At 64.1% G+C, this 55,679-nt stretch carries 57 protein-coding genes (2 of these 57 running past the window's edge); 25 read left to right on the plus strand and 32 right to left on the minus strand.

Features of this window, described 5'->3' with window-relative positions; genetic code table 11:
• The 6 genes from rnd to CIT40_RS15130 all read right to left on the minus strand — a co-directional run.
• Nucleotides 1–407: the start of a ribonuclease D gene (gene rnd, locus CIT40_RS15105; protein WP_094896713.1), read on the minus strand. 742 nt of this gene lie to the left of the window's left edge; only the first 407 of its 1,149 coding nucleotides appear in the window; its start codon is at nucleotides 405–407; the stop codon falls past the left edge of the window.
• A 477-nt stretch (nucleotides 408–884) separates the two neighbouring features.
• Nucleotides 885–2,216, minus strand: a complete 1,332-nt coding sequence (locus tag CIT40_RS15110) for an ABC transporter substrate-binding protein (protein WP_094896714.1) — start codon at nucleotides 2,214–2,216, stop codon at nucleotides 885–887.
• Nucleotides 2,217–2,226: 10 nt separating this feature from the next.
• The gene (locus CIT40_RS15115; RefSeq protein ID WP_094896715.1) at nucleotides 2,227–3,096 is read right to left on the minus strand and encodes a carbohydrate ABC transporter permease; all 870 of its coding nucleotides are present in this window, start codon (nucleotides 3,094–3,096) and stop codon (nucleotides 2,227–2,229) included.
• The gene (locus CIT40_RS15120) at nucleotides 3,093–4,043 is read right to left on the minus strand and encodes a carbohydrate ABC transporter permease (protein ID WP_162307499.1); all 951 of its coding nucleotides are present in this window, start codon (nucleotides 4,041–4,043) and stop codon (nucleotides 3,093–3,095) included. Before CIT40_RS15120 ends, CIT40_RS15115 begins: the two co-directional genes overlap by 4 nt.
• A gap of 1 nt (nucleotide 4,044) precedes the next feature.
• Entirely contained in the window at nucleotides 4,045–4,893 is an 849-nt protein-coding gene (locus CIT40_RS15125) for a phosphodiesterase (protein WP_094896717.1), read from the minus strand.
• Nucleotides 4,894–5,096: 203 nt separating this feature from the next.
• The gene (locus tag CIT40_RS15130; protein WP_094896718.1) at nucleotides 5,097–6,566 is read right to left on the minus strand and encodes a protein adenylyltransferase SelO; all 1,470 of its coding nucleotides are present in this window, start codon (nucleotides 6,564–6,566) and stop codon (nucleotides 5,097–5,099) included.
• Nucleotides 6,567–6,761: 195 nt separating this feature from the next.
• Between CIT40_RS15130 and aspS the strand changes: the two genes are divergently transcribed.
• Nucleotides 6,762–8,531, plus strand: coding sequence for an aspartate--tRNA ligase (aspS, locus tag CIT40_RS15135; protein ID WP_094896719.1), 1,770 nt, complete (start codon nucleotides 6,762–6,764; stop codon nucleotides 8,529–8,531).
• 147 nt (nucleotides 8,532–8,678) lie between these two features.
• On the opposite strand, the gene CIT40_RS15140 is transcribed toward aspS, so the two are convergent.
• A complete protein-coding gene (locus CIT40_RS15140; RefSeq protein WP_162307500.1) occupies nucleotides 8,679–10,649 on the minus strand; it encodes a hypothetical protein in 1,971 nt (656 codons plus the stop codon).
• Between the two features lie 247 nt (nucleotides 10,650–10,896).
• Between CIT40_RS15140 and CIT40_RS15145 the strand changes: the two genes are divergently transcribed.
• Both CIT40_RS15145 and CIT40_RS15150 read left to right on the plus strand, forming a co-directional pair.
• On the plus strand, nucleotides 10,897–13,203 hold the full coding sequence (locus CIT40_RS15145) for an NADP-dependent malic enzyme (RefSeq protein ID WP_094896721.1): 2,307 nt from the start codon (nucleotides 10,897–10,899) through the stop codon (nucleotides 13,201–13,203).
• 293 nt (nucleotides 13,204–13,496) lie between these two features.
• A complete protein-coding gene (locus CIT40_RS15150; protein ID WP_094896722.1) occupies nucleotides 13,497–13,949 on the plus strand; it encodes a DoxX family protein in 453 nt (150 codons plus the stop codon).
• Here the strand turns inward: CIT40_RS15150 and CIT40_RS15155 are convergent.
• The 5 genes from CIT40_RS15155 to CIT40_RS15175 all read right to left on the minus strand — a co-directional run bounded on the left by CIT40_RS15155 (nucleotide 13,934) and on the right by CIT40_RS15175 (nucleotide 18,454).
• Complete coding sequence (locus CIT40_RS15155) at nucleotides 13,934–14,134, minus strand: hypothetical protein (RefSeq protein WP_094896723.1); 201 nt, start codon at nucleotides 14,132–14,134, stop codon at nucleotides 13,934–13,936. The genes CIT40_RS15150 and CIT40_RS15155 overlap by 16 nt on opposite strands.
• A gap of 242 nt (nucleotides 14,135–14,376) precedes the next feature.
• On the minus strand, nucleotides 14,377–14,940 hold the full coding sequence (locus CIT40_RS15160; protein ID WP_162307501.1) for a dihydrofolate reductase family protein: 564 nt from the start codon (nucleotides 14,938–14,940) through the stop codon (nucleotides 14,377–14,379).
• 6 nt (nucleotides 14,941–14,946) lie between these two features.
• Complete coding sequence (locus tag CIT40_RS15165) at nucleotides 14,947–15,972, minus strand: polysaccharide deacetylase family protein (protein WP_094896786.1); 1,026 nt, start codon at nucleotides 15,970–15,972, stop codon at nucleotides 14,947–14,949.
• Nucleotides 15,973–16,137: 165 nt separating this feature from the next.
• On the minus strand, nucleotides 16,138–16,707 hold the full coding sequence (locus CIT40_RS15170; RefSeq protein ID WP_094896724.1) for a glutathione peroxidase: 570 nt from the start codon (nucleotides 16,705–16,707) through the stop codon (nucleotides 16,138–16,140).
• Nucleotides 16,708–16,855: 148 nt separating this feature from the next.
• Entirely contained in the window at nucleotides 16,856–18,454 is a 1,599-nt protein-coding gene (locus CIT40_RS15175; RefSeq protein ID WP_162307502.1) for a L,D-transpeptidase, read from the minus strand.
• 208 nt (nucleotides 18,455–18,662) lie between these two features.
• Between CIT40_RS15175 and CIT40_RS15180 the strand changes: the two genes are divergently transcribed.
• The 3 genes from CIT40_RS15180 to CIT40_RS15190 all read left to right on the plus strand — a co-directional run bounded on the left by CIT40_RS15180 (nucleotide 18,663) and on the right by CIT40_RS15190 (nucleotide 20,422).
• A complete protein-coding gene (locus CIT40_RS15180; RefSeq protein ID WP_094896726.1) occupies nucleotides 18,663–19,211 on the plus strand; it encodes a CreA family protein in 549 nt (182 codons plus the stop codon).
• A gap of 646 nt (nucleotides 19,212–19,857) precedes the next feature.
• Nucleotides 19,858–20,022: a hypothetical protein gene (locus tag CIT40_RS15185; RefSeq protein ID WP_167443348.1), complete on the plus strand. Its 165-nt coding sequence runs from the start codon at nucleotides 19,858–19,860 to the stop codon at nucleotides 20,020–20,022.
• 34 nt (nucleotides 20,023–20,056) lie between these two features.
• Nucleotides 20,057–20,422 (plus strand): hypothetical protein, encoded by a 366-nt coding sequence (locus tag CIT40_RS15190; protein WP_094896728.1) that lies wholly within the window; start codon nucleotides 20,057–20,059, stop codon nucleotides 20,420–20,422.
• On the opposite strand, the gene CIT40_RS15195 is transcribed toward CIT40_RS15190, so the two are convergent.
• Together CIT40_RS15195 and pdxR are read right to left on the minus strand one after the other, a co-directional pair.
• Entirely contained in the window at nucleotides 20,423–20,668 is a 246-nt protein-coding gene (locus CIT40_RS15195) for a DUF6719 family protein (protein WP_094896787.1), read from the minus strand.
• Nucleotides 20,669–20,735: 67 nt separating this feature from the next.
• Nucleotides 20,736–22,226: a MocR-like pyridoxine biosynthesis transcription factor PdxR gene (gene pdxR / locus CIT40_RS15200; RefSeq protein WP_094896729.1), complete on the minus strand. Its 1,491-nt coding sequence runs from the start codon at nucleotides 22,224–22,226 to the stop codon at nucleotides 20,736–20,738.
• A gap of 76 nt (nucleotides 22,227–22,302) precedes the next feature.
• On the opposite strand from pdxR, the gene CIT40_RS15205 reads away from it, so the two are divergent.
• The 7 genes from CIT40_RS15205 to CIT40_RS15235 all read left to right on the plus strand — a co-directional run bounded on the left by CIT40_RS15205 (nucleotide 22,303) and on the right by CIT40_RS15235 (nucleotide 28,807).
• Nucleotides 22,303–23,028, plus strand: a complete 726-nt coding sequence (locus tag CIT40_RS15205; protein WP_094896730.1) for a pyridoxamine 5'-phosphate oxidase family protein — start codon at nucleotides 22,303–22,305, stop codon at nucleotides 23,026–23,028.
• Nucleotides 23,029–23,080: 52 nt separating this feature from the next.
• Entirely contained in the window at nucleotides 23,081–24,358 is a 1,278-nt protein-coding gene (locus CIT40_RS15210; protein WP_094896731.1) for an ArgE/DapE family deacylase, read from the plus strand.
• Nucleotides 24,359–24,571: 213 nt separating this feature from the next.
• On the plus strand, nucleotides 24,572–25,381 hold the full coding sequence (locus CIT40_RS15215; protein ID WP_094896732.1) for an alpha/beta hydrolase: 810 nt from the start codon (nucleotides 24,572–24,574) through the stop codon (nucleotides 25,379–25,381).
• A gap of 36 nt (nucleotides 25,382–25,417) precedes the next feature.
• Entirely contained in the window at nucleotides 25,418–26,257 is an 840-nt protein-coding gene (gene kynA, locus CIT40_RS15220; RefSeq protein WP_094896733.1) for a tryptophan 2,3-dioxygenase, read from the plus strand.
• A 19-nt stretch (nucleotides 26,258–26,276) separates the two neighbouring features.
• Entirely contained in the window at nucleotides 26,277–27,479 is a 1,203-nt protein-coding gene (gene kynU / locus CIT40_RS15225) for a kynureninase (RefSeq protein ID WP_162307503.1), read from the plus strand.
• Between the two features lie 171 nt (nucleotides 27,480–27,650).
• On the plus strand, nucleotides 27,651–28,049 hold the full coding sequence (locus CIT40_RS15230; RefSeq protein WP_094896734.1) for a PaaI family thioesterase: 399 nt from the start codon (nucleotides 27,651–27,653) through the stop codon (nucleotides 28,047–28,049).
• Nucleotides 28,050–28,201: 152 nt separating this feature from the next.
• Nucleotides 28,202–28,807, plus strand: a complete 606-nt coding sequence (locus tag CIT40_RS15235; protein ID WP_094896735.1) for a GNAT family N-acetyltransferase — start codon at nucleotides 28,202–28,204, stop codon at nucleotides 28,805–28,807.
• Nucleotides 28,808–28,881: 74 nt separating this feature from the next.
• Here CIT40_RS15235 and CIT40_RS15240 read toward each other — a convergent pair whose 3' ends face one another.
• The 4 genes from CIT40_RS15240 to CIT40_RS15255 form a co-directional block, all read right to left on the minus strand.
• Nucleotides 28,882–29,187 (minus strand): hypothetical protein, encoded by a 306-nt coding sequence (locus CIT40_RS15240; RefSeq protein ID WP_028136768.1) that lies wholly within the window; start codon nucleotides 29,185–29,187, stop codon nucleotides 28,882–28,884.
• A 94-nt stretch (nucleotides 29,188–29,281) separates the two neighbouring features.
• A complete protein-coding gene (locus CIT40_RS15245; RefSeq protein ID WP_094896736.1) occupies nucleotides 29,282–29,968 on the minus strand; it encodes a DUF2161 domain-containing phosphodiesterase in 687 nt (228 codons plus the stop codon).
• Between the two features lie 150 nt (nucleotides 29,969–30,118).
• Nucleotides 30,119–30,799 (minus strand): SDR family oxidoreductase, encoded by a 681-nt coding sequence (locus CIT40_RS15250; RefSeq protein WP_094896789.1) that lies wholly within the window; start codon nucleotides 30,797–30,799, stop codon nucleotides 30,119–30,121.
• A 23-nt stretch (nucleotides 30,800–30,822) separates the two neighbouring features.
• A complete protein-coding gene (locus CIT40_RS15255; protein WP_094896737.1) occupies nucleotides 30,823–31,566 on the minus strand; it encodes a tyrosine-protein phosphatase in 744 nt (247 codons plus the stop codon).
• Nucleotides 31,567–31,636: 70 nt separating this feature from the next.
• Between CIT40_RS15255 and CIT40_RS15260 the strand changes: the two genes are divergently transcribed.
• Nucleotides 31,637–31,963 (plus strand): MliC family protein, encoded by a 327-nt coding sequence (locus CIT40_RS15260; RefSeq protein ID WP_094896790.1) that lies wholly within the window; start codon nucleotides 31,637–31,639, stop codon nucleotides 31,961–31,963.
• A 109-nt stretch (nucleotides 31,964–32,072) separates the two neighbouring features.
• On the opposite strand, the gene CIT40_RS15265 is transcribed toward CIT40_RS15260, so the two are convergent.
• On the minus strand, nucleotides 32,073–32,276 hold the full coding sequence (locus tag CIT40_RS15265) for a DUF2735 domain-containing protein (protein ID WP_094896738.1): 204 nt from the start codon (nucleotides 32,274–32,276) through the stop codon (nucleotides 32,073–32,075).
• Nucleotides 32,277–32,813: 537 nt separating this feature from the next.
• On the opposite strand from CIT40_RS15265, the gene CIT40_RS15270 reads away from it, so the two are divergent.
• The 6 genes from CIT40_RS15270 to CIT40_RS15295 all read left to right on the plus strand — a co-directional run bounded on the left by CIT40_RS15270 (nucleotide 32,814) and on the right by CIT40_RS15295 (nucleotide 37,483).
• The gene (locus CIT40_RS15270; protein WP_094896739.1) at nucleotides 32,814–33,848 is read left to right on the plus strand and encodes a glutamine synthetase beta-grasp domain-containing protein; all 1,035 of its coding nucleotides are present in this window, start codon (nucleotides 32,814–32,816) and stop codon (nucleotides 33,846–33,848) included.
• Between the two features lie 198 nt (nucleotides 33,849–34,046).
• Nucleotides 34,047–34,748 (plus strand): GrlR family regulatory protein, encoded by a 702-nt coding sequence (locus CIT40_RS15275; RefSeq protein WP_162307862.1) that lies wholly within the window; start codon nucleotides 34,047–34,049, stop codon nucleotides 34,746–34,748.
• 18 nt (nucleotides 34,749–34,766) lie between these two features.
• A complete protein-coding gene (locus CIT40_RS15280) occupies nucleotides 34,767–35,450 on the plus strand; it encodes a substrate-binding domain-containing protein (protein WP_094896741.1) in 684 nt (227 codons plus the stop codon).
• Between the two features lie 32 nt (nucleotides 35,451–35,482).
• A complete protein-coding gene (locus tag CIT40_RS15285; RefSeq protein ID WP_162307504.1) occupies nucleotides 35,483–36,304 on the plus strand; it encodes a tetratricopeptide repeat protein in 822 nt (273 codons plus the stop codon).
• A gap of 70 nt (nucleotides 36,305–36,374) precedes the next feature.
• Nucleotides 36,375–36,524 carry a hypothetical protein gene (locus tag CIT40_RS15290; protein WP_007591825.1) on the plus strand — a complete coding sequence of 50 codons (150 nt, stop codon included), beginning with the start codon at nucleotides 36,375–36,377 and terminating at the stop codon, nucleotides 36,522–36,524.
• A gap of 254 nt (nucleotides 36,525–36,778) precedes the next feature.
• Nucleotides 36,779–37,483 (plus strand): hypothetical protein, encoded by a 705-nt coding sequence (locus tag CIT40_RS15295; RefSeq protein WP_162307505.1) that lies wholly within the window; start codon nucleotides 36,779–36,781, stop codon nucleotides 37,481–37,483.
• A gap of 122 nt (nucleotides 37,484–37,605) precedes the next feature.
• Here the strand turns inward: CIT40_RS15295 and CIT40_RS15300 are convergent, their stop codons facing one another.
• From CIT40_RS15300 to CIT40_RS15325, 6 genes are all read right to left on the minus strand, one after another.
• Nucleotides 37,606–38,004, minus strand: a complete 399-nt coding sequence (locus CIT40_RS15300; protein WP_148667199.1) for a hypothetical protein — start codon at nucleotides 38,002–38,004, stop codon at nucleotides 37,606–37,608.
• On the minus strand, nucleotides 37,976–38,371 hold the full coding sequence (locus tag CIT40_RS15305) for a hypothetical protein (protein ID WP_094896745.1): 396 nt from the start codon (nucleotides 38,369–38,371) through the stop codon (nucleotides 37,976–37,978). Before CIT40_RS15305 ends, CIT40_RS15300 begins: the two co-directional genes overlap by 29 nt.
• A complete protein-coding gene (locus CIT40_RS15310) occupies nucleotides 38,368–39,765 on the minus strand; it encodes an LGFP repeat-containing protein (protein WP_094896746.1) in 1,398 nt (465 codons plus the stop codon). Before CIT40_RS15310 ends, CIT40_RS15305 begins: the two co-directional genes overlap by 4 nt.
• Nucleotides 39,762–41,255, minus strand: a complete 1,494-nt coding sequence (locus tag CIT40_RS15315) for a PAN domain-containing protein (RefSeq protein WP_162307506.1) — start codon at nucleotides 41,253–41,255, stop codon at nucleotides 39,762–39,764. Before CIT40_RS15315 ends, CIT40_RS15310 begins: the two co-directional genes overlap by 4 nt.
• 32 nt (nucleotides 41,256–41,287) lie before the next feature.
• Nucleotides 41,288–42,139, minus strand: coding sequence for a PAN domain-containing protein (locus tag CIT40_RS15320; RefSeq protein WP_162307507.1), 852 nt, complete (start codon nucleotides 42,137–42,139; stop codon nucleotides 41,288–41,290).
• Between the two features lie 133 nt (nucleotides 42,140–42,272).
• Nucleotides 42,273–45,263, minus strand: a complete 2,991-nt coding sequence (locus CIT40_RS15325) for an autotransporter domain-containing protein (RefSeq protein WP_162307508.1) — start codon at nucleotides 45,261–45,263, stop codon at nucleotides 42,273–42,275.
• Nucleotides 45,264–45,605: 342 nt separating this feature from the next.
• Between CIT40_RS15325 and CIT40_RS15330 the strand changes: the two genes are divergently transcribed.
• Nucleotides 45,606–46,682: a helix-turn-helix transcriptional regulator gene (locus tag CIT40_RS15330; RefSeq protein WP_094896791.1), complete on the plus strand. Its 1,077-nt coding sequence runs from the start codon at nucleotides 45,606–45,608 to the stop codon at nucleotides 46,680–46,682.
• Between the two features lie 115 nt (nucleotides 46,683–46,797).
• Here CIT40_RS15330 and CIT40_RS15335 read toward each other — a convergent pair whose 3' ends face one another.
• The 4 genes from CIT40_RS15335 to CIT40_RS15350 all read right to left on the minus strand — a co-directional run bounded on the left by CIT40_RS15335 (nucleotide 46,798) and on the right by CIT40_RS15350 (nucleotide 48,821).
• The gene (locus CIT40_RS15335) at nucleotides 46,798–47,004 is read right to left on the minus strand and encodes a hypothetical protein (RefSeq protein WP_094896792.1); all 207 of its coding nucleotides are present in this window, start codon (nucleotides 47,002–47,004) and stop codon (nucleotides 46,798–46,800) included.
• A gap of 379 nt (nucleotides 47,005–47,383) precedes the next feature.
• Complete coding sequence (locus CIT40_RS15340) at nucleotides 47,384–47,593, minus strand: cold-shock protein (RefSeq protein WP_094896793.1); 210 nt, start codon at nucleotides 47,591–47,593, stop codon at nucleotides 47,384–47,386.
• 617 nt (nucleotides 47,594–48,210) lie between these two features.
• The gene (locus CIT40_RS15345; RefSeq protein ID WP_244611977.1) at nucleotides 48,211–48,408 is read right to left on the minus strand and encodes a hypothetical protein; all 198 of its coding nucleotides are present in this window, start codon (nucleotides 48,406–48,408) and stop codon (nucleotides 48,211–48,213) included.
• The gene (locus CIT40_RS15350) at nucleotides 48,405–48,821 is read right to left on the minus strand and encodes an SRPBCC family protein (protein WP_162307509.1); all 417 of its coding nucleotides are present in this window, start codon (nucleotides 48,819–48,821) and stop codon (nucleotides 48,405–48,407) included. Before CIT40_RS15350 ends, CIT40_RS15345 begins: the two co-directional genes overlap by 4 nt.
• Nucleotides 48,822–49,167: 346 nt before the next feature.
• Here CIT40_RS15350 and CIT40_RS15355 point away from each other — a divergent pair, with 346 nt between their 5' ends.
• Both CIT40_RS15355 and CIT40_RS15360 read left to right on the plus strand, forming a co-directional pair.
• Nucleotides 49,168–50,790 carry an ABC-F family ATP-binding cassette domain-containing protein gene (locus tag CIT40_RS15355; protein WP_094896796.1) on the plus strand — a complete coding sequence of 541 codons (1,623 nt, stop codon included), beginning with the start codon at nucleotides 49,168–49,170 and terminating at the stop codon, nucleotides 50,788–50,790.
• A 241-nt stretch (nucleotides 50,791–51,031) separates the two neighbouring features.
• Entirely contained in the window at nucleotides 51,032–51,907 is an 876-nt protein-coding gene (locus CIT40_RS15360) for an MBL fold metallo-hydrolase (protein WP_094896797.1), read from the plus strand.
• A gap of 74 nt (nucleotides 51,908–51,981) precedes the next feature.
• Here the strand turns inward: CIT40_RS15360 and CIT40_RS15365 are convergent, their stop codons facing one another.
• Nucleotides 51,982–52,845, minus strand: coding sequence for a DMT family transporter (locus tag CIT40_RS15365; RefSeq protein WP_244611978.1), 864 nt, complete (start codon nucleotides 52,843–52,845; stop codon nucleotides 51,982–51,984).
• A gap of 168 nt (nucleotides 52,846–53,013) precedes the next feature.
• Nucleotides 53,014–53,262: a hypothetical protein gene (locus CIT40_RS15370; RefSeq protein ID WP_094896798.1), complete on the minus strand. Its 249-nt coding sequence runs from the start codon at nucleotides 53,260–53,262 to the stop codon at nucleotides 53,014–53,016.
• A 202-nt stretch (nucleotides 53,263–53,464) separates the two neighbouring features.
• Here CIT40_RS15370 and CIT40_RS15375 point away from each other — a divergent pair, with 202 nt between their 5' ends.
• Nucleotides 53,465–53,929, plus strand: a complete 465-nt coding sequence (locus tag CIT40_RS15375) for a cupin domain-containing protein (protein ID WP_094896799.1) — start codon at nucleotides 53,465–53,467, stop codon at nucleotides 53,927–53,929.
• Nucleotides 53,930–53,938: 9 nt separating this feature from the next.
• Here CIT40_RS15375 and CIT40_RS15380 read toward each other — a convergent pair whose 3' ends face one another.
• Nucleotides 53,939–54,901 carry an alpha/beta hydrolase gene (locus CIT40_RS15380; RefSeq protein WP_094896800.1) on the minus strand — a complete coding sequence of 321 codons (963 nt, stop codon included), beginning with the start codon at nucleotides 54,899–54,901 and terminating at the stop codon, nucleotides 53,939–53,941.
• A 105-nt stretch (nucleotides 54,902–55,006) separates the two neighbouring features.
• Between CIT40_RS15380 and CIT40_RS15385 the strand changes: the two genes are divergently transcribed.
• On the plus strand, nucleotides 55,007–55,679 hold the 5' portion of the coding sequence (locus CIT40_RS15385; RefSeq protein ID WP_094896801.1) for a nitroreductase. 5 nt of this gene lie beyond the right edge of the window; the window shows 673 of its 678 coding nt (coding positions 1–673); it begins with the start codon at nucleotides 55,007–55,009; its stop codon lies beyond the right edge, outside the window.

Consider the following 55,679-nt stretch of genomic DNA (forward strand, 5'->3'; position numbering starts at 1 on the left):
GTGAAGCGATGCGTCTTGTCGGGGCGGTGGCCGGTGACCTTCTCGACCAGGGCGTCGTAGGCGATACTGTCGCCGTAACCGAGCACCATCGCGGCAACCTGGGTGTCGAACACCGGGTGCGGGATGATGTTGGCCTGGTGCCAGATGATCTCGATGTCCTGGCGGGCGGCGTGGAACACCTTCAGCACGGCCTCGTTGGCCATCAGCTCGAAGAACGGCTTGAGGTCGATGCCGGCGGCCAGGGTATCGACGACAATGGCTTCCTCGGCGCTGGCCATCTGCACCACGCATAGCAGCGGGTAGTAGGTGGTCTCGCGCAGGAACTCGGTATCGACGGTGATGACGGGGTGCTTGGCCAGCCGGCTGCAGGCAGCCGCGAGGTCAGCGGTGGTGGTAATCAAATCCATGAACGGCCCATGACACTTGATATCAGCCGATCTGCCGAAAGTGCTGTGATGTCAAGGGGCTCGATGCGAATTCGAGCCTTGAATCTGGGCCTGAATCGCTTTTTCCGACGAAATTCTTATTCGTAGCGAACCCGGTTGGTGGATTTCCGCGCGCAGGGCAGCGCCACCACGACCACGCACATTCCGACCAGCGCCAGCCCCAGGAACTCGATAACCAACAGATCCACGGCGAAATCTCCAGCAAGATAGGTAGATTTGTCGGGACTGCATTGAGGGTCTGTTAATCGCGATGGTTACCGGCGGAGCGACCGGGCAGATGGTGGACGTGGGGTTAACGGGGGCAGGGATGTGCACGGTGCCGTAGGGTGGGCAACGGCGCACTTGCGCCGTGCCCACCATCACTCTCGATAGCCAATAATGCGTGGGCACGCTTCGCTTTGCCCACCCTACGAGATCTCGCTCGTGGCTCGAAGCCCCTTACGGCAGCTTCAGCGACGTCTCCGCATTGTACGGCTTGAGCGTCTCGTCGGCTGCTTTCTGCGCGGCGACCAACGCTTCCTTCGGCTGCTTCTTGCCGTTGAGAACCAGCATCACTTCGTCCTCGAGGTTCTTGCGGACCGGCACGGTCTTGTAGGTCGCAAACCACGGCTTGGCGACGTCGAGCTGTTCGACCGCGGTCTTGGCGTCCGGGTTCTTGTTGAGGAAGTCGACCATCTCGGGCGTCTTGTAGGCCGCCATGTTGGGCGCGAAATAGCCCGTGGCGCGGCTCCACCAGCCGCTCTTCTCCGGCGAGGTCATCCACTTGATCAGCGTCCAGGCCGCCTTCTGCTTGTCGGACTCGAGCCCGGCCGGAACGATCAGCGAGGCGCCGCCGATCGGCACGGCGTTGCGGACGTTGCGCGGGATGAAGGCGACCTTGTAGTTGAACTTGGCGTTGTCGCGCACATAGGTGAGCGAGCCCGTCGACAGCATCATCATCGCGGCGTTGCCCGAGATGAAGGAGGTGCTCACCGCAGGGCCGGGCGTGGCGCCGGGCGCGTGGACCTTGTGCTTATAGACGAGGTCATTCCACCAGGTCAGCGCGCCGAGCATCGAGGGCGTGTCGTAATAGACCTCGCCGCCGAACTCTTCGTTGTAGTAACGCCCGCCATTGCTCATGGTCAGCGTTTCCATCATCCAGCCGCAATAGTCGTAGGCGCAGGGGATTGCGATGCCCCATTGGGTCACCTTGTCGCCCTCGCGCTTGGTGAGCTTCTTGGCCCAGTCGGTGAGCTCGGCCCAGGTCTGCGGCGGCTTGCTCGGATCGAGGCCGGCCTCTTTGGCCTTGTCGGCGTTGATGTAGAGCAGCGGCGTCGAATTGTGGAACGGCACCCCGTAGACCGAGCGGTTGATCACCGCGTTGCCCTGTAGCGCGGGGAAGAACTGGCCCAAGAACTGTTCTTTCGTGGTGCCGTCGGCCTTGATCAGCGCATCGAGATTGGTCAGCTCGTTTTCGATCTGCATGTCGAGCAGGAAGTTCGCCGACATGATCACGGCGGACGGCGGCTTGCCGGCCTTGATCGCGGCGCGCGTCTTGATCAGCGTGTCGTCATAGGAGCCGGTGTAGACGGCGGTGGCCTTGATGTCGGGGTGACCGTCGTTGAACTCCTTGATCAGGGTGCCCATGTCGCGGGCGAGCTTGCCGTCGACGGGGACCGGGAAGAACAGATCGATCTCGGTCGGACCTTCGGCCATCGCCGGAACGGCGAGGGCGCCGGCCATCGTGCTTGCGATGGCGAGGCCGAACATGAGCCTGCGGGTAAACAGCATCGAAAATCTCCTATTTGATGCCTGAGGTGACGAAAGAGCTGATGAAGCGCTTCTGGAAGATCAGGAACGTGACGAGCAGCGGGGCGATCACCATCAGCGTGCCCGCTGCGATGGTGCCCCAGGCCTGCGTGCCTTCGGCGGTCTTGGTGAAGACCGAGAGCCCGACCGTGAGCGGCCGCTTGTCCGGCGAGTTGATCACCATCAGCGGCCACAGGAAGTCGTTCCAGTGGCTGGTGACCGAGATGATGGCGAAGGCCGAGAAGCTCGGCATCGACAGCGGCACGTAGATGTGGCGGATGCGCTGGAGCAGGCTGGCGCCGTCGATCAGGGCGGCATCCTCGAGCTCGGTCGGAATGGCTTCGAACGCCTGGCGCATCAGGAAGGTGCCGAAGGCGGAGGCGAAGAACGGCATCATCACGCCGGCGAGCGTGTCGTAGAGGCCGAGCCGCGCCACGAGGCTCAGATTCGGCACGATCAGCAGCACCGGGACCAACATCAGCTGCATCAGGAACAGATAGAAGATCAGCGATTTGCCGGCGAAGTCGAGGCGCGCAAAGGCAAAGCCGGCCAGCGTGATCGTGACGAACTGCACCAGCAGAATGCCGGCGCAGATGATCGTGGTGTTGAGCGTGTAGCGCGGGAAATCGCCGATCTCCCAGGCGTCCCTGACATTGTCGAGCGTCGGCTTCAGGCTCGGCATCAACTCGGCCATGGCGTTGATGCCGTCGGAGGCCGGGCGCAGCGTCGCGACGACCATCCACAAGAACGGGATGAGCCAGACGATCGCGAGCAGCACGGTCAGCGCGAAGCCGAGCTTGGGCGTGATCTCGCCGCGTGTGGCGAGCGGCGCGTCCTTGTAGAGGGCGGCGATGAGCTTCATGGCCCGCCCTCGCGGTTCGCAAGGGTGCGGAAGGAGAGCGCGGTCAGCCCCATCAGCGCGGCGAGCGTCAGCAGCGTCGCGGCCGAGGCCTTGCCGACGTCGTAATGCTCGACTGCCTGCTGGTAGATGTAGAACAGCACGAGGTTGGTCGAGTTCGACGGTCCGCCCTGGGTCATGACGAAGACGTGGTCGACCTGCGTCACCGCGTTGAGGATCGCGATCACGGTGACGAACAGGAAGGTGGGCTTGAGCTCCGGCAGAATGATATGGCGCAGGCGCTGGTAAGGCCCGGCGCCGTCGAGATGCGCGGCTTCCATCACGTCCTCTGGCACGGACTGAAGGCCGGCGAGGAAGAACAGCATGTAATAGCCGGCGTTCTTCCAGATCGTGATGATCATGATCGCGTAAAGCGCGATGTCGGGGTCGCCGAGCCAGTTCGGCAGCACCGGAAGCAGGCGGCCGATGTAGTAGTCGAGCAGGCCGACATTGGGCAGGAAGATGAACATGAACAGCGCGGAGGCCGCGACCATCGGGATCAGCACCGGCAGGAACAGCGCGGCGCGCAGCGCGCTGCTCACGGCATGGGTGCGCGACAGCGTCAGCGCGAACAGCAGCGCGAGGCCGATGCTCGGGATCGCCGTGCCGGCCGCATAGACGAGATTGTTGACGACCGCGCCGGAGAAGGCGGGGTCGGCCAGCACCGCTGCGATGTTGTCGAGACCGACGAAGCGGACCGGGGCCTTCGGCGTGGCGCGCTGGTAGAGCGCATCGACCAGCACGCGGCCCATCGCGCCATAGGTGAACAGCGCGAGGAAGACCAGCGATGGCAGCAACAGGAGATAGGCGGGCAGCGAAGCCTTGAAGCGCATGACGAGGCGCTTCGGCACGTCCAGGCGCGGCGCCGCCGAGGTCGCGACCTTGAGAGCCGCGGGTTCGGCGAGGCTCATCTCACCGCGCCGGAAAGTTGAGTGCATAGTCGCGGCCGTCCACTCCTGCAGGTGGCTCGAAGGGGAAGCGCAGGCTGGTGTCGAGGAAATCGTGGCTATGCACGACGAGGTTCTCATCGTCGATCAGGACGACGCCATAGGCGGGCGGCTCGTGGCTGGCCAGATGCGGTGCGCCGGCGTCGAGCTCGAACCAGACCTGATGGTTGGTGCCGCGCAGGGTGGAGAACGGAATCTTGCCGTAGCTGCCGAAGATGGGTCGGTGCACATGACCGAAGAACAGGTGGCGGATGCGGGGGCGATAGGGCGCGATTACTTCGGCGAACTCCGCGCTCTGCTTCAGCCCGATCTCGTCCATCGCATGGACGCCGACGGGGAAGGGCGGGTGATGCATGAATACGACGAACGGCATGTCGGCGGGCGCGGCCGCGAGCGTCTTCGCCAGCCAGTCGAAGCGCCTGGCGCACATCTCGCCGGCATGGCTGGTCTCGTCCAGGGTGTCGAGGAACACGAACAGGCCGTGCTCGGTGGTGCGCGTGCCCTGCACGAAGCCATTGGGATCGCTCGGCGCGGCCTTCAGGCTGTCGAGGCAGGTGACGCGCTTGTCGTGATTGCCGACCATGGCGATGTACGGAATCTTGAGCGCGGCCATCGCGTCGGCGAAATTGGCGTAGGATTCAGCCTCGCCCCAATGGGTGAGGTCGCCGGTCACGACGGCGAAGGCGGCGTCGGATTGATGCTTGTTGATGTCGGCGATCGCAGCGTCCAGCCGGACGCGCGGATCGAGGCCATAGAGGGTCGAGCCGGGGTTGGCCAGATGCGTGTCGGTGAGGTGGATGAATTTGAAGGGCATGGCGTGTGTCAGGACCGTTGGAGGACGGGCGCCTCCGGCAAGACGACCCTGACAGGCGGTTAGAGTGCGTGTGTTTCAGTTTGATGACAGCGGTTCCCGTGGGCGGGATGTGTCCACAGGGCCCGCGGGACAGCAACGGATCGCGCAAGGCGCGATCCGTGCAGTGCATAATTCAGGGATGGTCGTGAGCGGTCGAACCCGCCTCACGTCCCGCAAAACGTCTGCAGCACCCGTTGGTCCGGCAGCGGCGGATCGGCGTAGGCGGCGTAGTCCGGCTGGTCGTCGAACGGTTTCGCCAACACCTGCACCAGCTCCTCGAACGGCGCGTAGTCGTCGTTGACGGCCGCCTGGATCACGGCTTCGACGCGGTGGTTGCGGGGGATGAAGATGGGATTGACCGCGTTCATGGCCGCGCGCCGCTCGGCGGCGCCCTGCGATTCCAGCGCTAGGCGCGCGCGCCAGCAGCCTGCCCATTCGTCGAAGGCTGCGGGCTCCATGAATTGCGCACGCGCATCCGCGCTGTCATCAACGGCGGCATCGCCGAGCTTGCGGAAGGTGAGGGTGAAATCGGCCTGGTTCTTCGCCATGGCATCCAGCAGGTCCTGGATCAGGGCTTCGTCGCCATCGCGCTCGGTGAACAGGCCGACCTTCCTGCGCAGGCCTGCCTGATAGGCGGTGCTGAATGTCTCAGTGAAGGCGCCGAGAATGTCCTGCGCTTCCGCGATCGCCTTCTCCTGCTCGTCCGAGAACAGCGGCAACAGGCATTCGGCGAGCCTCGTCAGATTCCACAGCGCGATCCGCGGCTGGTTGGCATAGGCGTAGCGGCCCATCTCGTCGATCGACGAGAACACCTGCGAAGGGTTGTACGCATCCATGAAGGCGCAGGGACCGTAGTCGATGGTCTCGCCGGAGATGGCGGAGTTGTCGGTGTTCATCACGCCGTGGATGAAGCCGACCAACAGCCAGCGCGCGATGAGATTGGCCTGGCGTTCGACGACCGCCGCCAGCAGGGCGTGGTAACGCCGCTCCACCTCGCGCAGCGCCGGGTAATGTCGCGCAATGACGTGGTCGGCGAGGGCGCGAACCGCGTCGGTATCGCGGCGGGCGGCGAAGAACTGGAAGGTGCCGACCCTGATGTGGCTGGAGGCGACGCGGGTGAGCACCGCGCCGGGCAGCGCTACCTCGCGGATCACGTGCTCGCCGGTGACCACGGCGGCAAGCGAGCGGGTGGTCGGGATGCCCAAAGCGAACATGGCTTCGCTGACAATGTATTCGCGCAGTACCGGCCCGAGCGCCGCGCGGCCGTCGCCGCGGCGCGAGAACGGGGTGGGGCCACTTCCCTTGAGCTGGATGTCGCGGCGGACGCCGTCCCGGTCGATGACTTCGCCGAGCAGGATGGCGCGGCCGTCGCCGAGTTGGGGCACGAAATGCCCGAACTGGTGGCCGGCATAGGCCATGGCGATGGGATCGGCTCCATCAGGAACCGACTTGCCGGCCAGGATCGCCGCGCCTTCCGCCGTCTCCAGCAAGTCGGGATCGAGCCCAAGCTGGAGCGCCAGCGGCCGGTTCAGCTTGATCAGCCGGGGGGCCGCCACCGGGGTCGGCGCGACGCGGGCAAAGAAGCTGTCCGGCAACGCGGCATACGAATTCTGAAAGGGGAAATGGACGGTCATACCGGTAAAGATAGGCGGGGAACGCCGGATGGCAAAGGCTTGAGCCAAAACCGGCCAAAAATGAGCCTTCCAGGCCCAAAACAGGCCGTTCCATTGGTTGCCGCCCTCGGCCTCGTCGGGTAAACCCTGCGCAACTTCGGCTAGGACATCAGGCCCTGCCCGATTCGACCTCTCCACATTGATTTTGGGACGACCATGCATCGCTACCGGTCACATACATGCGGCGCGCTCCGCGAGAGCAATATCGGCGAGACGGTCCGCCTGTCAGGCTGGGTCCATCGCGTCCGCGACCATGGCGGCGTGCTGTTCATCGACCTCCGCGACCATTACGGCCTGACCCAGTGCGTGGTCGATCCGGACTCGCCGGCCTTCGCGCAGGCCGAGAAGCTGCGCTCGGAATTCGTCGTGCGGATGGACGGCAAGGCCCGCCGCCGCCCCGAAGGCACCGACAATGACGAGCTGCCGACCGGCAAGATCGAGGTCTATGTCAGCGAGATCGAGGTGCTGGGGCCGGCCGGCGACCTGCCGCTGCCGGTGTTCGGCGACCAGGATTATCCCGAGGATATCCGGCTGAAGTATCGCTTCCTCGACCTGCGCCGCGAAAAGCTGCACCAGAATATCATGACCCGCGGCGCGGTGGTCGACTCCCTGCGCAAGCGGATGAAGGAGCAGGGCTTCTTCGAATTCCAGACGCCGATCCTGACGGCCTCCTCGCCGGAGGGCGCGCGTGACTTCGTGGTGCCGTCGCGCATCCATCCCGGCAAGTTCTACGCGCTGCCGCAGGCGCCGCAGCAGTACAAGCAGCTGTTGATGATGTCGGGCTTCGACCGCTATTTCCAGATCGCGCCCTGCTTCCGCGACGAGGACCCGCGCGCCGATCGTCTGCCGGAGTTCTACCAGCTCGACGTCGAGATGAGCTTCGTCACCCAGGACGACGTGTTCGCGGCGATGGAGCCGGTCATCACCGGCGTGTTCGAGGAGTTCGCCAAGGGCAAGCCGGTCACCAGGAATTGGCCGCGGATTCCGTTTGCCGAGGCGCTACGCAAATACGGCACCGACAAGCCGGACCTGCGCAACCCGATCGAGATGCAGGACGTCTCGGAGCACTTCCGCGGCTCCGGCTTCAAGGTGTTCGCGCGCATGCTCGAAGACCCCAAGAACCAGGTCTGGGCAATCCCGGGCAAGGGTGGCGGCAGCCGCGCCTTCTGCGACCGCATGAACTCGTGGGCGCAGGGCGAAGGTCAGCCCGGCCTCGGCTACATCATGTGGCGCGAGGGCGGCGAGGGTGCAGGCCCGCTCGCCAATAATATCGGCCCGGACCGCACGGCCGCGATCCGCGAGCAGCTCCATCTCAAGGAGGGCGATGCCGCGTTCTTCGTGGCCGGAGACCCGGAGAAATTCTGGAAGTTCGCCGGCATGGCGCGCACGAAGGTCGGCGAGGAATTGAACCTGATCGACAAGGATCAGTTCGCGTTCGCCTGGATCGTCGACTTCCCGATGTACGAGTATGACGAGGAGAACAAGAAGGTCGACTTCTCGCACAACCCGTTCTCGATGCCGCAGGGCGGCCTCGACGCGCTGAAGTCGCAGGATCCGCTGACCATCAAAGCGTTCCAGTACGACATCGCCTGCAACGGCTACGAGATGGCGTCGGGCGGCATCCGCAACCATGTGCCCGAAGCGATGGTGAAGGCATTCGAGATCGCCGGCTATGGCGAGCAGGAGGTCGTCGAGCGGTTCGGCGGCATGTACCGCGCCTTCCAGTACGGTGCACCGCCGCATGGCGGCATGGCCGCCGGCCTCGAGCGCATCGTCATGCTGCTGTGTGGCACCAACAATCTGCGCGAGATCTCGCTGTTCCCGATGAACCAGCAATACGCAGACCTGCTGATGGGCGCGCCGTCGGAAGCCACGACCAAACAGCTCCGTGAGCTGCATGTGCGGGTGAACTTGCCGCAGAAGTGAGGGAGCTCGTGCCCCGGACGCAGCGCAGCGCTCTTCAGCGGTGCGCTGCTGAGCCGGGGCCCATGTCTCAGCGAGCAGCAAGCTTCTGGGTCCCGGCTCTGCGCAGCGCTACACGCTGCAGCGCGTCCGGGACACGAGATCGATCACTTACAACCCCGTCGACGCCTCGATCCTGAATTGCGCCAGCGCGATGATCGGCTCGTTGTTGAGGACGTCCATCAGTTGAAGCACCGGCAGCTTCCCGTGCGGGGTCAGCTTGATGGTGAGCGTCTGCCCCGAGGTCTCGACGAAACCGGCAAGGGCATCCGCCGCCGCCCTGACGTCGAGATTGGAGACCGCAACCTTCTCGCCCTGGGCCCTGATCATCGCGACGATGGCTCCGCGCGCGGCATCGCGGCTGACGTTCTGCATGCGCGCGAACTGCGCGACGACGAGATCGACGACGCCGCTGTCGCGCAAGGAAAGCTCGACCGCGCCGGTCTCGACCTGCGCCGCCTCGCTCATGGCCTGCGCCGGATCAGTCGTGAACAGGCCGCGCGGCACTTTCGCGAGCGCCACACCCGCCTGGACCCTGGCGAGATTGCCGAGATCGATCGTAGCCGGCGCCAGCGCGAAAGCCCCCGAAGATTCCGTCCAGGCCGCGCCGAGATCGAGGTCGATGGCGAGCTTGTCGATGCCGGCCATGGTCAGCGGCTGCAGCGCCGGATTGGCGGGATCGGTCGGCGTGACCATTTTGACGACGAGATTGGCCTTGCTCGGAATGGACCCGACCAGTTGGCCCCAATTCAGGCTGATCGTGTCGATCGTGACGAGCTGCCGCGTAGTCTTGTAGGGCGCCACCACGCCCTTGATCTCGGCGCCTTCGAGCACCTGGAACAGGCCCAGCATCTGATCGGGCGAGGGCGGCTGCCCCTGGCTGCCGAGCCCCGCCGCCCAGCGCATCAGGTTTGCCGCACTGAACGATTTCAGCGCGAAGCGCTCCATCTTGAACTGGCCTTGCGGCGAGGGCGTATCGACGCCTTCGACCGCGAATTCGCCCTCGCGATATCGGACGGCATTGATCCTGGCCGTCCCCTGCGGCGTGCCCATGGACGTCTTGCCGACCTCGATCCTGCCGATGCGAAGGCCTTCGTAGTATCCGGCGAGCTTCTCCATGATCTCGCGCGATTGTGCGGCGGTCGGGACGGCCGAGCGGTCCGCCGGCAATAGCGCAATGATCTCGGCCGGCCGGAATTTTGAGGGCTGCACCGCGATGTCCTCGAAGGTGATCCCGTCGATGTCCATCCGCATGCCCTGGGTCGATTTGAGCACATAAGGCCCGGCCGCGATCTGCCGATAGACGCGATGGTAGCTGTCGTCGCCGGTCTTCTCCGGATCGAGTGCCGCGGCGATCGCGGTGGAGTCGAAATCATTGACAATGATGTTGGAGAGGTCGCCGCTCAGCTTGTCCTGCTTGCCCGGCTGCGGAACGTCGATGGTGAAGACGGCGCGGTCCGCCTTCATCGCGTCGATCTTGCCGCGCTTGAGATTCTGGATCGCGAGCCCGGAATAGGCGACCTCGCCGCTGCCGGCGGCGCTGCCGCTGGTATCGAACGTCATCGTCAGCGTCGGAGCCGTGACTGATGATGCCGTAATGCTTGCGTACTTATCGAGCACATAGCGGTAGATGTCGATCAGCGAGCCGCCCGCCGGCGCATTGCCGGCGTGAACGGGGCCGACATAGTCACGCAAGGTGAGTTGAGGGACCTTGTAGGACGCCTTCAGCTTCGCGTCACCGACCTGGTCCAGCGCGACTTCGAAACCCCTGACCTCGATGTGGTCGGCCGAGAAGCTGTTGTCGTCGATCAGGCGAACCCCGGTGCCGGTGATGCCGGCAATCCTGATCTGCGCCTGCGGCTGCTCGCCGGGAGCGATCGCGATGTCCTCGATCGTCAGGGTACGCGTCCCCGGCTCGAACCCGATCTTGCCGTGGCTCGCTTTGCCGCCGCCTGCGCGGATCTGCTCGAAGGCCGCCTCGACCTCGCTCGTCGCCCGGTGCTGGACATAGAGATTAAAGCCGAGCCATCCACCCGCGCCGATCACGGCAAGTGCGATCAGGCCGATCAGGATTCGCTTCATTCCCAACTCCAGTTGCTCGTCTTGCACCGCGCAACCTGCCATATTCGCGAAACGCCGCGCGGTCCAGGGAAAGCTATGGTTTTCAAATATTTGACCACGCGCCCTGTTGATGGGGCCGCAATCCGATGTTGCCACCGGGGCGCCCGGCGTGCTTCATCCCGTTTCCATGACCCGGAAATACGGTCCGCTTGGACAGCCGCTTTCGGATCGTGCATTTTGAGGCCGGTAACGCGAGGCGAGACACCGCATGTCGTCCTATTCTGATGATCTCCACCAGGCGGCGCTCGCCTACCATCGTCTGCCGCGCCCTGGAAAGCTCGAGATCCAGGCAAGCAAGCCGCTTGCCAACCAGCGCGACCTTGCGTTGGCCTATTCTCCGGGCGTCGCTGCGGCCTGCACCGAGATCGCCAAGAATCCGGCGGAAGCCGCCACGCTGACCACCCGCGCCAATCTGGTTGCCGTGGTCTCCAACGGCACCGCCGTGCTCGGCCTCGGCAATATCGGCCCGCTGGCCTCCAAGCCGGTGATGGAAGGCAAGGCGGTCCTGTTCAAGAAATTCGCCGGCATCGACGTGTTCGATATCGAGATCGCCGCCGACACGATCGAGCGCGTGGTCGAGACGGTGGCGGCACTGGAGCCGACCTTCGGCGGCATCAATCTGGAAGATATCCGCGGACCGGAATGTTTCGAGATCGAGGCGCAGCTCAAGGAGCGCATGAAGATCCCGGTCTTTCATGACGACCAGCACGGCACCGCCATCATCGTCGCCGCCGCGATCACCAACGGCCTGCGCCTGAACGGCAAGAAGCTGTCCGACGTCAAGATCGTGGCGTCGGGGGCAGGGGCCGCGGCAATCGCCACGCTCAATCTGCTGGTGTCGATGGGCGCGCAGCGCAAGAACATCTGGGTCTGCGACATCGACGGCCTCGTGCACGAGGGGCGCAACACCACGATGGACCGCTGGAAAGCGGTCTATGCGCAAAAGACCGACAAGCGCACGCTCGCCGACGTCATCGGCGGCGCCGACATCTTCATCGGCCTCTCGGCGCCGGGCGTGCTCAAGCCGGAGATGGCCAAGGCGATGGGCGACAAGCCGCTGATCATGGCGCTCGCGAACCCGACGCCCGAGATCATGCCGGAGGAGGCGCGCAAGGCGCGTCCCGACGCCATGATCTGCACCGGTCGTTCCGACTATCCGAACCAGGTCAACAATGTCCTGTGCTTTCCCTTCATCTTCCGGGGCGCGCTCGACGTCGGCGCCACCGCGATCAACGAGGAGATGAAGCACGCTGCCGTCGAGGCCATCGCGCAGCTAGCGCGCGAGGCGCCGTCGGATGCCGTCGCGCAAGGTTTCGACACCGGCGAGACGCAGGGCTTCGGCCCGGGCTCGCTGATCCCGAGCCCGTTCGATCCCAGATTGATTCTGCGCATCTCGCCGGCGGTGGCGAAGGCGGCAATGGAATCCGGCGTCGCGACGCGGCCGATCACCAATTTCGACGAATACACCGCGCTGCTGGAGCGCTTCGCCTTCCGCTCCGGCCTCGTCATGAAGCCGATGTTCGCCAAGGCCAAGACCCAGCCGGTGCGCGTGATCTACGCCGAAGGCGAGGACGAGCGCGTGCTGCGTGCCACGCAGGTGGTGCTGGAGGAGAATTTGGCGCGGCCGATCCTGGTCGGTCGTCCTTCGGTGGTTGACGCCCGCATCAAGCGCTTCGGCCTGTCGATCCGCGCCGGCAAGGATTTCGACCTGGTCAATCCCGAAGACGATCCGCGCTACCGTTCCTATGTGCAGTCCTATGTCGAGGTCGCCGGCCGCCGCGGCGTGACGCCGGATGCGGCCCGCACCGTGGTGCGCACCAACAACACGGTGATCGCCGCGCTCGCGGTGACGCGCGGGGAAGCGGATGCGATGCTGTGCGGCGTCGAGGGCCGCTACATGAGTCATCTGCGCCATGTCCGCGAGATCGTCGGTTTTTGCCCGGGCATCAGCGACTACGCTGCGCTGGCGCTGCTGATCACCAGCAAGGGCGCCTTCTTCATCGCCGACACGCAAGTTCGACCCAATCCGAGCGCGGAGGAACTTGCCGAGATCGCATCGCTTGCCGCGGTCCACGTCCAGCGTTTCAACATCAAGCCGAAGATCGCCTTCGTCTCGCATTCGGATTTCGGCAGCTACGACACCGATTCCTCGCGCAAGATGCGCCGCGCGACCCAGCTGCTCAAGGAAAAGCATCCGGAGATCGAGGCCGACGGCGAGATGCAGGGCGACACCGCACTTTCGGCCGCCGCGCGAAAAATGGTGCTGCCGCACTCCAATCTCGAGGGCGAGGCCAATATCCTGATCATGCCGACGCTGGACACCGCCAACGTCGCCTATCAGATGATCAAGTCGCTCGCAGACGCGCTTCCCGTCGGCCCGATCCTGATCGGCCCGGCGCGCCCGGCGCATATCCTGACGCCCTCGGTGACGGCGCGCGGCATCCTCAACATGACGGCCGTGGCCGTCGTCGAAGCGCAAGAGCGCGCCGCACGGCAGCCGACGTTGTTCACGTAGCGTCGTCGGTGGTGCAAATTCCTTCTCCCCTTGTGGGAGAAGGTGGCGCGAAGCGCCGGATGAGGGGTATCTCTCCGCGCGCCGCGATCGCCAGAGTCGTTCGCGACGATGGATACCCCTCATCCGTCTCGCCGCTTCGCGGCGAGCCACCTTCTCCCGCAAGGGGAGAAGGAAAAAGACAAGCGACTTTGAATTCCTTTCCAGTTCTCCATTTCACCGTTTGTAAACCCGCGCACGACTCTCCATAATCCGTCGGCGCGTTCCGTGCTTAGCGCTTTGCCAAGAGGCCGATCATGCCAGCGTTCGTGACTTTCGGGCGAATCCTGTTCGCCGTGCTGTTCATCTACACGGGCGCGACCAAGCTCTTTGCCATCCAGGCGACCGCTGACTTCATCGCCACCAAGGTCGTGGTGCCCGACATCGTCGCGCCTTACGCCAAGCAGATCGAGACGGCCACGGCCATGACCACGCCGCAGCTGCTGGCGATCGCCGTCGGCGGTCTCGAGATCATCGCAGGCCTGATGATCGCGCTGAATTTCGGCGCGCGGTTCTTCGCGATGCTGATGATCATCTACGTCGCGATTGCGACCGTGCTGTTCGACGATTTCTGGAACCAGGCGCCGCCCGACAACGCCAGGATGGTGGTCGACGCGTTGAAGAACCTGTCGATCATGGGCGCCTTGTTCATGATCATGGGATACGGCCGCACCACGCGTCCGGCCGAGGCGGCCTACGGGGACGTGTAGCTGACGACGCCGCAGGTTGCGCGGAGCAGAGCGGCCTTGGCTTCATAAGATTTCGCCAGCGTGACGAGTTGCTCGATCAACGGCTTCTCGATCGCGGACGTCGCGAGTTGGCGGCAGTGCAGGGCCTGGCCCAGCAGGCGTGCGCTTTCCTCGCGCGGATGGTCGGGAAGAAGAATGTGGGACATGTGGCGAGCCTATCGCATGTGAAGTCCCGGCGTTGTCATCGTCGAATGAACCGGTGAGAAGCGCATTGATGCGGCTCAAATCCTGCTGCTCATCCGATGACCATGACGGCCATCGTAGTCCGTTGTGAGGAGCCTCATGCCGGCCAGCTGGCGGGCGACGGCGCTTGTTATGCACTGGGATTCAACCGGTTGGAGGCCGGTACTGAGATGCCGCTACTGTGCATGGGGTTGTTTTCGAGTTTTTAGTTGGAAGCTCTCGCCGGGCGCCACGGGGTCACGGTCACCCCATGCGCGGCGTCGAGCAGATACGGCGCATCAGGCTGCATCCCGTGTGACGTCAGCACCTGCTGCGGCGTCCGCTCGGGCACGCCGACGAAACAGCCTTCGCCGCCGGGCAGGCGCACATGCGGGGCTTCCGACAGCCAGAACGTATCGTACCGGCCCATGAACATCTCGAACACGACGGGGCCGCCGATGATTGCGACCATGCCGGAGGCGACATCGGCAAAGGCGCATGCCTCCTCGAAGCTCGCCTGTTTCGGATTCCACAGCGTCGCGTTCGGCATTTCCGGATCGACGGTGAGCGGCTTGATCCTGCGGGTGACGATCAGCCGCTTGCGCTGCGGCGAGTTCGGTTGCTGCTCATGCGAGTTGCGGCCGTGCACGATCAGCGCGGCGCGATCGAGCGCCTGCTCGAAGAACAGCTTGTCGCCGTCGAACTTCAGGCTGTCGGGCATGACATGGCCGGCGTCGGCGAGCATGCCGTCGGCGGAGACGATGACGTAGCCTTCGATACGGAAAGACAATGCCGTCTATTCGGAAACGGTCGTCACCACGGAATTGACCGGACGCTGGCTCACCGTCGGCAGCTTGGCGTCCTTGAGCAGCTCCTGGTCGTATTCGGGCAGCGACGAGGCCGGGAATTTGGCGCGCATCGCCACCACCTTGTAGCCGCCGGCCTTCAGGCGCTTGAGCAGCTCGGGCAGGGCCTCCGCGGTGTGCTTCTGGAAGTCGTGCATCAGGATGATGCCCTTGCCCTTGGTGTCGAGCTTCTTCATCACGGTCTCGACCACCTTCTCGGGCTTGGAGGCCTTGAAGTCGAAGGAGTCGATATCGCAGGAGAAGATCGCGGTGTTGCGGTTGCCGAGATAGGTGACCATCTCCGGCGGATGCTGAAGCGCCGGGAAGCGGAAGAACGGCGAGGGCGAGATGCCGCCGAGCGCCCACTTCACCGCGGAAAGGCCCTTCTCGATCTCTTCCTTGCGCTGCGCTTCGGTGAGCTTCTTGTTGTTGAGATTGGCGTGTGACCAGGTGTGGGTGCCGACGGTGTGGCCGGCGTTGTAGACCTGCTTCAGGATCTCCGGCTCGTAGGTCGCGTGCTTGCCGATCGAGAAGAAGATGCCGGTGGTGCATTCGTCGGCGAGCGCCTTCAGCACGGCGGGCGTGTTACGCGGCCAGGGGCCGTCGTCGAAGGTCAGCACAACCTCCTTGTCGCGCAGGAAGTCGAGCTCCTTGAAGTGCTCGAAGCCGAAGCCGGGACCGCCCGTGGTGTCGATCTCGACGGTGCGGGCGACCCCGAGTGCGCCCGGCGTGTTGCAGGCCGCGCGGGCCGGTTGCGGCGCCTGCTTGGGCGGCGGCGGATTGACGAAGCCCGCCGGCGCGACGGCCACCGTGGGAGCTGCCGGCGGTGCCGCCGCAGGCGCGGCTGCGGCCGGCGTCGCCACTGGGGCGGCTTGCGTCGCGGCTGCGGGCTTTGCGGCCGGGGTCTGCGACCATGCTGCGCCGGTCATCGCGACCGACATCGCGCTTGCCAAAATCAGTCCTGCCGCCACACGCATGGTGTTATCCTCGAGATTGATCCCGTTGTTCCGCCGCTGCTTTTCGCCTTCGGCAAAACCGTCCTGCCCCAAACGATCCTAGCCTAGATGGTGGGCCATCGCCATTGCAACGGCTGTTTGGCATCCCGCCACAATTGTGCCCAGCCGGATTGGGCGCGCCTTGCATCAAGTGTCGGCCAGCGTCCTGGCAATGGCGGTCTTGATCCGCGTGTCCGCCGGTTCGATCGCGGACGGAAAGACTTCGGCGATATAGCCGTCGCGTCCGATCAGGTATTTGTGGAAGTTCCAGCGCGGAACTTCCCTTGGCCGCGCCTCCGCTGCCCATTTGTAGAATGGATGCGCCTTTGCGCCGACCACGATGGCCTTGGCGGTGATCGGAAAGGTAACACCATATTGGTGGTGCGCGGTCTCCGTGATCTCGCTGGTGCCGCCGGGCTCCTGGCCGCCAAAATCGTTGGAGGGCACCCCGATCACGGTGAGCCCGCGTTCGCGAAACTCGTTCCAGAGCTCCTGCAAGCCGGCATATTGCGGCGTGTAGCCACAGAGCGAGGCCGTGTTGACCACCAGCAGCGGCTTGCCGGCAAAGGCGGCGAGGCGGATGTCGTCGCCGGATAAAGCGGGGAAGGAAAAGGCATAGGCCGGGATCCGGCTCATGCCGCTGTCGGCGAAAGCACGCGCCGCCGGCGCCAGCGTGCCGGCCAGCGCTGCTAAGAGCATGGTTCTGCGATTCATCATGACGGCGTCCCCCGAAATGATCCCGGTCGCATGTTACTCCGGTGCGGCGGCCTGCCTCGTCAACACCGCGTTATCGGGCGCCGTGCAACGCCAAGCTGTTGACGCGTTTTCTCGACGCGAACCGGTATCCACTTCGCTCGAAAACGCCTTAGTACAGGCGGACGATGAAGTCGGTGCCTTCGCCGGTCTCACCCTGGTTGATGCCCTGGTCCGAGATGATGATGGAGCCGCCCGATGTCAGCATTTCGTTGATCTTCGCCATCGTGTCGGCGGGGATCGAGATGCGGTCGAGGGCTGCGGCCGGACTGTCCGGCGTGACCACGGGTTTGGCGGCGACGGGGATTACCGCCACGCCACGTTGGCGGCGCGTGAGGTGGGCGCCGTCGTCGCGGGCCGCGGAGCGGGCGGTGACCGGCAGCGACAGCACCGACCAACGCAGCGCATTGGAATCGGACTTGTCGAGCTCGGCAGTGAAGATATGCGTGCCGAGCGGCCGGTCGCTGGTGGCGATGGTGACCGGCACCTCGAACAGCGGCGCAAAATTCTGCCGGACGTAGAGCTTGGAATCCTTGCGGCTGATGAAGACGGCGATCTGGCCGGCCCGTTTCGCCGCTTCAGGCTTTGCGGCCGGCGCGGGTTCGGCAAGCCGGCTCTCGTCCTTCTTCGCGTCGGGCGAGGCGGCGATCGCAGGTGCCGGCGCATCGGGTGTCTTCGCGGAGTTCGCAGCGTCCGTCTTGACCGGCTCGGTCTTGACGGCCTCGACCTTGTCGGCGGACTTGTCCGCGTTCACCGGCTTGGCAACGTCTTCCGCCGGAGGCTTGGCCGCATCCGATGCTTCGGCCGCCCTGGCGTTGTCGACGGGCGCGGTGGCTTCGGCTTCTTCGTGGGCTGCCGCATTGCCCGTGGTCACGTCCGACATCACGGTGTGACCGACGGAGGTGCGCAGCTCCAATACGCTGTCGGCGCTGGCGGTCTTGGTTTCGACGGGCTTGGTTTCGACCGGCTTGGCTTCGGCGGCTTTGGCTTGCGCGGCGCCCTTGTCGGCCTTGTCGCCGACATTGGTCTGCGGCTCGAGGCTGGCGGTGGGTTGCGGCGGCACGCGCGACGAGGCGAGCAAAGGATGGGAGAAGTTGTGCGGTGACATCTCGCCGGGCGCGACGATGACGCGTGCGCCCATCCGGGTCCAATTCCACATCTTCACCGCGAACGCCATCGGCATGCGGATGCAGCCGTGCGAGGCCGGATAGCCCGGCAGCACGCCGGCATGCATCGCGACACCGGACCAGGTGATCCGCTGCATGTACGGCATCGGCGCGCCGCTATAGATGTTGGAGTGGTGGAATTTGTGCTTCTGGATGACGCTGAACACACCCATCGGCGTCGAATGGCCCTTCATGCCCGTCGACACCGGAGATTCCGCGAACACGCCGTTGGTATCGTAGACCGTGACCTTCTGCCGGTCGATCGAGACGACAATGACGAGCGGTCCTTGCGGCTTGCTGCCGGCTTCCTTCTCGGCGACGACTTCTTTCTTGCCGGTGGCGCTGCGCTTCTGCGGCTTCTGGCGCGGTATTTCGGGATGCCGGTCCTGCCGGGCGTAATAGGACCCGTCGGAATAATCCGTCCAATAATAAAATGCTGCGTCTGCCTGGCTGGTCGCGCCGATCGCACCCGCCGCCGTCAAAATGGCGACCTGCCACAGCCGCGCCGGCTTGGCAGAAAAACCCGACCCGTTCACGCTGTTCATCCTCGAATCCATAATCCAAATCAGACGTTAGTCTCGCAGAGGGGATACGCGTTCACCAGCATGGCGGTTCTGCCATCCGCTACTTTTGTCCAAGTCGTAGCAAAAAAGCCTCACGGAGCGGTAAACGGCGGCCGCGCCCGTCGGTCCGTCGTCTTCCTGAGCGGCCGTCTCATACCTACATTGTGGCGACTTGTTACCGGAGAACTTCATGTCATCTCGTTTCCTCGGTCTTTCCAGCATCCGCTTGAAAGGCTTTGCTTTTCTCCTCCTGGCCCTGGTCGTGCCGGCAACGTCCGCTTCGGCCGCCGACGAGCCCGATCTGATCTTCCGCCGCTCGACCGTGTTCAAATGGATGAGTCCGAACGACAAGCTCGCGACCTATGGTCTCGACGATCCCGAAGTCGAGGGCGTCGCCTGTCATTTCACCGTGCCGGAGAAAGGCGGCTTCAAGGGCTGGCTGGGCCTCGCCGAGGAGGTCTCGGACATCTCGCTGGCCTGTCGCCAGGTCGGGCCGATCAAGTTCAAGAACAAGATGGAGCAGGGCGATGACATGTTCCGCCGGCGACGCTCGCTGTTCTTCAAGAAAATGCAGATCGTGCGCGGCTGTGACGCCAAGCGCAACGTGCTGGTCTACATGGTCTATTCGGACAGGATTATCGAGGGCTCGCCGAAGAACTCGACCTCGACCGTGCCGATCATGCCTTGGGGGCCGGCGGACGCAAACGTCCAGAAGTGCGGCGAGTTCTTCACGCAGTGACGCTTGCGTTCACGCAGTGACGCACTTGCGTTCACTCAGTGACGCGGGACTGCGGTTTTGCGAGGTGCGAGCCGGTCAGCCGCACGAACGCTTGTGGCGCGGCTTCGAAGCCGCGGCCGGATTGCAGCGACATCGCGCCGGCTGAGGCGACGCGATTCGACCGTTGATTTTCGCGGTCGGTCCGTTGCTCCGCCCCGCGCGCCGTTGCGCGATCTTGCACCGTCATAGTGGCCATCCCTTGACTCAACGCGCCGGGTGATCCCCGCGTCTCGGTTTCGATGGCTTGGGTCGCAGCGGAAGCATCCCCGGTTCGACAGAACCCAGCCCTCGTTTGCGACACCATCAGCAGAAAAACGTAAAATGCGTGTGAAACCGGTGAGGCGGGAGCATGACGGCGACGGCGTCCAGTGTGCCCGCCGCACCGGAGCCGGAACCTGACAGGCCACTTTGAGCGATGGCGAAACCCAACTGATATAATTGGTGTTTTCCGAGAATTGTGTCGTCGCCCCGGATAGGACGAAACAATTCTCACGCAAGATGAAACCATTTTGCGCTTTTGGCGCATCACGGGCGAAACCGCCCATGGTTATCAGCTTCACAACGACGAACGGCGCACCGCCGGCCACCGGAACTCGGAGACAAGACCATGCGCGCGCTCAGCTTTATCCTTGCCTTTGGTTTCGTTGTCGCCGGTTCTTCGTTCGCAGGCTCGCCGGACGGCAATCTCCCCGGTGTCGGCACTTTCCAGTACAGCGGCTCGCCAATTACGACCGCCGCGACGCAGTCGATCGTGGTTGCCGCGCGCTTCTGATCAACAACAAGAAAATCAGCCGATAAAGGCCGTCATGATCGTTCGATTTTGCGCTGCTGCGTTCGTGTCTGTTCTGACGATAAATGCCGTCCAGGCACAGGTGCGCGCGCCCTCAAGGTTGCCGGATCCCCGCACCGAGTTCGTGCGGCAATGTGCGCCGCGGATGCTGGGGCGGTGGGAACATCCCGAGGAAGTTTGCGGCTGCCTGCACGATCATGCCGCAGCCGCGGTCGAGGACCGCGATCTGCGCGAAGCGCTATTGCGCGGCATCAGCGAGACCGGCGTGCCCACCATCGAAACCGACTGGGTGCCGGCGTCCAAGCAGGGCGAGATCGGCCCGACCTTCACCAAGATCGCCAAGCCGACCCTGCAGTGCATGTTCGACCCGGCGAAGCAGTAACTATCTCGTCTTCGGACCATACCGCGGCACGCACGCGGCGGTGCGCGCGACGCCCTTCTCGGTCATCTTCGTTCCGCGCACTTCCTTGACCTGTCCGGCGGGACAGGTTCCATCATCCACCTGCACGCGCTGGCCAAGCTTGAGATCGGTGATGTCCTGCTCGCGTCCGACCGTGACGGCGTGCGCCGTCGTCACGAGCGCGGCGGAGATCAGGATTGAAAGGCAGGCAGCACGGCGAAAAGGCATGGCGAATGATCCCGACATTGAGACCGCAATGTAAGGACGGGCTCGCGATTCTGATAGTGAACCTTCGTCAGGTCTGCCGGGCCGATCTCTTCCTGGAGCGCAGGGCTGCGCGCGATTCCCGCGCGAGCCGTTTGGCGGAGGCGACGAGCTGCGGAACCGCATGGCCGGAAAATCCAAGCACGAAGCCGGGCAGAGGCCGCGCGCGCGAATAGGTGTCGGCCAACAGCCAACCCTCAGCGCCCGCCGCCTGCTTGGCCCGCGCTGCCACCGCCAGGTCGACCGCAGGATCAAACCGGGCGACCAGGTGCAGGCCTTGCGACGGCACCGGCACCGAGAGTGCGCCACCGGATGCGGCCTCCAGGGTTTCGGCCAGTACGTCGCGCGCGTCGCGATAGAGCTTTCGCACGCGCTTGAGGTTTGCGGCGAACGCGCCCGAGTTGAGCATGTCGGCCACCGCGCCTTCCATCAACGTTCCGGGGAAGCGGTCGAGCGCCGCGCGCGCAGCCGTCACGTCCGCGATCAGGCGTTCGGGCAGGGCGCAATAGCCGATGCGCAGGCCGGGAAACAGCGTCTTGGCAAAGGTGCCGAGATAGATCACGCGCTGGAGACGATCGATGCCGGCGAGCGACATCAGCGGTGCGCCGTCATAGCGAAACTCGCTGTCGTAATCGTCCTCCAGCACGAAAGCGCCGGCCTGCCTCGCCCAGTCCAGTAGCTCCAGCCGCCGCGGCATCGACATCTGTACGCCCAGCGGAAACTGATGCGACGGCGTGACATAGGCCGCGCGCGCGGCCGGCCCTGCGAGGCGGCCCTTGGCGACCCGCATCCCGTGCTCGTCGACGGGAACCGGCACGGCGCGATAGCCGCAATGCGCGATGGTCTTTCGCGCGGCCGGGTACCCGGGGTCCTCGCACCAGACCTGGTCGCCCGCCCTGAGGATCGCGCTCAGCACGATGCGCAGCGCGTGCAGCGTGCCTGAAGTCAGCATGATTTGATCGGGATCGCAGCGCAGCCCGCGCGCCGACAGCAGATGATCGGCGATTGCCGCGCGTAGCTCGCGGCTGCCGCGGGGATCGCCATAGTGCAGATGCTCCGACCCGAAGTTGCGCATGCGCCGGCCGACGAAGGCACGGAAGCGTTGCACCGCGCGTTCGTCGATGTGGGTGCAGCCGAGCGCGAACGCGCCTTGCCCCGGCGTTTCCACAATGACTCTCGGCTTGTTCGGTTCGGCCGTGCGCGCAGGAATGCGCGCGGCGACGAACGTTCCGGAGCCGACGGTCGCTTCGGCGAAGCCGTCGGCGATCAGGCGCTCATAGGCGATGACGACGGCGTTGCGTCGGAAGCCGGTCTGCGTGGCCAGCGTTCGCGACGGCGGCAGCGGCTCGCCGGGCTTGACCAGGCCGGAGACGATCATCTCGCACAGCGCCTGATAGAGCCGGTGCGCGGCGGAGGCGCCTGGCGTGACGTGCGGGCCGGTAAGGTCGAGCGGCAGCTCGGTCTTTGTCGGCAAGGAAGACTTGGCAGCCGAGGGCCGGAAATTGGTTGGAATATTTCGCATGGAATTGGAACTATCGCAGACCAAATGCGCCGCTACAACTGCTTCCAGATTTCTTTCAATCCGAGCAGGAGCGGCCGTGAGCCAGACCGAGACTTCGAATTCCTATCCGACATCGGCGCGCAACCAGGTGAAGCGCCGGCACGACCGCGGCTTCTATGATCACGAGACCGTCCATCGCATCCTGGATTCCTCGATGCTCTGCCATGTCTCCTATGTGATCGACGGCCAGCCCTACTGCACGCCGACCTTCTTCTGGCGCGAGGGCACGAAGCTCTACTGGCACGGCTCGAGCGCAAGCCGGATGCTGCGGAATCAGACCAAAGGCGAGCGCGTGTGCCTCACGGTCGCCCATCTCGACAGCCTCGTGCTGGCGCGCTGCGGCTTCAACCATTCCGCCGACTATCGCGCGGTGATGGCGTTCGGCACCGCCTATCTCGTCACCGACGCCGAGGAGAAGGAGCGGGCGGTGATCGCGATGGTTGATCGCTTCTTCCCGGATCGCACCGCGAGCCTGCGCGCGAGCACTACGCAGGAGATCAAGGCGACGTCCTTCATCGCAATGGAGATCGAGGAAGCCTCGGCCAAGATACGCGCCAAAGGTGTTGCCGACGACGACGAGGACTATGCATTGCCGATCTATGCCGAACGCATCCCGGTTCGCACGGTGCTCGGCGCGCCCGAGCCGTGTCCGCGCCTGCTCGACGGCGTCAGCCGGCCCGCGACGCTCAATGGCTATTCGGAAGGCCGCCTGCTCGAAGATGCATTGCGGGATGCATATTTTGTGGAGTACCCGAACGGCTGAAATCGGCTAGCTTGCGCCTCCTTGGGACCAATGAACTTCCTGGAGTTGCCTGATGAATGCCGAAATGCAGCAGAGGATTCTCGATGCCGTCGACGCCGGCTTCGAGGCCCAGCTTGCCACCACCCGTGATTTCGTCGCGATCCCTTCGACCCGAGGGGCGGAGGGGCCGTGCCAGGACATGATCGGCGATCTCCTGCGCGAACGCGGCTACGAGGTCGACGACTGGCACATCGATGTCGACGACCTCAAGGATCTGCGCGGCTTCGGTCCGATCGAACATGATTTCTCAAAGGCGCGTTCGGTGGTGGGTACCTACCGCCCGCAAACGAACGCCGGCAAGTCGCTGATCCTTCAGGGCCACTGCGACGTCGTGCCCGCAGGCCCCCTGGAACTGTGGGACACGCCGCCGTTCTCGCCCGTCATCAAGGACGGCAAGATGTTCGGCCGCGGTGCCTGCGACATGAAGTCGGGCACCATCGGCGCGCTCTATGCGCTCGATGCGATCAAGGCTGCGGGCCTCAAGCCGACGGCGCGAATCCACTTCCAGTCCGTCATCGAGGAGGAGAGCACCGGCGTCGGCGCGCTCTCGACGCTGCAGCGCGGCTATCGTGCGGATGCCTGCTTCATTCCGGAACCGACCGGCGGCAAGATGGTGCGCTCGCAGGTCGGCGTGATCTGGTTTCGCCTGCGTGTGAAGGGGCACCCGACCCATGTCGCCTTTGCCGGCTCCGGCGCGAACGCGATCATGGCCGCCTATCATCTGATCCAGGCGCTGCAGAAGCTCGAGATCGAGTGGAACGAGCGCGCCAAGGCCGACAGGCACTTCAAGACGCTCAACCATCCCATCAACTTCAACCCGGGTATCATCAAGGGCGGCGACTGGGCCTCCAGCGTGCCGGCCTGGTGCGATGTCGATTGCCGGATCGCGGTTTTGCCGGGTTGGTCGATCGCCGATCACCAGAAGGAGATTGCGGCCTGCGTCGCGGCTGCGGCGCGCAACCACCGCTTCCTCGCCAACAACCCGCCTGAGATCGAATGGTCGGGCTTTTTATCCGAAGGCTATGAGCTGACCGATTCCGCCGCGCCGGAGGCCGCGTTCGCCAAGGCGTTCGGCAAGGTCTATGGCGGCGTGCCGGAGGACCTCGTCTTCACCGCGCTCACCGACACCCGCTTCTACGGCCTCAACGAGGGCATCCCTAGCCTGTGCTTCGGTGCCAGCGGCGGCGAGATGCACGGCTTCAACGAGTTCGTCGAGTTGGAGTCGCTGAAGAAGACGACCAGGGCCATGGCGCTGTTCATCGCGGAATGGTGCGGCGTGGAGACGGCGTAGCTCTCTCCGCCGTCATTGCGAGGAGCGCTTGCGACGAAGCAATCCAGACTGCCACCGCGGAGGCAGACTGGATTGCTTCGCTGCGCTCGCAATGACGGAGTGCGCAATCCACCAGCCTCCCACATCCTTTAAGCTTAAAATAAAGACTAGGATGCAGGCTTGCACGGTGGCAGACTAGCTTCCAGTTTGCTGGACGAATCCCTGGGAGTGACGATGCGCGATTGGGATGATGCCTACGCCAATTCGGCCCATATCCCGGGGTCGGACAAGATGCCGGCGCAATGGGCGGAGCGCGCCGCTGCCTACCGCGCCGGGTTGAAGCATTTTCGCCCCGACATCGCCTATGGCTCCGGTGAGCGTCAGCGCCTCGACCTGATCCTGCCCGACGGCGACAGCAACGGGCTCGTCGTCTTCGTCCATGGCGGCTATTGGATGCGCTTCGACAAGTCGACCTGGACGGATCTGGCAGAAGGGGCGCGCCACTACGGCTGGACGGTGGCGTTGCCGAGCTACACGCTGACGCCGGCCGCCCGCATCTCCGACATCACCGCCGAGATCGCCGCTGCGATCGCCAAGGCGGCCTCGCTCGTCTCCGGGCCGATCCGGCTCGCCGGGCATTCGGCCGGTGGCCACCTCGTCACGCGCATGCTGTGCGACGACAGCCGGCTGGAGCCCGCCGTCTACAACCGCGTCGCCGGCACGCTCTCGATCAGCGGCCTGCATGATTTGCGTCCGCTGCTAAAGACCAAGATGAACGAGACGCTCGGCATGACCATGGAGGAGGCGACGCTCGAAAGCGCGGCGCTGCATCTGCCGCGCGGGCATTCGCCCGTCACCGCCTGGGTCGGCGGCAGCGAGCGGCCGGAATTCATCCGACAGTCCGACCTGATGGCCAATGTCTGGACCGGCTTCGACGTGCCGACCCGCCTCGTCGTCGATCCCGGCCTGAACCATTTTACCGTGATCGACGGACTGAAGGATCCGTCGTCGCCGATCACAGCGCGCCTGATCGGGCTCGATTGAGCAGAGCCGGGGAAGATCGATCGAAAGGGCCTGCCCATGACGTCCAGCGATTATGATCCCAGCAGCGACGGCGCCGAGACCGATTTCGCCCGGCGCATGTCCTACGGCGACTACCTCGCGCTGGATGCGATCCTGGGCGCGCAGCATCCGCTGTCGGAAGCGCATGACGAGATGCTGTTCATCATCCAGCATCAGACCACGGAGCTGTGGATGCGGCTCGCCATCCACGAGCTCAGTGCCGCACGCCGCGCCATCTCGAAAGACGAGGTGCAGCCTGCGATGAAGATGCTGGCACGGATGTCGCGGATCTTCGAGCAGCTCAACAATGCCTGGGACGTTCTGCGCACGATGACGCCGAGCGAATACACGCGTTTCCGTTCGCAGCTCGGACAGTCCTCCGGTTTCCAGTCGCGCCAATACCGGCTGATCGAATTCCTGCTCGGCAACCGCAACCACGCCATGCTCAAGCCGCACGCGCACGATGCGGAGACGACGAAACTGCTCGAGGCCGAACTGGCGACCCCAAGCCTTTATGACGAGGTGCTCAGGCTCGCCGACCGCAACGGGCTGAAGATGCCGGCCGCGGTGCTGGTGCGCGATGTTCGCGAGACCCATGGCTTCAACGAGGGCGTGCTGCAGGCCTGGCGCGTCGTCTACGAGGCGCCGGAGACGCATTGGATGCTCTACGAGCTCGCCGAGAAGCTGGTCGATTTCGAGGACTATTTCCGCCGCTGGCGCTTCAACCACGTGACGACGGTCGAGCGCGTCATCGGCTTCAAGCGTGGCACCGGCGGCACCGGTGGCGTCAGCTATCTCAAGCGCATGCTGGAGGTCGAGCTATTCCCCGAACTCTGGCGTGTCCGCACCATTCTGTAGGAATGCCCAAGAAATATCCATGACCAGATATCGCGTCTATGACGACACCAAAGCCCTGTTCCATCTGCCTGAGGGCGTGATCTATCTCGACGGCAATTCGCTCGGCGCGCTGCCGCTCGGCGTTGCCGAGCGCGTCAACCGCGTCATCACGACCGAGTGGGGCGTTGAGCTGATCCGCGCCTGGAACACCGCAGGCTGGTACGCCCAGCCGCGCCATGTCGGCGATCGCATCGCGCGGCTGATTGGCGCCGAAGCAGGCGCGGTGATGGTGGGAGACACGCTGTCGCTCAAGGTCTATCAGGCGCTCGCCGCCGCGCTCGACATGAACGCGTCCCGCAAGATCGTCCTGTCGGACACCGGCAACTTCCCGACCGACCTCTACATGGCCGAAGGCCTGATCGCGACGCTCGGGCGCGGCCATCAATTGCGCCTGGTGATGCCGGAGGAGATCGAGGCCGCCCTGTCGGAGGAGGTCGCGGTGCTCTACGTCACCGAGGTCGATTATCGCACCGGCCGCCGCCACGACATGGCGAAGCTCACGGCAAAGGCGCATGCGCTCGGCATCGTCACGGTCTGGGATCTCGCGCACTCCGCCGGCGCGCTGCCGGTCGATCTTGCCGGGTGCGGCGCGGATTTCGCGGCAGGCTGCACCTACAAATATCTCAACGGCGGCCCCGGCGCGCCGGCTTTCCTCTACGTCGCGCCGCGTCACGCCGACAATGCGCGTGCTGCGCTGTCGGGGTGGATGGGGCATGCAAAGCCATTTGCATTCGAGCTGGGCTATGCGGCCGCGGGCGGCGTCGAACGCATGCGCGTCGGCACACCGCCGGTGCTGGCAATGGCGGCGCTGGAGGCCTCGCTCGATATCTGGGACCGAGTCGATATGGCGGAGGTCCGTGCGCGTTCGTTGGCGCTCGGTGATCTCCTGATCGCCGAGGTCGAGCGCCGCTGCCCCTCCTTGAGGCTGGTCACCCCGCGCGCACACGAGCGCCGCGGCTCGCAGGTCTCCTTCGCCTTCGACGGCGGTTACGCTGCGATGCAGGCCTTGATCGCCCGCGGCGTCATCGGCGACTTCCGCGCGCCCGACATCATGCGGTTCGGGATCACGCCGCTGTACATCGGCGAGAGCGAGATCGTGCGGGCGGCCGAGATCGTCGAAGAGGTGATCGCGGGCGAGGTCTGGCGGCGGCCGGAATATCAGGTGGTGAATGCGGTGACGTGAACGAAGCCGTGCCCCGGACGCAGCGCAGCAACGCTGGGGCGTGGCAACGCGTCCGGGACACGGGAGTATTCGCCGTGCGGCCCCATGTCTGCCGACCATTACCTCTGACGTCATTGCTTTGCCGCCCGAAGCAATTCACGCTGAGGCAACAATCAATTGGGAGGATTTTTGATGACGCCGCTCGAGAAGCTTAAAGCGATGAAGATGCCGTTCGCCGAGCTCAAGGGCGTCGAGTTCATCGAGGCCGGCAAGGATCGGGTGGTGGCGCGCATGATGGTCCGGCCTGATCTCTGTACGCTCCACCACACCATTCATGGCGGGGCGGTGATGGCGCTGGCCGATTCCGTCGGGGCGGCGGCAACCGTGATCAACCTGCCCGAGGACGCCAAGGGCACGACCACGCTGGAGAGCAAGACCAATTTCATCGGCGGGGCCAAGGAGGGAACGACGGTGATTGCCACCGCCACCCCGATCCATCGTGGCCGGCGGACCCAGGTCTGGACCACCCGGCTGGAAACTGAGGATGGCAAGCTGGTTGCCGTGGTCACCCAGACTCAGCTGGTCCTGTAAGACTACGGGTCTTTGATTTTATTAACGAATTAGTCGTTTCCCGTGCCTTTAACTTGGGCAGGTCCTCGTCTTGCAAAAGATGCTGCGATGCACAATATAGGAGGTCTAGGGATTCGAACGCCTCCTCGAGGGACACCAAGAGGAGTTTTGACGTGGTACTTGAAGAAACCGTCCGCACCGCTCCGGGCTATGTGCGGACCCTGAGCCAGCACGAAGAATTGCCGCTCCTGCGCGATCATCTGCTGAGGCTCGATGCCGGAAGCCGGCACGACCGTTTCAACGGCTTTCTCGACGATTCTTTTATCGAGCGTTATGCTGCCCGCTGCGCCGAGGACGGCACAGTGATCGTCGCCTATATCGTCGACGGCGTGGTCCGCGGTGCGGCCGAACTGCACCCGCCGGAAGGCGCCTCGCTCCCTGAAGTCGCCTTCAGTGTAGAGGCCTCCGCGCGCCGCCAGAATGTCGGCACCGTGCTGTTCAGTCGCTTGATCGCCGAAGCGCGCTGGAAGGGCTACAAGACTCTGCGCATCACTACGGGCGCGGAGAATCACGCCATGCGCGCGCTCGCCAGGAAATTCGGTGCGCATCTCGCTTTCCGCCATGGCGAGTCAACCGGCACGATTGACCTTGCGAAGACGCCTGAGGACGAACTGGCGGAGCTTGCCGCAGCGCCGTTCAAGGCGGGACGTGCTCTTATCAGTTTCAACTCGACGTGTTGGAAGCTGATCTCCAGCATGTACGGCAATCGCGCGGCCTGACATCAACGGGCCTGAATCAAAAAAGCGGACCGGCTAACCGGTCCGCTTTTTTGTTGCAACAAAGAATGAAGCGCTTAGGTGCCGGTGCGCTTGTCGTTGCCGAAACGGCGGACGACGCGGCGTTCGACCACGACGGAGCGCTGTGCGCCCTGTTCGCCGGCGATCACGCGCGTCGCGGTGATGCGGCTGTTGGTACGCGCCTGCTTCTTCACTTCGGCCTGCACGACATCGAGCGGCATCCCCATCAAGGCCGCGGCGATCTCGGCCTGCTGTCCCTGATCGTCGGTGATGCCGATGGCAGCGAAGATCGCCTCGTCCAGGGTCGGCGGATCATGGCGGACGCGCCGCGTGCCATATTTGGTATTCCAGTCTGCGCTCATAACGGCCTCGTTTGATGCCGGGATACCTAGTGCCGAGGATGCTGCATTGCAATATGAAATTGGTGTGGCATCTCAGCTATGCACCGGTCGGGTGTCAGGGCGGTGACGCGACACCGGCCTCGATTTCAATCCGTTGTTGCGGCCAGCGTTTCAGGGCGGCATGTCCGGCCTCGGTGAGCCCGTAGATTCCCCGGTCGGCCCGTTCGAACCAGCCATACACATTGTTAAGCAAGATCTTGCCGGCGTCAGGGCAGCGCACGCGCAACTCGCGCACGGGCCGCGGCCCGTCGGCGAGCGCCGAGGCGCAGGCCAGAGCCTGCTGCCGATAGGCCGTCATGATCGGTGCGCGGGTGCTGCCGCCGAGCACGGGGTCGCCCTGGCGGCGCTGGTGTTCGGCGACGAGGCGCGAGCGCACCTTCGGCTCGCGGCGCGGCGCTGCGGTCGGAGGCTTCACCAGCACCTCGACCTGGCCGCGGTCGGTGACGCCGAGCATTCCGAAGCCAAGGCGGCGGCAGAGGTTGCGATAGCGCGCGTCGCTCTCGCGCCCCTTGCCCCGGATCGACATCTTTGCCGCGATCCAGACCTCGTCGCCGGCCGGCGCGCGGTCGACCGCCTGCAGGATCAGTTCGAGATTGAAGGCGAGCTTGAGCTCGCCGATCACCACCACGGGCGGATCGCCGGCGCCGAGGCCAACGAGATCGCAGCCGCCAATCTCGCCCTTGACCGTGAAGCCGAGCTCTTCGAGGAAGCGTTTGACGGGCAGGTAGAGCGCGGTTTCCAAAAGGGGATCCGATCAGCGAATCAGTTGCGGGGAGTCTAGCCCGGATCGGACTCGGCCTCTGCCCATTTGCCCGGGAAAGAGCATTGCGGTTATCCTGCGGCCGGGACAGCCGGCGCTTTGCGAAGATGACGATCAGGAACGGAGCCGAACCTACACTCGTCCACCCACCGGGATCAGCGCACCCGTGACGCCGCTGGCGGCATCGCTGGCGAGGAACAGGATGACCTCAGCGAGCTCCTGCGGTGTCACCCATTTGGAGAAGTCCGCCTTCGGCATGTCGGCGCGGTTGGCTGCGGTGTCGATGATAGACGGCAGCACCGCATTCACCGTCACCTGGCCTTTCCACTCGTTGGCGAGCGCTTCGGTGAGGCGATGCACGCCTGCCTTCGACGCGGCGTAGGGGCCCATGCCGGAGCCGGCCTGAAGAGCGCCCATGGCGCCGATATTGACGATGCGGCCGGCCCTGGATGCGGCCAGATGCGGCAGCGCCGCGCGCGAGGTGTTGAGCGCGGTCAGGACGTTCAGCGCGTACATGCGCTGCCAGGTCTTGATGTCGCCGTCGCCGATGGTCTCGAAGGCGAAGCCGCCGGCGATATTGACCAGTGCGTCGACCCGGCCGAAGTGCTTTGCCGCCATCTCGACCGCCGTCTTCGCCTGCGCCGCGTCGGACAGGTCGACGCCGCCAATCTCGATGCTTTCAGGCGTTGCAGGCACCTGCGAAGGCGCGTGATCGATGCGGGCCACGCGCGCGCCGCGTGACTGCGCGATCTCCGCGACCACTTTGCCGAGCGCTCCGAGCGCGCCTGTCACGATCAGGACCTTGTCTTGCATCATTGGTCTCCCGGCACGGCTGTCTATGATTCCAGATAGCGCTCTTTCAGCGCGGTCCGTTCGGCCGCGCCGAGCTTGAGGCCGTCGCGCAGATAGGTTTCGAGATCGCCATATTCGCGGCCGATGGCCTCGAAGGCCGCGGCAAGATACGAGGCCTCGACGCTGCCGATGGCATTGCGGACGTCCTCCGGCAGGTCGGTGGCAGCCGTCGCATCGCGCTTGTAATGCCGGTTGGTGAGCAGGTAGTCCTCGGCAATGATTTCATCGGGTACGCCGAGCGCATGCAGGATCAGCGCACTGGCAAAGCCGGTGCGGTCCTTGCCCGCCGTGCAATGGATCACCAGCGGCGCGCGATCTTCCAGGAGATGGCCGAACAGGTTGCGAAAGCTGTTCGTGTGATGGCGAACGTAGTTGCGGTAGGATTCGCGCATGAGTTCCAACGCGACCGGTGCAGTCAGTGTGCCCCTCGCGAGTTCGGTCCGCAGCGCAGCCACGACGCTCGGCTCGATCGGCAGCGAATGCACCGTGATCTCGCTGACCACGCAGATTCCGGCCGCGCGCTCCTCGACCCCACGGAAATCGAAAGCGCTTCGCACGCCGAGCGCGCGAACGGTCTCGACGTCATCAGCGGTGAGCAGGCCGAGATGGTTGGAGCGGAAGATGTGACGCCAGCGCGTGACGCGGCCGTCGGTGGTCCTGTAGCCGCCGAGATCGCGAAAATTGCTGGCGCCTTGCAGGGCGAGGTGACGGGCAGGGGAATCTGACATCGGATCGGCTATGGTTATGGTTCCATTGGACGCACGAGGGGCGTCCGTGAAAGCATTACAGGGGGCGATCATGGGCCGGCACAAGGCCATTCTTTTGGGGATCACCATGCTGGCGGCTGGATTGACCGGTGCGCGGCAGACTGAAGCACAGACGTTCCGGACCTATCGCTGCGCCGATGGTACGCAGTTCATCGCTGGGTTTTATGACGACGACAAGCGCGCGTTTCTCCAGATCGACGGTGAGCCGGTCACGCTGGCAAAGCGGCTGTCGGTTTCGGGCGCGCGCTACTCGGGGGCAGGGGTGACTCTGAAGATTCCCAAAGTCGGACCCACCACGGTGAAGCATCTGAGGCGACCGGTCACCGCCTGCGCGGTGGTCGAAAAGCCTGGGATCTAGCTGCGAGGACGGCTGGAATCAAAAAGGGCCGAAACCTCGTTGTTTCGACCCCTTCGAACTGCCGCCGGGCGCCCCTGAGAGCGCGGCGGTTTCAAACCAGCCAAAGGCATCAGCGATCCCATTTCGGCTTGGCGTCGTCGACCGCGTCCTGGTGATACCAGCTGTCACTGCAAATCGAGACGTTCGCGGGCAGCGAACCGTGATCGGCAGAAAAGCGGGTCTCGCCATAGCGGCGTCCGGCGAGAGCTGCGCGGCCCCCGACCGGGAATTGGTAGATCGTTGCCGATCCCTGACTCAGACCATTGTTCATCATTGAGATTCTCCTTGGTCGAAGCGCCTTAGCCTCCATGGTGCGCCCGACTCGTTCGATTGTGGTTACCGGACTCCCCATATCGGCCGCGCCTCCCCAATTGGAAAGTGCTGAAAAGGAAATCAGTTGCCGCCCAATTTGTGGGCAGATGGCGCTCTGCATTGTCCAAGGCACCCCGTCGGTGACCAACGCCTGAGCCATTCCAAAGGTTGCTGGTCCGGGGGTGGAGACTTTGCGAAAATTGCTGGACGTTGATGCGCGTTTCATCGGCAACCTCCAGGGCAGCTTGGCTTGCTTCAGAATCGGGCGAATTCGGCAGGTTTTTGCGCTGCAGCTTCACGCGAAGGTGCGCGGCTATGACGCATGCGGCCAGAGACTGTCTGCTCGCGACGGCGAGACACCGGTCGCGGTGGAGACCCTCCGCACTGCGGCCTTTTGGCATGTAAAATGCTTGTAAATGGCCGGCCGATGATGGCCGGGTACAAAACGTTCGGGGGCCGCCAGGCCCCCAACCTTTCGCATCATCTACAGAGAGGCTCAATGACCAAGTATAAGCTCGAGTACATCTGGCTCGACGGATATACGCCGACTCCGAACCTGCGCGGCAAAACTCAGATCAAGGAATTCGCGTCGTTCCCGACGCTCGAGCAGCTTCCGCTCTGGGGCTTCGATGGCTCCTCCACCCAGCAGGCCGAAGGCCACAGCTCCGATTGCGTGCTGAAGCCGGTTGCCGTCTTCCCGGACGCCGCGCGCACCAACGGTGTGCTCGTGATGTGCGAAGTCATGATGCCCGATGGCAAGACCCCGCACGCCTCCAACAAGCGCGCAACCATTCTCGACGATTCCGGCGCGTGGTTCGGCTTCGAGCAGGAATACTTCTTCTACAAGGACGGCCGTCCGCTCGGCTTCCCGACCGCTGGCTATCCGGCGCCGCAGGGCCCGTACTACACCGGCGTCGGCTTCTCGAACGTCGGCGACGTCGCCCGCAAGATCGTCGAAGAGCATCTCGACCTCTGCCTGGCCGCCGGCATCAACCATGAAGGCATCAACGCGGAAGTCGCGAAGGGCCAGTGGGAATTCCAGATCTTCGGCAAGGGCTCCAAGAAGGCCGCTGACGAAATGTGGATGGCCCGCTATTTGATGCTGCGCCTGACCGAGAAATACGGCATCGACATCGAATTCCACTGCAAGCCGCTCGGCGACACCGACTGGAACGGCTCCGGCATGCACGCCAACTTCTCGACCGAGTATATGCGTACGGTCGGCGGCAAGGAGTACTTCGAGGCGCTGATGGCCGCCTTCGACAAGAACCTGATGGACCACATCGCCGTCTACGGCCCGGACAACGACAAGCGTCTGACCGGCAAGCACGAGACCGCGCCGTGGAACAAGTTCAGCTACGGCATTGCCGACCGCGGTGCTTCGATCCGCGTGCCGCACTCCTTCGTCAACAACGGCTACAAGGGCTATCTGGAAGACCGCCGTCCGAACTCGCAGGGCGACCCATACCAGATCGCTTCGCAGATCCTGAAGACGATCGCGTCCGTGCCGGCCGACAAGAAGGCCGCGGCCTAAGATCCTCCCGGCCCGGGCTGGGGGGCTGGCCCGGGTTGGCTCTCAATCCGCCGGAGCTGAAAGGCTCCGGCGGATTTTTAGTATTCTGATGACAGCCATTCCCGTGACGCAGCCGGGCTGCGTCACGTGAAACCTGTCCATCTGAGCCCGAAGCGCGATAGAATGCTCGCAGGATGCGCGCAGGGCCGGGGACGGCTGGTGTTTGAAGGCTTCTACAAGGTGAAATTTCAGCTCGGCGACGCCGTCGGCCGGAGCGTGATGCATGCCGGCAGCGGCAAGATGCTCGGCGGCAATTCGGCCTTCGCCCATATCGGCACCTACGAGAAGACCGACAGCGGCGTCGACGTCGTGATCAACACCGTCCGCCACAACCCCGATCCGAACTACCGCGCCATGGCAGGTACCGATGACGCCACCTTGCTCGCCAAGGGCTGGGCGGATGGCGACCTCTATCGCTTCAAGGGCGAGCTGAAGGAGCTGCCCGGCATTCCCTTCCAGTCGGTGATGACGCCGATCACGGCAGACGAGGTGCCGATCGCCGGTGGCGTCGGCGAAGCCGGCATCGCCGACGGCCTCTACTCGGTCCATTTGCGGATGCTCGATGGTCTCGACGGCGGCCTCACCGGCGTGATGCTGCTCAACCGGGGCCGCATCCTCGGCGGCGATGCGTCGTTCTACTATCTCGGCAGCTACACCGCCGCGAACGGGCGCTGGAAGGGCCAGCTTCTCAACCAGGAACACACGCCGGCCAAGGATGACCCGATCTTCGGCGGCCACGAGGTCGGCATCGGCTTCGCCGGCACGTACGATTCAGAGCAGGCGGTGCTGGAGGCGACCGCACTTGCCGGCAAGCGCAGCCTGCGCCTGACCGCCTCGCTCAAGCTGATGCATCGCGCCTGATCGCGACGGGGATAGCTCATGGAAAACCTTCGCATGCTCTCGACGCTCGGCCTGATGGGGGCGATGCGCAGCCTGTCGTCCGCGTATCAAGCCGCAACCGGCGTCCGCATCGACGCCGATTTCGCGCCGACCCTCGCTTTGCTGAAGCGATTGCGCGAGGGCGAGGCCGCCGATCTCGTGATCCTCACGCGCGAAGGGCTGGACGAGATGATCGCGGAGGGCCGCGTGGTCGCCGGGAGCGCGGCCGATCTGGCGCGCTCCTATGTCGGCATTGCGGTGCGGGCAGGGCAGGCGCATCCCGGTATCGGAAGCGAGGCGGCGCTGCGCGGGACCCTGCTCGCAGCGCGATCCGTTGCCTATTCGCGGCTGGGTGCGAGCGGCGTCTACTTCGCCCAGCTGATCGTGCGGATGGGGATCGCAGCCGAGATCAACGCCAAGGCCACCGTCGTCGAGCAGGGTTTTACGGCCGAGCGTCTCGTCAGCGGCGAGGCCGACCTCGCCGTGCAGCAGATCAGCGAGCTGAAGCAGGTCGGCGGCATCGAGGTGGTCGGCCCGATCCCGCACGAGCTGCAGACACCGGCGGTGTTCTCCGCCGGCCGCATGGCGGCTGCGGCGCATGCTGACGCGGCGGACCGCCTGCTGCGCTATCTGGCATCGCCCGAGACCGTACCGGTCCTGCGTCAATCGGGGCTCGAGCCTTGAATTTGCCGGAGCGAGGACGCAACGTGACGACCATGCGGACCTGTTTCCTTGCCATCGCTCTCGTGCTTGCCGCGCCCCTGGCGGCGCGCGCGCAGTCGGCCGATCTCGTGTTGTGCGACCGGGTCGCGGCCGATCCCAGCGATCCCGACAAGCCGGGGGACGTGAGGGGCGTGGCCGAGATCGCATCCTCCGACGTCGCGACCGCGATCAGGTTCTGCAAGCAGGCCGCAGCATCGTCGCGCCGGGCGATGTTCGCGCTCGGCCGCGCCTATGCCGCCAACCGGCAGACGGCGGAGGCGATCGCCGCCTGGCGCAAAGCGGCCGACAAGGGATCGAGCGCTGCCATGGTCGAGCTCGGCGTTGCCTATGGCACCGGCTCCGGCATCGCCAGGGACGAGGCTCAGGCGCGAAAGCTGTTCGAGAAGGCGGCGCAATCAGGCAATCCCCGTGGCGTCAGCAACCTCGCCGCGCTCGGAGGCGCGGGCGGTGCTGGGCCGGCCGATCCGGCGCAGGCGCGCGCGCTGCTCGGCAAGGCCGCCGAGACCAATGCAGAGGCGCAGTACCAGCTCGGCCTGATGCTCTCCGAAGGCACGGGCGGTGCGAAGGACGATGGCGCGGCGCGTGCGCTGTTCGAGAAGGCGGCGGCGCAAAATCATCCCGGTGCGCTGGAGCGGATGGGGGCGTTCGCGCAAGAGGGCCGCGGCGGGCCGAAGGACAAGGATGCCGCCAAGGCCTATTACGAGCGCGCCGCCGCGCTCGGCGACGCGGACGCCAAGGCCGCGCTGGAGCGGCTGCGCTGCCCCTATGCGATCAAGGACAAGCAGGGCAAGCTGGTTACCACGCTGTGCTTCTGAGCAGAGCCTTGTGCGGAGGAACCTCGATCGCGCGCACCTGTTGACTGCAATACCAAAACGGAGCGCGATCATGATCCGCAAACTGGCATCGGGCGAATATCGCCTCTATTCGCGCAAGGTAAATCCCAAGACCGGCAAGCGTCGTAACCTCGGCACGTTCAGGAGCCGTGCGGCCGCCGAGAAGCACGAGCGCGAGGTGCAATATTTCAAGCGCCACTGACGGTTGATCGGCGGCGGCACCAAAACGCGAAAAACAACCCCATGCACAGTAGCCAAGTCTTTGAAATAACGGGTCATTAAAATCGTCGAATGCGGATTAGGCGGAATTGATGATTGACCCGTCGGGCAAATCGGGGCGTGACGCGCATTGCGGGCGGTGGTTCGCAGGACCCCTGCGCGAAAAAGCCGGATGGCCGAGCTGCGGCGGCAGTGCTAGGTAGCCTGCGTTCTTTTCCGATTTGCAGGTTCATTGCGTTGCTGGACGGGCTCTACAAGGTCGAATACGGCGTCAACGATGCGTTCGGGCGCAGCATCATGTGCCTGCATGACGGCAAGATGCTGGGCGGAAATTCGGGCTTTGCGCATCTCGGCACCTATGTCGAGCGCGACGGTGAGATCATCGCCGAGGTTATCACCGAGCGGCATAATCACGACCCCGACTACAAGCCGCTGATGGGCGCGGACGTCGCCTCGATCGGGGCGCGTGGCCGGCTGGTTGGCAACGAGATCCGTCTGCAGGGCAGCGCGAATACCATGCCGGGCGCCCATTTCTGGGCCAATCTCACGAGGCTCGATGACGGGGCGTTGCCGTCCCGCGGCACGATCGGGCAGGGCGGCATCGCCAACGGGTTCTACGGAATGAGCCTGCGCGCGCTCGACGGCGTCGATGCCGGGCTCTCCGGCGTGATGCTGCTGATCGACGGCCGCATCCTCGGCGGCGATGCGTTCTTCTACTATCTCGGCTCCTATTCCTCGGCGGACGGCCGCTGGAAGGGCGAGATGCTCAACCAGGAGCACACGCCGGCCAAGGGCGAGAACCCCGTGTTCGGCGGCTATGAGGTCGGGATCGGCTTCTCCGGAAGCTGCACGGCCGAGAGCGGCGAGCTCGAAGGAATCGCGCTCGCCGGCAAGCGCAGCCTGCGGCTGGCGGCCTCGCTCAGGTTGATGCGGCGGGCCTAGAGTCTTTTCCGTTCCGATAGAATCAGAGCGGGAATCTGGATGATTGTCTTGAAGCGTTCTCTTGACGCGAACCGGCGTCCGCTTCGCTCGAATACGCGCTCGAGGGTCTGCGCCGGCGCCGATCAGTTCTTGCAGAGACAGTCGAAGGTCCCCACGGCCACTTCGCGAAAGTCGTAGCCAACGACGCATTTGTTCGCTCCGGCAGCCGCCGCGAGGTTGTAGCCCGGCCGCTTGCCTTTGCCGCCGGCATTTGCGGCGCAGACATAAAGCGGCTTGTCCGGATCACCCTTATAAATTCCGGAGTCGATCGCGCCGCCCTTGCTGGCACAGCTGACCTTGCACGAAACGCCGTTTCCGTCTTGCCAGCTGATTGCATGCGCGGCCGTGTGTGGAAAGACGAGCACGACACACATCGCGATCATCGCCGACACGCGCCGCCCGCTGACCCCGCCGGACGCGAGGGCCGCGCGGGGCTTTGCCGTTGAAGGAAGTTCACCGATTGCAGAGACAGGAGTATTCATATGTCGCAAATTCCTTGCCACCGTAGCCCACGACGCATTTCTTCGAGCCGGGCCCGTATTTCTCGAGATTGTAGCCTGCGCGACCGCCCTCACTGTTCACGTTGGTGCGGCAGACATGGTACTTGGTGCGGGTGTCTCCGAAGTAATCGCTGGTGACGGCTCCGCCGAACTGCGCGCAGGTGGTCGCACAGTGAACTCTCGAACTGCTTTGCCAGTCGGCGGCAGCGCGATCGATTCCTGCAGCAAGCGACAGAACGATCGCACAAAGAGTAACGATGGGTCTCATGCAGGTTACGCCTTTGATGGCCTGGTTGCGCCCGTTGGTCGGCCGGGCGGTGGCGCCGTGTTCCGGAGGATGCTTGCTCATCGCACCACAGGACCTTTTTCCGGCGGAGCCACGGTTGCGCGCAGCACGAGTACGCCGGGACCCGGCTTGTAATCGCGATCGATCCGCGCGGTGCGCGCCAAGCCGCTGCAGAGCTTCGGATTGAGCTCCTCAACCGTTTTGGCGATTCCGGGAAACGAAACGGCACGATTCGCGGCCAGTTCCTTCTTGAAGTCGATGCCGGCGAGGTAAGCGACGAACTTGCCGACGGCCACCGCAATGTCCCCGGTCGGATTGGTGCCTTCGACACGCGCATTGCCGACCGTGACGTTGATCGTTTCCACCGCAAACTGGCCACAAACGCTCTTGGGCACGACCACCCGCGTGCGGGCCGAGATATCGAACGTGACGGCAAAACCGGGATCCACCGAGCCGGGGAGGCCGACGCTGGTACCCAGCACATTGGCATCGGGCGTCGTCATATGGAATGACAGGCGATTGCCGTCGAGATTCGCCGTGACGCCGATGGCGTCATCGGTTGCCGTCGCGACGTCCGCACGCGCGCGGCAGTTCTTCGACAACGCGCCGCTGATGTCCGATCTCACCTTGAAGGGGCTGTTGCCAAGGGCCGCATTGGCCCTCCCGACGATCGTTTTGACGAACTGATCGAAGCTCTGCTGCGGCGACGGCGGATTTCGGATCAGGTCGCAGATCGAATTGGCCGACAGAAAGGTATTGCTGGCGAACACGTGAACAGTTCCGCGCCCGGGCACATCGGCCTGCAGTTCGATGCCGTTGACGAGCAGGCTGCCGAACGTGCCGGGGCTCGGCGTCGGCGCATTGCTCGTCGTGAACACCTCGGCGCCACCACGGCTGGACCAGCGGATGTAGCCGTGCTCGAAATTCACCCGGCGGAATGCGCCGTCTGGAATCTCGTCGCTGATGGGGTAGCCGAGCGGGCTGCGCTCCCAGCCAATGGATGCCCATTTCTTGCGAATGTCGCCGTAGAGCGCATGGGCGTTTGTCTGGGGAGTCCAGTAGATCGAGGCTTCGGGATTACCGGGTAGATGCATCGCGCGGAAATGGTTGTAGCGGCCGCGACCGTCCGCCGTCGCCGTCTCGTCCGTGTAGGGATAGCCGAAATTGGCTCGTCCGGAGGCGTCCCACTTGCCGGCGATGGCGCCCTGCACGGCGAACGCGCCGATCTTCGGGTGCCAATAGATCAGGCCGTTCTTGAAGGCGCTGAACCGGCCGCCATTGGGCGCCGCGGCCTCATCGCTGATGGCCGGCCCCAGCGCACCCTTGTCGCCGCCTAGCTTGGCGTATTTGTCGCCGATGGCGCCGTAGACCGCGAAGGCGTATGCGACGGATGCCGCGGCGATCAGGAACGATGCGGCCGGAAACGATCGCTTCGGGAGACGCGACTTCGCTGTCATTGGACGCGCCGCCGGAAGTCAGGGCGTGAGCCAGAGCCAGAGCCCTTCAGGCCTGACGCGACGTCAGGGTTGGCCACGCGCAGCGGAATATCGTTTTTCAGCCAGCACACCGGCTTTGCCGTCTGCGGATTGTATTTCACCCACGTCCACGCCTTGCACGGCGCTTCCTGATCGCAGAGGCTTTGGCACGCGGCCGGCGCCGCCCCCGCATTGAGATCCACTCTGCGGTAGTCCTTGCCCGGCATGTCGACGCCGGTCAGGATGCCGCTTTGGCCGCTCGCCGCAGGCGGGTTGTTTGCCGGCTGAGCGTTGGCTGAGGAAGGAACGCTCGCCGGCGGATTGGCATTCGCTGGCGATTGTGCGGGGGGCGGGGCGGTTGCGCCGCCGCCGGCTTTGACGCCCGACGTCGTATACATGCCCCAGGCGCGCGGCGGCACGGCCCGCTTCAGCCAGCAAACCGCATATGGCCCCTGCACGGCCGGCTTGACCCAGGTCCATGCCTTGCACACGTCCTCGGCGTTGCACATCGCCTGGCAGGCCTGCGGATCATTGTTGCCGACCATCGGCTGGTTGCGATAGTCCATTCCGGCCAGATTGACATCGGGCTGGAAGGTTGGATCGCGCGGAGCGCCGGTGAGCTTGAAGGCTTTCTGGTTCGGCGGCGGCGGATCGAGCACGACCTTCGCAGCGGCCGATGCGACCTTGTGCGAGCACGACTTGCCGACAACGTTGTACGAGCACACCTCGACATACACCCAGGCATTATCCAGTCGTGCTTCGACACAGTCAGGCGCCATTCCCTTCTTGGCGGTGTGTGGCTTGTAGTACATCGCATTCTGCTCGGTGACGCCCGGCACGCCGCTGTCCGGCCCGGTGGCGGCACTGACGGTCGTCTGCAGTTCGCTGTACTCTTCGAAGCTCAGATGGGTTATTTCGATGATGTCCCGCTTCCGGCAGTAGTGGCTGTCAGTGGTGAAGTCGATCTTGAACTGCGGGGCTACGGGCGGCCCTGCCGGCCGAACGGGCGTCTTGGCGCACGCCCACGCCGACCATTGCTCCGACACCATCTCGTCCGTCGTGCGCCGCGCCCTGAACCGGACGCAGTATTGCGTACCGAATTCCAGATCGCGGATGTCAAAGCGAAGTTCTTTCGAGCGGTCGAAGCGTTCTTCCTGGATCATCCGGGTCCAGCACACGGCGGAAGCCGTCGATTGATCGGCCTGTCCGCATCCCATTTTGTCGGCCTTGGCCGGCTGGCCGTTTTTCGTGAGCTCCATCTCGATGATCACGCGCTCAGAGGCAGTGTTGTGAAATCCTCCGCAAATTCTCGGGGCTTTTGAATTGTTTTCAGGACACCAATACAGCTTGATGTCGTTCGGCGTACCCGGCCGATCCGCGCGCGCGGATGTTGTCAGTGCGGACATGCCAAAGAACAGGGTAAGCATTGCCAGCAACACGGAAGATCGAAGCAGTCTATCGATGAAGCGCATGACCAGTTCCCGCCGTCGCTTTGTGGTCTTGTTCAGTGAACGATGACGCGTCCGACCGGCTTGACGCCGGAGACGGTGTCGGAGTTCTTGAGCGCCCCGGGGATCGCGGTTTTCAGCCAGCACATCGGCTTCTTGCCTTGAAGGCCCGCCTTGACCCAGGTCCATGACTTGCAGCGATCCTCCTTCTGGCAGAGGTCGCGGCAGGTGCTGGGATAGTTGTCGTTCATCGCGACGTTGCGATAGTCGCTGCCGGGCAGGTCGATCCCGGGTTCGAATGACGAATTGAAGCCGCTGACGGGGGCCGGCGCTGGAGCGGGGGCTGAGGCCTTCATCGGACCGCAGATCAGGCCCATCGAGTCGACCGCGCTGCCCGACGCGCCTTGAATCCCGGTCGCGCGCTCTTCGGGAGGGCACATCAACTGATCGTATTTGTAGTCGAAGACGCGCGTGACGATGTCGCCCGCGCGTTTGGGCGGAATGGAGCCGCAGCCTTCGCCGCTGGAGATGCACCGCTTGGTGATCTGGTTCATGTCCGTGCTCGGACAAAAGACGTCGATCGTATTGACGAACTGGCGATCGAGCCCATTGCCGCGCGTATGTGCGAGACCAATCCCCGTCAACGGCTCGCCTGGCGGGCAATAGGCTTCCTGAGGCCCGCCGCCCTTGCCGCCGGTCATGCGCGGATCACGATTGATATCGCCGACGCGATTTGCTCCTGCGTAGGGCGCGCAGATGATGCCGACCGCGTCGACCCAACCGCCGGCGCGTGCATGGAGGCCGACAAGGAATTGGCCTGCGGGACAGGTCAGATTGTACGCACCGCCGCCGGGACCGCCCTTGATCTCGGTCATGGTGGCGTAGCTGGGCCAGATAAGTATGACCATGACCGCAGCCGCCAACGCAAACGCAGCGCCACCGTGAAGAATAGATTTCCCTTGTTTCATCGGGCACTCCTTCTGTCTAAATGGCTTTATCAAGAGTACGCGCCCGCGAACGGCTTAAGGCGGTCGCGGTCGGTCACCACGCGTATCGTATGATGCCCTTGCCGGCGTAGGACCGCGTGACGTTCGAGAACTCGCCGTCGAACGTCGTTGCGACCGACCAGCCATTGATCCACTTCATCTCGGCGGCTCCCGTGACGAGGGCGGCGTTGGCGGCCTGGGCCGCGCCGTTGACGACGAAGGATGCGCCGGGGAGGGCCTGGAAGGTCGGGAGCGCGTTGCGGTCCGTGGTGAAATTGTACGCCCAGGCCGCACGGCCCCGCAGGGTCAGGATGCCGTCCTCCATCGCGAAGGATTTGTCGGTGCGAAGGCCAAGTTCGCTGCGAGGTGCCGTGACGGTTCTGCCCGCATAGCTCAGTGCAAATGCGTTGGAGCCGGAATCGGCCTGCTCGGCGTAGGCCGGCAGATCGAAGGTGGTGAATTGTCCAGCCGCATAGGGCGTCCAGCCAACTCCCAGGCCGACGATGCGATAACCGCCCTCGACACGCCCCGACCATGCGTTGGCGTGGAACCGTGCACGCAAGCGATCGAGGCCTGCAATCGTCACGGCGCGATCGGTGGTGACGTCCTGCCACCCATAGGCAAGCGCGGCGGTGATGTAGGCAGGCCCCACATTGTGCCGGACGAAACCGCCCGCCTGGAACAGATCGGAACGGCCGGAGCCGAGACCATTGACGCTGAAATTGGTGCCGCCGCCGGCCAGCGCAAAACCTGCGATCGTGTCCGGCGAGAAGCGATAGTCGGCGCCGACGGCGACGCCGTAGAGATTGCTGCTTGTGTTGTTCGAGCCCACCACGGCATTGCCGTCGGTGCGCTGCGATCCGCCGAAGCCTGCTTCCCAGACGGCCCAGCGCTGCGCAAAGGGCAAGGCCGCCAGGGGCGCCTTCGTGGAGATCGCCGCATAGGCGTCGCGCTCGCTGCCCGAACGCGATGTCGCGCGTTCGTCTTCGTTCGCGAAGGCATTTGGATTGCCGCCGCCGCTGGTCGGATTGCCGCGACCGCCGATGAAGGGGTCGGTGAGCACGCCCATAAACTGGTTCATTGCGTCGAAGGTGGATTGCTGCGAACCGGTGGCAATCTCGCCGGACAAGGTCGTGAGCGCATTGCCGAGGTTCGCGCCGCTGAGGGCGAAAAGGTTGGCGTACGCGGCCGGCAGGGCGCCGCCACTGTTGAAGAAATTGTTGACGGTGTTCAGAACGTTCTGCTGGTTCTGATTGAATGCCGAGCCATTGCCGAGCGCGGCGGTGAGGTTCAGCACGACGTCGGTCGCGGTGTAGCTCAAGGTCTGCTGGAATCCGGGACCGCCACTCACGCCGGTGAAGGTCGTGCCGGCAAGTCCGCCGGCCGCGGACAGGATGGTGTATTGGCGGGTGATGTAGTTGCCGGGTGCGAAAACCGTCTGCACGCTGCCACCGGAGAGATTGGCCGTGCCGTTGACGAGCGCCGTCGACGCCGCTCCAGGCGTTACCTGAATCAGGTAGACAGCACCTGACTGGAAAGCCAGATTGCCGAAAACGGTCATCGACCCCGGTGCTCCCTGCGGGCCGGGAGCGAAGACACCGCCGCCATGGATGGTGGTATTTCCCAATAGCCCTGTGCCGCCAAGCGTGGCGCCCGAATTGACCGTGATCATCGCCGGAGCCGCGAGGGCGCCATTCACGAGAAGCTTGCCGCCCGCCACCACCACTTGAGACGACACGTCGATGGCCCCGATATTCGGCTGATACACGACGGTGCCGGTGTCCGTGGGCGAACCGAATCGCGCAGTTGTGCCAGAGCCCATGGATACAGGCCCGTTGAGGGTCACCTGTGTTCCGGCCGCCGCAGACACCGTACTGACGGCGCCCCCGGCGAAGGTGAGATCGTTGGTGAAACTCCCATTGAAATTGGTGCGAAGCGTGCCGTCTGAAAGCAGCACCGGCGCTGCACCCAGCGCGCCGGCATTGTCGACCTGCACGATTGCGCCGGCCGTTGCGACCACGCTGGACGTTGCGGCAATCGATCCAGCCACCTCCAGCGTGCCCTGGACCACATTTGTCGTACCGGTATAAGTATTCACGCCCGCCAGAACGATGGTTCCGGAACCTGAGACCCCGAGCGAGCCCCCGCCATCGATCGGTCCGGTAAGCGTCAGCTTGCGGGAGTCGTCGATCACCATGAAATCGGCGCCGTTGAGAGTGAACGCCTGGGTGAGCGTGCGCGTCGCGTTGGGCGCGCCTCCGTTGAAGAGAAAAGCGCTGTCGGTCATCTGGACGGCATCGAGCCCGAGGCTGGTATTGCCCAGCCGGAAGGTGGAGCTCTGCAGGTCCAGTGTCGTGAGGTTGGCGCCTGGACTTTTGCCGATCGAGCCGCCAGCGGCCGTAAAATCGGAGTTCTCCAGGAAGAGACCGCCGCCCGTGGATCGCGTCGTGAACGTCCCGTTCCAGATCACGGGCGTCACGGCATTGGGATAGTTCGGGTCGCTTTGGAACTTGACGCGATTGACATCGAAGACGGCGTTGGAGCCGACAGTGATGGACTGTCCCTGGATTGAAGACACCGAAAACGCGAGGGTGCCCGCGGCATTCGGATTCAAGGCGCTCAGGCGGCCGACGATCGTGCCGTCGATCACGAACGTTCCGGCCTGGCCTGAATCGAGCCGGTTGAGAACCTCGTAGTTGCCGTTTCCCGGGGCACCTTGAAACGTTGCGGTGTGGCCCGGAAACATGAATTGGTTGTTGTTCAAAGCCCACGAAATGACCGCAGCTGGCGGGTCTATCACGGCGCCGGCCGCGTTGACCGTGATCCTCTCGGTGCCCGGACCATCGGGGTCGGCGCGGTTGTAGGTGATGCTTCCATCCTGAGTGCCGGGCGTCGCATTGAAGGCCTGGCTATATGCTTCGCCTGCGCAGGCAAGCGAACCGCCAAGTGCGGAACCGAGCAGACAGATATTTCGGAAAGAGGCTCGGCGTCGGATGAAAGTGGTATGCCGCGAAACTTGGGTGATCAAATTCAGGGCAGCGATCATTTTCGATGGCATAAAGGACCTGCAGGGCAATCGGATCACGATGCGACGGGCGAGATCGGCGCTCTCTCATCGTATGAATCGGCAACTGCTCCAGATTGGTCAGCCTGCTGACTGCGGATACCGGCATATGCCGGTGACGGCGGGCTCACACGGCCGTTTTTCTGAATTGAGGTAATTGAGCCACATGCGGCATTTTCCCGGTCGGTCGACCTTGTCGACGTGGCGAGCTGTCATCCTTGCTGACAGCCGTGCACCGGGAACCTGCCGGGAACCCTGACGAAGCTTGCGGGACGAGAAATCCATCGGCTAAGCTGACTGCATTGCACGATCCAATGACTTGGAATGCCAGTGGAAATTATTGATCTCGTTTATGAGACTGCCTTCGTTCCTGAACTCTGGCCGAAACTTTTATCCGAGCTGGCCGCAACATCTCACTCAGTCGGTTCGACGCTGTTTCTGTTCGGTGACGATGGCGGCGCGAGCGGTGTAACGCTCGACAATCTGCAGGATCTCTTGCGCGAATTTCTCGCCAATCCGGACCTTCGTTTTTCAACCTCGGTTGTTCGCATGTGCGACACGAGGCCGAACAGCTTCGTCGAGGTCGATGACTATCTATCAGCCAAAGAAATCGAGAATGATCCGATACGCCAGCGTTTGCGCGCCCGCGGTATCGGAACGCATCTCTGCACGGCCGTGCCGATGCCGACCGGGGAAGTGGCCGTCTATGTCCTTCAAAAAGCACACGACGCAGGCCGGTATGAACCGGAAGAACTCGCGCGGCTCAACGCCCTGCGCCCGCATCTGGCGCGCACCGGCCTGATCGCCGCACGGTTGGGAATCGAGCGCGCAAAGGGGACCGTCGCCGCCCTCGACGCACTTGGGCTTCCGGCCACCGTCTGCGCCAATGGCAAGGCGATCGCCACCAACAGGTCGTTCCTTCAGCATTCCGATCTTTTCAACATTGGGGCCGGTGATCGGGTTACCGTCGCGCAGGGCCGGGCAAACGAGCTGCTGCAAGCTGCCGTTCGAGAGCTTGGCAATACCGAGGATACGGTTCGCTCGATCCCGATCACCAGCTCCGGCGAAGCGGCGCCTGGCGTTCTGCATGTGATTCCGCTGTTGCGTTCCGCCCGGGACGTCTTTTCCGGCGGGGATACCATCCTGGTGTTCACGCCAGCCAAGTCGAGCGCGCTGGTTCCCGCGCCGAGCCTGCTGTCAGGTCTGTTCGACCTGACGCCCGCAGAGGCGAAGCTCGCCGTGAGCCTCTCCGCCGGCCTGACACTCAAGGCCGCGGCAGAGCAGAGCGGCATCAAGTTCGCGACGGCGCGCTCTTATCTCGAACACATATTTCGCAAGACCGGCACCGGCCAGCAGAGCCAGTTGGTGGCGCTGATGAAGAGCGCGACCGCCATCCGGTGAAATTGCTTTTGGGGCTTAGGCAACAGCCTTCCTGTCTCGTCAACCGTTCTGAGCGCAGGGAGACGTCGTCATGAGTTCTCGTCGCGCGTATCTGCTGCCGGTCTCGGTCGGAAGATCATTGAAAATACGAAAGCTGATCTTCCGTAACGACTCGCTCGATCTTCTCGGACTTGGCCCTGATGCGGTATCTCACGCGTCCGTCGGACTCGATGGGCATATGTTGAATGATGGTATAAATCATCGGCGGTTCGGTGGTGGCACGCCCTTGCGGTCCCTGGGGCTGGTGGCGAACGTCTTCATTCAGCTTATAGGCATAGGACATCTGTTACCTCGATGCTTGCGGCTGCTCCGGCGTGAAGCGTGGAGTGACGTAACGCATGCTGTCGGCTCCCGCCCTGGCTCGTAAAATCGAATACAAGGCCACTCTAGCCCTCCGGGATGGATCTTGCAGCCTCGAATAAGAAAGTTGCCGAATGACTCAGGCATGAACGGCTGATCGGATCGCCGGCTTCTGGTTCGATTTGCCAGTTCGAACATTTTCCGGACGGGAAACCCCAGGTCCGACAGTCGACGAGACGCGCACTTTACAGTCTCTTGCAGGAGGAAGCAAAAACCCCGCCCTGATGACTCAGGAGCGGGGCAGGACCACAAGCTCTGCCAGTACATCCGTGGCGAGAGCGGCAGGTCTGTCGTGCTCTTAACTAGGCGGCACGAAGATTATCGGCAGCGGACTTGCCCGTACGACGGTCTGCGACGACGTCATAAGACACCGTCTGACCCTCGTTCAGGGTGCCCATGCCAGCGCGTTCGACCGCGCTGATATGAACGAAGACGTCGGTGCTGCCGTTTGTCGGCTGGATAAAGCCGAAGCCCTTTTGGCTGTTAAACCACTTAACTGTTCCCGTATTCATCGGGTCTTCCTTTCGTATGCGCGCAGGACAGCTGGCGCGCGGACGTGCGGCCAGCGTTCCGGTTAGTCGATTTTGGAGAATGTCTGAAACGTGCGCGCCGTCAGGATCTGAGGCGAAAGCGGAACAGTTGTTCGGCCAGTATCGATACTCGACACCTTACATCAGCCGCCGAGAGACTTCAAGTAGAAGCCGACGGCTCCTTCTTATTATGGTTGGTGTATTTGTTCCTGGCTGAGAGCCGCTCGAACCGGTGAGTGATTGCGGGAGCGACCTCGATTGCTTGGAGAGGTTCCCTTTTCGCACGCTTTCCTGCATAGTTGGGCATGGCAAAAGTAAAAGTGAGCTTCAAACCAATTCGTAAGTCAGAGGGCGACTGGGCGATTATCGCCGAGTACCCGGGCGCAGAACCCCGAGAAATCACGGGCTTCACGAGCAAGGCAGAAATTGACGATTGGATGAACGGTGAGCGTCGGATCGCGTGGCTCCGATCACAGGGTTACGCGAAGTGACATGATGATTCCTTGCTCCGACTGTCGAGGCTCTCATCGCGGCAAGTCGGCGCATGACCGCCGGTGGCCGATCGCGGACCCCGACTGAGGCGTTGGCGGTCCACTGCCTCAACGTTTCGGGGTGCGCCCGCGGATGTGATCAAAGCCTTGCTTGATCGCGGCGAAGCGCGCTTCGACCATCGGCTCGAATTCCAGGTCGGTGAAGATATAGGGCAAGTCCTTTTCAACGCCTTCGCGGACGAGTTCACCGACATAGTTGGGTTCAATGCCCTGGGAGATGCGTTTTTCCTGCCTGCACGACGTCACGACTTACTCTGTCTTGCCTCGACATATCGCGCGAAGCTGTCGAGGATCGCCTGCCAACCGCCTTGCTGCTGCTCGACCGAGTGCGTCGGTTCGCTGTCGAAGACGACGCGGACGACAACGCCCTTTGGGCCGGGCACGAACTCGACTTCGGCCTTTCGATCGCCGAATGCGTATTCGATCCGCTTGTGTTCAACGATCTTCGTGTAGGTGCCTGCGAAGTCAAAACCCATGCTGCCGTCCTTGGCTTCCATGCGCGACGAGAACGCGCCGCCGTCACGCAGGTCGACCGTAGCCCTCGTCGTATGCCAGTCGTCGGACGCGGCGTTCCACTTCACGATGTCGGCAGGCGTTGTATAGGCGCGCCAGACCTGATCGATGGGGGCTGCTACGTTGGTTTCGACGGCGATCCTCATGGGCTGCTCCAGGTTCATCTTGACGGTTCGAGGTGATGGCATCACGTCACGCGCGCGGGTGCATGCACGGCACTTCCGAGACGTGTCGACCGGAGGACGATCGAGGCCAGCCCATGCCGACATGGTCGCGCCGTGAATGCGTAAAAAAAGCGAAGGGTGTCATCATAACGCCGGTTCGGTCGCGACGATGGCAATGATGCGGCGGTCCGGTTTATGAGCCCCAGGCTGCGGGGTGAATCGGCCGAATCGGCGCCCGCGCGGGCAGGAATCCGTACCCCGCCGGGCTTCCCCTGGCCGCCTGCATGGCCTATGACGCTGCAACGCAAAAATCCCCCAAAAGATACTCATGATCCGCCTCGACAACGTCAGCAAGCAAGCCGGCCACCAGATCCTGTTCATCGAAGCCTCCGCCGCCCTCAACAAGGGCGAGAAGATCGGCCTGGTCGGGCCGAACGGGGCCGGCAAGACCACGCTGTTCCGAATGATCGCCGGTGAGGAATTGCCCGACGAGGGGCAGGTTTCGACCGATCGCGGCATCACCATCGGCTATTTCAATCAGGACGTCGGCGAGATGTCTGGCCGCAGTGCCGTGGCCGAGGTGATGGATGGAGCAGGTCCCGTCAGCGAGGTCGCGGCCGAGCTGCGCGAGCTCGAGGTCGCCATGGCCGATCCCGACAAGGCCGACCAGATGGACGAGATCATCACCCGCTACGGCGAGGTGCAGCACCGGTTCGAGGAGCTCGACGGCTATGCGCTCGATGGCCGCGCGCGCGAAGCGCTGTCCGGCCTCGGCTTCAGCCAGGAGATGATGGAGGGCGACGTCGGAAAACTCTCCGGCGGCTGGAAGATGCGCGTGGCGCTCGCCCGCATCCTCCTGATGCGTCCCGACGTCATGCTGCTCGACGAGCCGAGCAACCATCTCGATCTCGAAAGCCTGATCTGGCTGGAAAAATTCCTGCACGATTACGAAGGCACGCTCTTGATGACCTCGCATGACCGCGAGTTCATCAACCGCGTGATCTCCAAGGTGATCGAGATCGATAGCGGCTCGCTCACCACCTATACCGGCGACTACGAATTCTACGAGCAGCAGCGCGCGCAGAACGAGAAGCAGCAGCAGGCGCAGTTCGAGCGCCAGCAGGCCATGCTCGCCAAGGAAATCAAGTTCATCGAGCGCTTCAAGGCGCGCGCCTCGCATGCGGCCCAGGTGCAGAGCCGGGTGAAGAAGCTCGACAAGATCGAGCGGGTCGAGCCGCCGCGCCGCCGCCAGAGCGTGGCATTCGACTTTCCGCCGGCGCCGCGCTCGGGCGAGGATGTCGTGGCGCTCAAGAGCGTCCACAAGGGTTACGGCAGCAAGCGGATCTATGACGGGCTGGATTTCATGATCCGCCGCCGGGAGCGCTGGTGCGTGATGGGCGTCAACGGCGCCGGCAAGTCGACGTTGCTCAAGCTCGTCGCGGGCGCGAGCGAGCCGGACCAGGGCACGGTGTCGGTCGGCGGCAGCGTCAAGATGGGCTATTTCGCCCAGCACGCCATGGATCTGCTCGACGGCGAGCAGACGGTGTTTCAGTCGCTCGAATACGCGTTTCCGACCGCGGGGCAGGGATCCCTACGCGCGCTTGCGGGCTGCTTCGGCTTCTCCGGCGACGACGTCGAGAAACGCTGCCGCGTGCTGTCAGGCGGCGAAAAGGCGCGGCTCGTGATGGCCAAGATGCTGTTCGACCCGCCGAACTTCCTGGTGCTGGACGAGCCGACCAACCATCTCGACCTCGCTACCAAGGAGATGCTGATCACTGCGCTTGCGGATTTCGAGGGCACCATGCTGTTCGTCTCGCATGACCGGCACTTCCTGGCGACGCTGTCGAACCGCGTGCTGGAGCTGACGCCGGAAGGCATCCACCAGTTCGGCGGCGGCTACACGGAATACGTCGCGCGGACCGGGCAGGAGGCACCGGGGTTGCGGTCGTAGTTGGGCAGGTTGCGCGGGCGCGCCGAGGGCGGGCGGTGTTGCGTCATCCGTCATTGCGAGCGTAGCGAAGCAATCCAGACTGCCTCTGCGAAAAGATTCTGGATTGCTTCGCTACGCTCGCAATGACGATGCTGAGAGTGCGGGCTCCGATCCGCCGGCAAGCGTCCGGTGCGGTGCTACCGACTTGAACACCTCGGCAAGGCTGTTACGCTTCCCTGCAAGAATAAGGGAGCGAACGACCATGAAGCAACTCCAAATCGGCGACATCACCATCGATGCGGTGATCGAGCGGGAGGGGCCGTGGCGGCGGCCGCAGGATTTCTTCCCGGCCTATGACGAGGGCGTGTTCGCCCGTCATCTTGCCTCGATGGAGCCCGAGGTGTTCGATGCCGCGCGCGGCATGATGGTCATCACCTATCAGACCTTTGTCGTGCGCACGCCGCGCTACACCATTTTGGTGGACACTTGCACCGGCGAGGACAAGGGGCATCCGGCGCCGTTCGATTTTCCGGGCAAGGAGCGCTGGCGCAACGAGCTGTTCGCGCTCGGGATCGGTTTTGAGCAGATCGACTACGTGTTCTGCACGCATCTGCATATCGACCACACCGGCTGGAACACGAGTTTGCGTGACGGGCGCTGGGTGCCGACGTTTCCGAATGCGAAATACATATTTCACAAGGGCGAGTATGCGGCTTGGGAGGCCGAGCACGCCAAGGGCAGCAATCCGCCCGGTACCGTGTTTCGCGACAATTGCCTGCCGATCGTCGAGGCCGGGCAGGCGCTTCTGGTCGACGACGATTACGCGCTCGACGACACCGTCACTTTGACGCCGACGCCGGGGCATTCGCCCTGTCATTGCTGCGTCAACATTTTTTCGAAGGGTAGCCGCGCGGTGGTCGCGGGCGACCTCATGCATCACCAGATCCAGTGCCGCGAGCCGGACTGGTCGGCGAAGCCGGATTGGGACCCGAAACAGTCGGCGGTGTCGCGGCGGAAGTTTTTTGCGTCAGTTGCGGACACCGACACGCTGATTTTGCCGGTTCATTTCCCGGCGCCGACGGTAGGGCTGATCAAGCCGCTGGATGGGGCGTTCGACTACCGGTTCAAGCGGGCTTGAAGCGCTAGCGGAGCCGCTAGAGCGGTTACCGTTCCGATCGCATCGAAAACGGGGCTCAAGAGTCGGAAAACGCTTTATCGCTTGCTGCGTTGCGCGAGCACCAAGGCGATGCCGCCAAGCATGGCGGGGGAGGCGAGCAGCAATCGGAGCGTGACCGGCTCGGCCAGGAAGAGTGCGCCGCCGATCGCGGCGATGGCAGGGACGGAGAGCTGAACGGAGGCCGCGCGTGCTGCCGACAGATGGCGCAGCGTGACGTACCACATCACATAACCGAGCCCTGAGGCCACCGCGCCGGATGCGATGGCATAGGCAAGCCCGGTCGACGTGGCATGGACATCGGAGAGCTGCCAGAGGTTCACCGCCGCGGCAAGCGGCAGGCAACAGAGGAAATTGATAGCGTTGGCCTCGATGGGATGATCGACGCCTCTTGCCGACAGCGAGAACACGCCCCAGGCGATTCCCGATACGGCGATCAGGATCGCGCCGAGGGGATCGGGCGCGCTGACGCCCGGCAGAACCAGGCAGATGAGGCCGAGGCTTGCGATTGAAAGCCCGATCCAGCCGGCTGCGGAGAAACGCTCTCCCTCCCGCAGCGCGACGCAGAACATCGTGAGCTGCACGGCAGTGAACAGGATCAGGGCGCCCGTGCCTGCCGTCAGCCGCACATAAGCGAACGAGAAGCAGATCAGATAGACGAACAGGGCGGCCACCGACCTGACCTTGGCGTAGGCAAATGACGGCAAATGCCCGTAGCGTTGCCAGACCACCAGCGCCAGAATGACGACTGCCGCCAGAACGCGCACGGTCGTGAAGCTTGCGGGATCGATCAGCCCCGGCCCCAGCGCGATCCGGCACAGCAGCGAGTTCGCCGCGAAGCAGATCATCGTTGCGGCCGTCAGCACGGCCGCTTTGGTCGGTTGCGAAGCTGTGGTGACCAAGATCAGGACACTCGCCGGTCGTGCCCCTGAGTCGGCGCAGGGAGCTGAAGCCGTAAACGCATCGAAGCGGCCAAATTGGAGATATTTGAATCAGCAAATCGAGCTCGATACGGTCTGAATCGAGCCCGATGACGTCTTGGGATGACCTTCGAGGATCTCTCCAGGCGCTTACGCGCCCATTTCGCACTTCTTCATGAAGCTGTTCTTGGCGGCGCCGGCGAGCGGCTTGCCGTCGGCGCTGACGGCCTTGGGCGTGCAGGCGTCCGCCTTGCACTTCTTCAGGAACGAGGCCTTGGCAGCGCCGGCCAACGCCTTGCCGTCCTTGCCGACGGCCTTGCTCTCACAGGTGTCGTCCGCGAAGGCCGAGCCTGCTGCAAAGGTGGCAATGATCGCAGCCAGGAAAATTCGCTTCATCATAGTGTCTCCCTAAACCAGAAATGGCGGGGAGATTGGAACCGGGAATCGTGGCGCAATCAAGCTGGATGGGGGCAAGCCGTCCGGTCCGGCCAGCGTTTTTTTCGAGCGGGAGCTGGCCAGGCTCGCTTCCTGTTGCACTGCTCGCTGACCGCGGCGGGCAACCCTGCTAGGCTTGGTAAGTTTAGCCGGACGGAGCATCGTGATGGACGCCGTGACCCCGAAACGCCAGGAAGCCGCCGACCAGCATTCGCATCTGGTTCGGCCTCAAGACATGGATTGGCAGACGACGCGCTTTCCTGGCTGCGAGGCCAAGACGCTGCTGTTCGATCGCCGCACCGGCCTGATGACCGCCTTGATGCGATTTGCGCCGGGATCGGTGCTGCCCGATCACGAGCATGTCGGCATCGAGCAAAGCTGGGTCATCGAAGGCGCGCTCGTCGACAAAGACGGACCGGCCAAGGGCATCGCCTGCAGGGCCGGCGAATTCATCTGGCGCGAGGCGGGCAGCCGGCATGCGGCCTGGTGTCCGGACGGTGCCCTGATCCTGGCGATCTTCCAGGTGCCGAACAAGTTCTTCGAAGCCGACGGCCGCGTCGTCGATGCCGCCGGTCAGGACTGGGACGAGACCTGGGGGCACACAGGCCCGCAGCAGGCGCGGGACGCCTAGCTCGCATGTCTAGACACCGCGCGCGAGCAGGGCCTTGAAGTCCGCGCGTGCGCGCTGCGCTTCGGCGCGCGCGACCTCGGAGGCATCGCCGAGACCAAAATAGCCGTGGATCAGGCCGGGGCCTTCATGGTGCTTGACGGGCACGCCGGCGGCCTCAAGCGCCCGCGCATAGGCCACGCCCTCGTCGCGCAGGGGATCGAACCAGGCGGTGGTCACGATCGCGGGCGCGACGCCCGCGAGCGACGGTGCGCGCAGCGGCGAGACGCGCCAGTCAAGGGCGTGATCAGGCTCGGCGAGATAATGGCCGCAAAACCATTCCATGGTGGCGCGCGTCAGGAAGTAGCCCTCGGCATTCTCGGCGCGCGAGGGATAGCGCGCGTTCTCGCCGGCATCGGCGTAAGCGCCGAGGACGTCGGTCACGGGATAGACCAGCAATTGCCCGGCAAGCCTGATGCCGGCGTCGCGGCAGGCAATCGCGGCGGCGGCGGCGAGATTGCCGCCGGCGCTGTCACCGGCAACGCCAAAGCGTTTTGCGTCGCCGCCAAATTCCGCGACGCGGTTGAAGATGTCGCTTACGGCCGCGAATGCGTCCTCGAAGGCACCGGGAAACCGCGTCTCGGGCGGGCGGCGATAATCGACCGAGATGACGACGGCACCGGTCTCGATCGCGAGGTTGCGTGCCTGCCGGTCGTGGGTCTCGATGTCGCCGGCAACCCAGCCGCCGCCGTGAAAGAACACCACGGTCGACGCGGGCGTGGTGCCGATCCGGTAGACGCGGGCAGGAAGCGGCCTGGCGCCGCCGCTCACCTCGATATCCTGCACGGTCTCGACCGGCGGCGGCGGAACGGCGGCGCGGGAGGCAGCCAGTGCACGCAAGGAATCGCGGGCGCTCTGTGGCGTCATCGCGGTGGGATCTCGCAGCGGTAGCAGCGGAATGATCTGGGCGATGACGGGATCGAGCGGTGCGGGCATTGTTCCTCACGGGGTTCTTGGTCTTGCTTGCGGGGTAGCATAGGTTTTGCGTGCCGCATCGGCAACGGTGTTCAAAGCCGGACGAAGGGCAGGGAGATTCACGAGGTGGAGTTCGAAACGCTGGTCCAGTCGCGCCGCAGCGTGCGCGGATTCCGGAACGAGCCGGTGCCGCGTGCGGTGATCGAGGCGATCATCGAGAGCGCCAAGCGCGCGCCGTCGTCGATGAATACCCAGCCTTGGCACGTCCATGTGCTCACCGGCCGGCCGCTCGAGGAGGTTCGCCGCCGCAACATGGAGGAGATGATCGGCGGAGCCAAGGTCAAGCGCGACATCGTCAGCCACGGCGAGTACCAGGGGGTGCATCGCACGCGGCAGGTCGACGTCGCAAAGAAATTGTTCGGCGCGATGGGGATTGCGCGCGACGACAAGCCGATGCGGCAGGACTGGGTGCTGCGCGGCTTCCGCCAGTTCGACGCGCCGGTTTCGCTGGTCCTGACCTACGACCGCGTGCTCGACCCGGGCGCCGTCTGCCATTTCGATCTCGGCGCGCTCTGCTACGGCATCGTGCTCGCGGCGTGGGATCGCGGTCTCGGCTCCGTCATCAACGGGCAGGGTATCATGCGCTCCGACATCGTGCGCGAAGTCGCGAAAATTCCGGAGGACGAGGTGATCATGACCTGCGTCGCGATGGGCTATCCCGACGACGACTTTGCCGCGAATGCGGTGCGCTCGGATCGCGAGCACAATCAGGAGTTTGTGCGGTACGTCGGTTTTGTCG

The organism is Bradyrhizobium amphicarpaeae (assembly GCF_002266435.3).
Lineage (GTDB): Bacteria > Pseudomonadota > Alphaproteobacteria > Rhizobiales > Xanthobacteraceae > Bradyrhizobium > Bradyrhizobium amphicarpaeae.

Coding starts and splice junctions, on each gene's coding strand:
- CIT40_RS15110 (WP_094896714.1), bottom strand. CDS start 2,216: ATGCTGTTTACCCGCAGGCTCATGTTCGGCCTCGCCATCGCAAGCACG.
- CIT40_RS15115 (WP_094896715.1), bottom strand. CDS start 3,096: ATGAAGCTCATCGCCGCCCTCTACAAGGACGCGCCGCTCGCCACACGC.
- CIT40_RS15120 (WP_162307499.1), bottom strand. CDS start 4,043: ATGAGCCTCGCCGAACCCGCGGCTCTCAAGGTCGCGACCTCGGCGGCG.
- CIT40_RS15125 (WP_094896717.1), bottom strand. CDS start 4,893: ATGCCCTTCAAATTCATCCACCTCACCGACACGCATCTGGCCAACCCC.
- CIT40_RS15130 (WP_094896718.1), bottom strand. CDS start 6,566: ATGACCGTCCATTTCCCCTTTCAGAATTCGTATGCCGCGTTGCCGGAC.
- aspS (WP_094896719.1), top strand. CDS start 6,762: ATGCATCGCTACCGGTCACATACATGCGGCGCGCTCCGCGAGAGCAAT.
- CIT40_RS15140 (WP_162307500.1), bottom strand. CDS start 10,649: ATGAAGCGAATCCTGATCGGCCTGATCGCACTTGCCGTGATCGGCGCG.
- CIT40_RS15145 (WP_094896721.1), top strand. CDS start 10,897: ATGTCGTCCTATTCTGATGATCTCCACCAGGCGGCGCTCGCCTACCAT.
- CIT40_RS15150 (WP_094896722.1), top strand. CDS start 13,497: ATGCCAGCGTTCGTGACTTTCGGGCGAATCCTGTTCGCCGTGCTGTTC.
- CIT40_RS15155 (WP_094896723.1), bottom strand. CDS start 14,134: ATGTCCCACATTCTTCTTCCCGACCATCCGCGCGAGGAAAGCGCACGC.
- CIT40_RS15165 (WP_094896786.1), bottom strand. CDS start 15,972: ATGCGTGTGGCGGCAGGACTGATTTTGGCAAGCGCGATGTCGGTCGCG.
- CIT40_RS15170 (WP_094896724.1), bottom strand. CDS start 16,707: ATGATGAATCGCAGAACCATGCTCTTAGCAGCGCTGGCCGGCACGCTG.
- CIT40_RS15175 (WP_162307502.1), bottom strand. CDS start 18,454: ATGAACAGCGTGAACGGGTCGGGTTTTTCTGCCAAGCCGGCGCGGCTG.
- CIT40_RS15180 (WP_094896726.1), top strand. CDS start 18,663: ATGTCATCTCGTTTCCTCGGTCTTTCCAGCATCCGCTTGAAAGGCTTT.
- CIT40_RS15185 (WP_167443348.1), top strand. CDS start 19,858: ATGCGCGCGCTCAGCTTTATCCTTGCCTTTGGTTTCGTTGTCGCCGGT.
- CIT40_RS15190 (WP_094896728.1), top strand. CDS start 20,057: ATGATCGTTCGATTTTGCGCTGCTGCGTTCGTGTCTGTTCTGACGATA.
- CIT40_RS15195 (WP_094896787.1), bottom strand. CDS start 20,668: ATGCCTTTTCGCCGTGCTGCCTGCCTTTCAATCCTGATCTCCGCCGCG.
- pdxR (WP_094896729.1), bottom strand. CDS start 22,226: ATGCGAAATATTCCAACCAATTTCCGGCCCTCGGCTGCCAAGTCTTCC.
- CIT40_RS15210 (WP_094896731.1), top strand. CDS start 23,081: ATGAATGCCGAAATGCAGCAGAGGATTCTCGATGCCGTCGACGCCGGC.
- CIT40_RS15215 (WP_094896732.1), top strand. CDS start 24,572: ATGCGCGATTGGGATGATGCCTACGCCAATTCGGCCCATATCCCGGGG.
- kynA (WP_094896733.1), top strand. CDS start 25,418: ATGACGTCCAGCGATTATGATCCCAGCAGCGACGGCGCCGAGACCGAT.
- kynU (WP_162307503.1), top strand. CDS start 26,277: ATGACCAGATATCGCGTCTATGACGACACCAAAGCCCTGTTCCATCTG.
- CIT40_RS15230 (WP_094896734.1), top strand. CDS start 27,651: ATGACGCCGCTCGAGAAGCTTAAAGCGATGAAGATGCCGTTCGCCGAG.
- CIT40_RS15240 (WP_028136768.1), bottom strand. CDS start 29,187: ATGAGCGCAGACTGGAATACCAAATATGGCACGCGGCGCGTCCGCCAT.
- CIT40_RS15250 (WP_094896789.1), bottom strand. CDS start 30,799: ATGCAAGACAAGGTCCTGATCGTGACAGGCGCGCTCGGAGCGCTCGGC.
- CIT40_RS15255 (WP_094896737.1), bottom strand. CDS start 31,566: ATGTCAGATTCCCCTGCCCGTCACCTCGCCCTGCAAGGCGCCAGCAAT.
- CIT40_RS15260 (WP_094896790.1), top strand. CDS start 31,637: ATGGGCCGGCACAAGGCCATTCTTTTGGGGATCACCATGCTGGCGGCT.
- CIT40_RS15265 (WP_094896738.1), bottom strand. CDS start 32,276: ATGATGAACAATGGTCTGAGTCAGGGATCGGCAACGATCTACCAATTC.
- CIT40_RS15270 (WP_094896739.1), top strand. CDS start 32,814: ATGACCAAGTATAAGCTCGAGTACATCTGGCTCGACGGATATACGCCG.
- CIT40_RS15280 (WP_094896741.1), top strand. CDS start 34,767: ATGGAAAACCTTCGCATGCTCTCGACGCTCGGCCTGATGGGGGCGATG.
- CIT40_RS15285 (WP_162307504.1), top strand. CDS start 35,483: ATGCGGACCTGTTTCCTTGCCATCGCTCTCGTGCTTGCCGCGCCCCTG.
- CIT40_RS15290 (WP_007591825.1), top strand. CDS start 36,375: ATGATCCGCAAACTGGCATCGGGCGAATATCGCCTCTATTCGCGCAAG.
- CIT40_RS15300 (WP_148667199.1), bottom strand. CDS start 38,004: ATGAATACTCCTGTCTCTGCAATCGGTGAACTTCCTTCAACGGCAAAG.
- CIT40_RS15305 (WP_094896745.1), bottom strand. CDS start 38,371: ATGAGCAAGCATCCTCCGGAACACGGCGCCACCGCCCGGCCGACCAAC.
- CIT40_RS15310 (WP_094896746.1), bottom strand. CDS start 39,765: ATGACAGCGAAGTCGCGTCTCCCGAAGCGATCGTTTCCGGCCGCATCG.
- CIT40_RS15315 (WP_162307506.1), bottom strand. CDS start 41,255: ATGCGCTTCATCGATAGACTGCTTCGATCTTCCGTGTTGCTGGCAATG.
- CIT40_RS15320 (WP_162307507.1), bottom strand. CDS start 42,139: ATGGTCATACTTATCTGGCCCAGCTACGCCACCATGACCGAGATCAAG.
- CIT40_RS15325 (WP_162307508.1), bottom strand. CDS start 45,263: ATGATCGCTGCCCTGAATTTGATCACCCAAGTTTCGCGGCATACCACT.
- CIT40_RS15330 (WP_094896791.1), top strand. CDS start 45,606: ATGCCAGTGGAAATTATTGATCTCGTTTATGAGACTGCCTTCGTTCCT.
- CIT40_RS15335 (WP_094896792.1), bottom strand. CDS start 47,004: ATGTCCTATGCCTATAAGCTGAATGAAGACGTTCGCCACCAGCCCCAG.
- CIT40_RS15340 (WP_094896793.1), bottom strand. CDS start 47,593: ATGAATACGGGAACAGTTAAGTGGTTTAACAGCCAAAAGGGCTTCGGC.
- CIT40_RS15350 (WP_162307509.1), bottom strand. CDS start 48,821: ATGAGGATCGCCGTCGAAACCAACGTAGCAGCCCCCATCGATCAGGTC.
- CIT40_RS15355 (WP_094896796.1), top strand. CDS start 49,168: ATGATCCGCCTCGACAACGTCAGCAAGCAAGCCGGCCACCAGATCCTG.
- CIT40_RS15360 (WP_094896797.1), top strand. CDS start 51,032: ATGAAGCAACTCCAAATCGGCGACATCACCATCGATGCGGTGATCGAG.
- CIT40_RS15370 (WP_094896798.1), bottom strand. CDS start 53,262: ATGATGAAGCGAATTTTCCTGGCTGCGATCATTGCCACCTTTGCAGCA.
- CIT40_RS15375 (WP_094896799.1), top strand. CDS start 53,465: ATGGACGCCGTGACCCCGAAACGCCAGGAAGCCGCCGACCAGCATTCG.
- CIT40_RS15380 (WP_094896800.1), bottom strand. CDS start 54,901: ATGCCCGCACCGCTCGATCCCGTCATCGCCCAGATCATTCCGCTGCTA.